Source organism: Rothia santali (assembly GCF_024199905.1).
Lineage (GTDB): Bacteria > Actinomycetota > Actinomycetes > Actinomycetales > Micrococcaceae > Rothia > Rothia santali.
Genome location: NZ_JANAFB010000019.1, coordinates 1 through 56,666 on the forward strand (window position 1 = coordinate 1; position 56,666 = coordinate 56,666).

The window sequence follows — 56,666 nt, forward strand, 5'->3', positions numbered from 1 at the left end:
AGATGTGTATAGGGGCCGGGGCACGACGTCGCGGATCGCCCGCCGCGCCTGCCTCACCACGTCCAGGGCCTCCCGCTCCTCGGCCGGGAGGACGCCCCACGCGGCGGCGAAGCGCTGGCGCCCGGTGTCGGTCAGGGCGTCCGCGTGCGCCAGGACCCACTCGCCCCAGTCGCGCCAGGCCTCCGCGGCCTGGGTCACGCGGAAGGCCTCGGCCCAGTCGTCGAGGTGGCGCTCCAGCCCGGTGGAGACCTCCTCCAGCACGACGGCGCCCGCGGCCCGGGCGGCGTCGAGCTCGCGCAGCAGCGCCTCGGCGACCTCCGGGGCGGCCTCCGCCAGCAGGGCCCGGTCCACCAGGACCCTGCGGATCGGGGCGGCGTCGGGGGTCGCGTCAGTGGCGGCGGCGACCAGCGCGGTCGTGACCGCGGCGAGCGAGCCGGCGTCGCGGGTCATCCAGCCGACCGTGTCGTAGGAGCCCGCGAGCGGCAGGAGGCCGTCCCGCGGGATCAGGCCGTGGGTCGTGCGCAGCCCGAACAGGCCCTGGTAGGAGGCGGGGACGCGGATCGAGCCGCCGGTGTCCGTGCCCAGGCCGACCTCCGCCAGCCCCGCCGCCACCGCCGATGCCGAGCCGGAGGAGGAGCCGCCCGGGATGCGCCGCGGGTCCAGGCCGTTGGGAGGGGTCCCGTAGGCCTGGTTGCGCCCGGCGAGCGAGTAGGCGAACTCGTCGGTGTGCGCGATGCCCTCGGGACGCGCCCCGGCCGCCGCGAGCGCCTCGACCGCCCACGCGGAGACCGGCTCCGCGGGGGCCTCGGCGAGGTAGGCGGGGTTGCCGGCGCCCACCCGCTGCCCGGCCACCGCGTAGAGGTCCTTGACCGCGACCCGCAGGCCCGCGAGCGCGGCGCCGGCCGCGGGCGGGGCGCCCACGGGTCGAGGAGGAGCCGGGCAGCTCGCTCGGGGCGACCCGCCAGATGCGGGCCAGGGCGTCGTCATCGGCGGAGGGCGCCGCGGCCCCGGGTGCGGCGGGAAGTGCCCCGGTGCGGCCAGCGGATCCGCGGGGGCCGGCGCGGAGGCGCGCACCGGCGCGGCCAGGGCGCCGGCCAGGCCCAGGCCCAGCGCGGCTCCGAGCGCGCGGCGCCGGCTCGGCGAGGGGGCGAGGAACGCGGTTCCGGGGGTGCGCGAGGCGGCACCCGAGGTCCGGGAGGCGGCGCCAATGGCGCGGGAGACGGCGTCGGGGGTCCGGAGGGTCTCGGGGGTCTGCGTCATGGGGCGGGGCCTTTCGGTGCGGCGGGGAGGTCGGGGACGGCGCGGGAAGCGTAGGAGGCGCAGAGTGCGGGAGGTCCGGGAAGCGCGAGGTCCGGGAGGCGCAGAGTGCAGGAGATGCGGGAAGCGCAGGAGGGAGAGGGCGCGCCGGGCGCGGCTCAGGCGAAGTCGGCCTTGTGGATCAGCCCGTGCACCCCGGTGGTCCGGTCCACGACCTGGGAGAGGGCGAAGTCGGCGGCCGCGGAGAGGTAGGCGTAGGCCATGCCGCGCTCGATCCCGCGGTCGTGCTCCAGGAAGTCCAGGGCGTTGACCACGGCCCGGCGCATCGCGACGTTCAGGTCCGTGTTCTGCTCCGGCCCGGCCGCGCCGTCGGGATCGGACAGGCCCGTGGGGATCCAGTACTCCTCGGTCTCGCCGAAGGGGTAGGAGTGGGCCACCGAGGGGGCATCGCCGGAGCCCCTCTTGCACACGGTCAGGCGGAAGGTCCCGCGCAGCGAGCCCTCGACGGCGGTCAGGGCCACCTCGCCGTCGCCCATCGCCAGGTGCGGGTCCCCCGTGTAGAACAGGGCGCCCTCGGCGCTGACGGGCAGGTACAGCGCGGAGCCGACGCCGAGGTGGCGGATGTCGATGTTCCCGCCGCCCAGGGTGGGCGGGATCGAGTTCGCGGCCGGGTCCGTCAGGCCCGGGGCGTCGGCCGAGGCGACGCCCATCATCCCGAAGAAGGGGCGCAGCGGGAAGGACAGGCTGGTCCCGCCGCTGCGCATGACCCCGCGGTCCCCCTCCACGGCGGTGAAGACCGAGAGGTTGCCGTAGTCCAGCGGGTCGGCGGCGTCGCGCCCGTCCAGGGCCACCGGGGGCATGACCTCGTCCTCGCCGATCCCGGCCGGCGGCGCGCCGTCCTTCCCGACCCCGAGCGCGCCCTTGCCGTGCCGGGAGGACACGACGCCGTAGGGCACGCGCGGCCGGGCGTCGAGCGTCTCGACCTTGAGCACGTCCCCCGGCTCCGCGCCCTCGACGGCGACGGGCCCGGTCACCACGTGCGGCCCGTCGAGGTCGAAGTCGCGCGGGGTGCGGGTGTAGCCGGCCGCGATCCCGGCGGCGTCGAGCAGGACCTCGTCCTGGGCGACGCCGTGCCCGGCGAAGTAGGCGTGCGGGTCCCGCCCCTGGTCCTCCATGATGCCCTCGTGGGAGACGGCGTCGATGGTCACGGTCTCGCCCGAGCGGACGGTGAGCACGGGGCTGGCGTGGACCGTAGGGACGTAGCCCCACAGGACCTGGTCCAGCTCGCTGGTCAGGTAGTGCTGGCCGAGGATCTCGCCGGTGTGGGGTTGGAGGATCCCGGGGGCCGCGCCCGAGGCCGCCGGTGCGCCCGAGGCGGCCCCGCCGGGTGCGGAGGCCACGGCCGCGCCGGAGCAGCCCGTGAGCGCCCCCGCCGCGCCCAGGCCCACCGCGGCCTGGAGGAACCGGCGCCGGCCGAGCCCGCGGATCAGGGAGGAGGCGGCGTCGGCGCCGAGGTCGCGGTGGTCGGTCAGCTGCGGCATGGGGCGGGGCCTTTCGGACGGTGCGAGGGTGACACACCCATCAGACCGTCAGGCCGTCTCGCCCCCGATTCGGGGCGGTAACCGGGGAGTTAACTCACCCGCCCCGCGGTGACACCCGTGTTACATCTCCAGCTCGGAGAGCACCTCGTAGGCGTCGGTCGCGAGGCTCACGTGCTCCTGCCCGTCCTGGCCGCTCGCGCGCAGCACGTCGTGGGCCAGCAGGGAGACCAGGGTCATCGGGGCCGCGTAGTCGTCGAAGGCGCCCGGGGAGTCGATCGGGCACTCCAGGAACGTCCCGGCCCGGGCCCCGGCGGCGCGCGCCGAGGGGTCGCCGATCAGGGCCACGCGCAGCTCGTGCTCGACGCAGAAGTCGAGGTAGCGCTCGAACCGGGCCGGGCGGCGTCGGAACCCGATGAACAGGACGAGGGCGTCGGGGCCCAGGAAGGGCAGCCGGTCGCCCAGGGACTGGCCCGGGAGCGGCAGCAGGTCCACGCGGTTGCGGGTCTGGGCCAGCTGGTTGCGCAGGTGCATGGCCACCGGGTAGCTGTTGCGGAAGCCGATGAGGTGCACGCTCGGCGCGGTGGCCAGGGCCTCGACCAGGGTCGTGTACTCCGGGGTGGCCACGGTGCGGTTGAGCGAGCGCAGGTGCTCCTGCGCCGCGGCGATCCCGGACGGCCCGTCGGTGCCCTCGCTGTAGACGGGCACGCCGCGGCCGCGCAGGCTGCGCGCCCGGTTCCTGACCTCGGCGAAGGAGGCGAAGCCCAGGCGCCGGTACAGCCGGGAGACCGTGGGCCGGGAGACCCCGGCGAGCTCCGCGATCTCGGCGGAGCTGTAGATCGCGAAGTCGTCGAGACGGTCGAGGATCACGTCCGCGGCGCGCCGCTCCTGCGGACCGAGCTTGTCGTAGTTCTCGCGGATGCTCGTGTCGATGGAGTTCTCTTGCATGGGGTCTCCTCGCAGGGGTGCGGCGCGGCCGCGGTGGGACGGACCGGGCGACGACGCCGCCGCGGCGGGGGGCGCCTGCCGCGGCGGGTCCGCGCGGGTGCCGGGGCCGCTCAGGCGGCGTCGGCGGCGATCCGGTCGATGGCGGTTTCCAGCGCGTCCAGGGCGCGGGCGACGTCGTCGTGCCGGACCGACTCGCCCGGGTTGTGGCTGATGCCGTCGAGGCAGCGGGTGAACAGCATGGCCATGGGGACGACCTCGGCGATGGCCATCGCGTCGTGGCCGGCCTTGGAGTACAGCTCCATGGGGTCCTCGTCGCCGGTCGCGACGATGCCGGCCTTCATGGCCTCCATGAGCGCCGGGTCGCAGAGCGCGCCCGAGGCCCGGTGGTGCTCGTGGACCGAGACCTGGAGGTCGCGCTCGAGGCAGATGGACTGCAGCTCGGCGATCATCTCGTCGTAGGCGGCGTCGCGCTCCTCGTCGGTGGCCGCGCGCAGGTCGATGCTGAACTCGACCTTGCCCGGGACGACGTTGATCGCGCCGTCGACGACCGTGAGCTCGCCGACCGTGACGATCACGCCGCGCTCCTGCCCGATCCGGTCGATCGCGATGACCGCGTGGCTCGAGCCGATCAGGGCGTCCTTGCGGCGGCCGTACGGGGTGCCGCCGGCGTGGCCGGCCTCGCCGATCACGGTGACGGTCATGCGGCGGGCGCCGGCGATCGAGGTGACCAGGCCCAGGGCCTTGTCGGCGTCCTGCAGGTACGGGCCCTGCTCGATGTGCGCCTCGAGGTAGCCCACGGTCTGCTCCGGGTCCAGCGCGGCGTCGTACACCCGGTCCGGGTCCAGGCCGAACTCCTCCATGGCCTTGCGCAGGGTGACGCCCTGGGCGTCCTTGAGCTCGAACCAGTCCGGGTCCCAGGTGCCGGCCATGGCTCGGGAGCCGAGCAGGGTCGCGCCGAAGCGGACGCCCTCCTCGTCGCCGTAGGCCAGGACCTCGAGGGCGAAGGGCAGGGGCTCCTCGCGCTCGGCGAAGCGGGAGGCGACCTCGATCGCCGCGGTCACGCCGAGGATGCCGTCGTACTTGCCGGCGTCGGGCACGGTGTCCAGGTGCGAGCCCAGGTAGAGCACGGGGGCGTCCGGGGTGGCGCCGGCCAGCCGGCCGCGGAGGGTCCCGGCCTCGTCCACGCGGGTCTTCAGGCCGGCGGCGCGCATCCACTGCGCGGCCAGGCGGTTGTGCGCCTTGTGCTGCGTGGTGAGGTAGGTGCGCTCGATACCGTGGTCCATGGCGGAGATCAGCGCGACCTCGTCGCAGCGGGCCATGACGCGGCGGGCGCCGTCCTGCCCCGCGCCGGCCCCGGGCGGGACGGTGCCGGTGGCGGTGCGCTGCCGGCGGGCGCCGGCGAGCTCGGAGTTCGCGGGGTCTGGGTCATGGGGATTGTCCTTCTCGACGGTGGATGGTGGCCGGCGGGTCGGGCCCGGCCCCGCCGGCGCGGGGGTGCCGCGGAGGGGCTGGGCTCGGACCGGCGTCCGCCGGGGCGGAGGGCCCCGGCCCGGCCGCCCTGCTCGGAGCGCAGGGGGCCGGGACCGGTGCCCGCCCGGGTGCGGGAGGGCTCTAGCGCAGCCCGGCGTCCGCGTAGATCTCGAGGGCCGCGCCGACGCCGCCGCCGGCGACGACGGACTGGCCCGCCAGGCGCAGCTGCGACTCGATGGCCGAGAGCGTGGTGAGCACGGCGTCGGGGCGGGCGTTGTAGCCCATGGTCCCCACGCGCCACACCTTGCCGTGCAGCGGGCCGAAGGAGGTGCCGATCTCGATGCCGAAGTTCTGCAGCAGGCCGTTGCGCACGGCGTCGCCGTCCAGGCCCTCCGGGATGTAGACGGCCACGACGTTGTTCATCCGGTGCGCCTGGTCGCCGAAGCGCTGCAGGCCCAGCCCGTCCAGGCCGGCAGCCATGGCGGCGCCGTTGACGCGGTGGCGCTCGACGGCCTCGGCCATGCCCTCCTCGCCCAGCAGGCGGGCGCACTCGCGGGCGGCGTAGAGCATCGAGGTGGCCTCGGTGTGGTGGTTCAGGCGCTGCGGTCCCCAGTAGTCGAGGATCATGCCGAGGTCGAAGTAGTTCGAGGCGATGCGCTCGCCGCGCTCCGCCTCGTCCTCCGAGGCGATGCCCGCCTCGACGTGCTTGCGGGAGCGGATGACCTCGACCGCGCGCTCGGAGAGCGTGATCGGCGAGGAGCCGGAGGGGCCGGCGAGGCACTTCTGCAGGCCGGCGGTCGCGGCGTCGATGCCCCACTCGTCGACCAGCAGGGTGTTGCCGCCGATCGAGGCGGTCACGTCAGTGTAGAGCAGCGCGCCGTAGCGGTGGCACAGCTCGCCCAGGCCCTCCAGGGGCTGGTTCATGGTGGTCGAGGTGTCGCCCTGGACCATCGCGACGACGTCGGGTCGGTGCTCCTTGAGCGCGTCCTCGATCTCCTCGGGGGTGAAGACCTCGCCCCAGGGGCGGTGGATGGTGACGACGTCGGCGCCCACGCGCTCGCCGATCTCCTGCAGCAGCAGGCCGAAGCGGCCGAAGACCGGGACCAGGACCTTCTGGCCCGGGACGACGAGCGAGACCAGGGCGGCCTCGATGCCGGCGCGGGAGGTGCCGTCCACCAGCATGGTGGCCTCGTTGCGGGTCTGGAAGACCTCGCGGTAGAGGCCCATGGTCTCGTTCATGTACTCGGTCATCGAGGGGTCGTACTGGCCGACCAGCGCCGCGGACATCGCGCGGGTCACGCGGGGGTCGGCGTTGATGGGGCCGGGGCCCATGAGCAGGCGGGTGGGCGGGTTGATCTGAGCGGCAGCGGTCACTGCGGGCACCTTTCGGTCGTGGGCGCGGCGTCGCGGGAGGGGCTGCCCGCCCGCGGCGGACGAGTCCGCGGCGGGGAACGGGGCGAGCGCCCTGTCCTCGACGTGCGATCCGCGCGATGGATCTTCCCTCAGCCTACTGAGGGCACGCTACTTGGATATTACCCGTATGTAACACTTATGTTTCAGAGAGAGTCGCTTCCTGAAACTATGATTTCACTAACACCGGGGCCGCCGCCCGTCCCTGCCCCGCGCCCTCTCAGACCTGCGCCTCGCGCCCCGAGAGCACGGGCCCCCGCCACGAGGTCTCCCGGAAGTGCTCCTCGGTCTCGGCCTCGGGGCGGCAGGTGTTGGTCATCTCCCCGATCCCCTCGATCCGCGTGGTCACCCGGTGGCCCTCCTTGAGCCAGAACCGGCGGGGGCGCTTGGACATCCCCACCCCGGCGGGGGTGCCGCACGCAATGACGTCGCCCGGCTCCAGCGACATGAACCGGCTGACGTAGGAGACGATCTGCGCGGGCGTGAAGATCATGTCCGCCGTGGTCCCGGACTGCATGACCTCGCCGTCCACCAGGCACTCGATCCGCAGCCCCGCGACGGGGTCCACCTCGTCCCGGGAGACCACCGCCGGGCCGAAGGGCGTGGTGTGGTCCCAGTTCTTGCCCTGGAACCACTCGCTGGTCCGCCCCTGCCAGTCCCGCACGGAGACGTCGTTGAGCAGCGTGTACCCGGCGATCGACCGCAGCGCCTGCTCCTCGTCGGCCCGGCGCACGTGCCGGCCAATCACCACGCACAGCTCGGCCTCGTAGTCGACCTTCGTGGACTCCTCCGGCAGGGCGATGGGGTCCTCGGGGCCCACCAGAGCGTTGCGGAACTTGGCGAAGACGCTGGGGTACTCGGGGATCTCGGCGCCCACCTCGGCGGCGTGGTCGTGGTAGTTCAGCCCGATGCACAGGATCTTGCCGGGCATGACCGGCATGACGTCGGTGATGGACCGGGGGTGCTCGGGGGACTCGACGCCGGCGCCCGCGTAGTACCGCGCCTGCGCCTCGACGTCGCCGCCGGCGAAGAGCTCGCCGTCCAGGACGCTGGCGGCCCCCACCTCGCGCAGGTAGCGGCGTCGGCCCTCGACCTCCACCCAGGTGTAGATCCCGGTGTGCTGCTCGAGCATGCTCTCGACGAAGGCGCGTCCTAGTCTCATGGTCTCCCCGGCCTCGATGGTGGATCTTGCGCTCCAGATTACAGGCTGAGCAGGCTCCAGGCGCCCGTGTTGCGGTGCCGCTCGAGCTCCATCGTGATCAGCTCCGCCTCCGCCGGCGGCCGACGACGCCGCGCGCCCCCGGGCCGCTCCGGGGCCACCTGGACCCGCCAGATCTCCCGGTCCACCAGGTGCGGGCACAACCCCCTCGGGGCCCGGGCGACCTCCTCCCACCAGGAGCGCCGCTCGTACCAGCGCACCGGGTCCGCGGCGACGCGGTACCGGCGCCCCTCGAGCTCCACCCGCAGGGGCTGCCCGGAGGAGGTGGTGGCGACCAGCGCCGGCCCCTCGGCCATCCGACGATCCGACATCTCGCGCCCTCCGCTCTTCGAACTGATGTTCGAAGACTAGAGGGGCGGACTGACAGAATAAGACCGCCGCTCAGCCCCTCCGGGCCACCGTGACCACGCTGCCGGAGGGCGCCCCCTCCGCCCCGGCCCAGCCGGCGAGGACGCGGACGTCCTCCGCCCCGGCCTCCCGCGCGCAGCGGGCGACGAAGTCCCGGGGCGTCAGCCGGACCCTCTCGAGGAAGGCGTCCACCGGGCCGCGCGCGTCCCCGATCTCGTAGGACATCTCGAGCACGTCCGCCTCGGGGAGCCTGGCCCGTAGGGAGGCCGTGTGGACCCCGTCCCGCATGCCCATCTCCCCCAGCCCGGTCCACGACGTCGTCAGCGAGCGCGCCCAGAAGTCCCGGTCGTAGTTCTCCACGACGAGGAGCCCGCCGGCCCCGACGTGACGCAGCATGCCGGCCACGGCCTCCGCCTGGACCGCGGGGTCCGGGAGGCAGGCGAGGCCGCCCAGGACGCAGTAGGCGAGGTCGTACCCCCGCAGCCCGGTGTCCTCGGCCATGCTCGTGCGCCGGGTCCGGACGCGCTCGCCGAACCCGGCCTCGCGGGCCTTGGCCTCGAAGGCCCCCAGCATGCGCGGCGAGATGTCCACGCCCGTCACGCTCCACCCGCGCCGGAGCATCGGCAGCGCCACGCGCCCCGAGCCGACGCCGAACTCGATCGCGCTCCCGGGGGCCGGGAGGGCGCCGTCGAGGAAGCCCACCGTCTCCTCGGCGGTCGCCTCGGGGAACAGCTGGTCGTACCAGGCGCCCAGGCCGGCGTCGTACACCTCGTGGTACATCGGGTCCTCTCGTCGCGTCGTCGTGCGGCTACAGCCGGTGCTCGTCGGAGACGATGAGCACCCGGGGCGCGTCCTCCTCGAGGAACCCGTCCGTCTCGATCAGGCTGAACTGGAAGGAGGAGCAGCTCGCGAAGGACTCCTCCCCGCGCACCCGGCGGGCGCAGTAGTCCACCAGGGCGTGGAAGGCCGGCAGCGTCCTGACGCTGTCCTCGTCCTCGTAGGGGAAGGACTGCACGAGCTGGGAGAAGATGTCGTACAGGGACTTCTCGGCCCGCTTGCGGGGGCTCCAGAGCACGCTCGCCGGGCCCCGCGAGGCGAAGGGGTGGACGTCGACCCAGTCCGTGACCTCCCCGGTCCCCGCGACCCGGCCCCGGGCGAAGAGCCGCAGGTCGTAGGTCGCCGGGTGGGGGGCGAAGAACTTCCAGTTGGGGATCAGGGACAGGTAGTCGCGGCTCCTGATGCGGGAGAACTGCAGCGCGGGGATCTGGGAGGCAGCGCTGGCCGCGAGCCAGGCCCCCGCGACCCAGGGCACCGCGGCCAGCAGCCGGGAGGGACCCGCGGCCCCGTGCGTTCCGTCGGCCATGGCCTATCCTTCCGTCCCGCGCCGGGGCAGGTCGGCGACGATCCGCGCGACCTGCCGGGCGTACTTGGCCTTGCTGAAGATCGAGTGGTGCGCCGCGCCGGGGACGACGACGTGCCCCGCGCCCCCCAGCTCCCGGTGGAGGGGCTCCATCTCCCGGCCCGCCTGCAGGCCGCGGCCGGCCGAGACGACGGTGTTCCGCGCCGTCCCCGCCGCCGGGATCGACGACGCCGAGGTCCTGCCCGCGAAGGCGCCCCGGATCAGCTCCCACTCGCGGAGCACGTTGCGCCAGTGCCTCCTGGAGCGGTACTTCCGCAGCGCCCGCCGCCTCAGCCCGGCCGGGATCGAGGCGAAGGACAGGGGCGGGACCATGAGCATGGACAGCCCCCAGCGCACGGGCCGGGTGACGCCCCAGACGAAGTCCTCGAGCTGGGGCACGTTCGCGGCCTGCGCGGGGCTGGAGACGAACTGGTCGGGGTGGGTGGGGTCCAGCCCCACGGAGCGCAGGCGCCCCGACTCCCCCAGGCAGGCCGCCCGGCGGGCGATCTCCCCGCCGAGGGAGTGGCCCATCACGACGGCGTCCTCGACGCCCCGCTCCCGCGCGACCCACTCGAGGAACTCGGCCGTGTCCCGGGCGACGAGGTCGAGGATCTCCTCGTGCGGCAGGCCGGCCCGGCGGGCGCGCTCGACGAGCCGGGCGACGTCGCGGTCGTGGGTCACGACGCCGAGGCCCTCGGCGAGGAGGAAGTCCCTCACGTAGTGCCACTCCTCGGCCAGGCCGCCCCATCCGTTCTCCAGCAGGACGAGCCGCTCCGCGCCCGCCGCGCCGTGGACCCGGTAGCGGAAGCGCATCCCGTTCCGGGCGCGGTACTCCCGGCCCCCGGCGGCCTCCTCGCGCTCCGCGAGCCGGTCGTTGACCGCCGAGTAGAGCAGGCTGGCGCCGTAGATCGCGCCCACGGCGGCCAGCCCCTTGAGGGCCACCTCCCGCAGCTCGCCGTCGGTGCCGCGCTCCACCTGGTCCAGCGCCCACGCCTGGTAGGGGTGCAGGGCGCCGAAGGCGAAGACGAACCGCCAGAGCCCCATCGCCGGCCCGTTGGCGAGGTGGAAGAACGCGGAGACCCCCAGCAGGACCCGCGCCGCCGGGCGCGGCACGAGGTAGATGACCGGGTAGGAGATCTCCCACAGCAGCGTCGCGTAGGTGGCCAGCCGCCCCGCGGCGGGCCGGCCCGCGATGAGCCCGTAGACGCGCCGGTTGCCGTAGGAGCGGGTCCTGAGCACGCGCGGCACGGCGGTCCCCTCGCGCCACTCGTGCCCCCAGGCCTTGGCCACCCCGGAGAAGAAGTAGGACGAGGCCAGGTGCAGGGCGCCGGTGGACAGGACGTAGCGCCGCAGCCGGTCGTCCGGGGCGAGCCGGTAGAGGCAGTTGAGGGCGTGGGTGATGATGGAGACCTGGTCGGCGCCGTCTCCCCCCAGCCTGATGTTGCGGGAGTTCGCCAGCTGGGCTGCCACCGAGACGGCCGAGAGCGCGCCGCGCAGCAGCTCGCCCCGGCGCCCCCGGGGCTCGGATCCCCCGCACAGCTGCAGCGCGTTGGCCGCCGCCTGGACCAGGCCGGGGGCGTTGCGCCGGAGCACCCGCCGGGCCCGCCGTCCCCGGGACTCCGGCGCGGGCCGGGCGGTCTCGGGCGGGCGGAGGATCCTGCCCGTGGGGTCGTCGCCGCGGGGGACGAGGATGCGGTCGTCCGAGGTGAGGTCGGTGAAGATGCTCTCCAGCGGGCTGACGACGCAGATGACGGCGCCGATCTTCTCCGACAGGGACACTTCTCGGGAGCCGCTCATGGGAGGTCCGCCGTTCGCTCTGACGGGGCGGCGGTGCGGGAGCTCCCGCACCGCCGCCCCGGCTGGTGGTGACTGCGGCCGGGGCGACGCCCCGGCCGGACGGGCCTAGCCCTTGGGCTCCCCGAACGCGCCGTTCTGGGTCGCCGCGCCGAACGCCGCGCCCAGCCAGAAGGCCAGGCCCGGGGTCGCGAGGACGGGGTCCTGGTTGTTCTCCGCCGGGAGGTCCGGGCGGCCGGCCCGTTCCCGGCGCAGGGCCTCGGGGGCCCGGTCGGAGTTGAGCAGATCAGACAGTGCGTCCATGGTGTTCTCTCCTGGTCGGGTTCTCAGCGGTCTCGGATGTCTCGGCGGCCTCGGATTTCTTGATGGCCTCGGGTGCTCACCAGTCGTTGGCGGCCATGCACACGACCTGGCCGACGACCATCCCGCCGGCCCAGAAGGCCGGGGTGGCGAGCACGACGTCGGACTGCTCGTCGTGGAAGCAGCGGAGGGCGGTCTCCGACATGGGGGCCGAGGACAGCGCCTCGTTGACCTGGGCGGTGAGGTTCTGCATGGGTCCGGTCCTCTCGTCGTCATCACGTCCAGCCTTGTCTACGGAGGATCATACCGATCTGAGACCGCATGCCAACCGGCTCGGCGCGATCCGCGGGGGGTCGATCCATCAGGGCACATACGATCTACGACGATGGTCTGATCACCGCGCGCCGGGGAACACGAAAGGCCCCCGGCCCCCGCCGTGGCGGGGATCGGGGGCCTTCGAGGGCACCGGGCGGATCAGCGGTCCGCGTGCCGCTCCTGGGCACCGCGGGCGCGCGTGAGCACGTCGTGGAAGTGCGTCTCGGACTCGATGAGGTCGTCGCGGTGCTTCTGGGAGACCTTCGGCAGCTTCTCCTCGTAGGAGCGCAGCTTCTCGGCGAGGCGGGTCCGCTCCTCCTCGCTCGCGTCCTCCGGCAGGTCCAGGTAGTCCACGGCGGCCTTCTCCGAGCCCTGGATGACGCGCAGCGCGCGGCCCTTGGGGCTGTAGAGCGAGGCGAGGACGGTGACGACCAGGACGCCCACGATGACCGTGAGCGACAGCTGGATGCCGACCTCGTAGACCGGGACGTGCTCGCCGTTGTTGATGAAGGAGAGGTTGTTCTCGTGCAGCGCGTGCAGGATCAGCTTGACGCCGATGAAGCCCAGGATGATCGCCAGACCCCACGAGAGGTAGATGAGGCGGTCCAGCAGGCCGTCGATCAGGAAGTACAGCTGGCGCAGGCCCATGAGGGAGAAGGCCGTCGCCGTGAAGACGATGTAGACCTCCTGGGTCAGGCCGAAGATCGCGGGGATCGAGTCCAGGGCGAAGAGGATGTCGGTCGCGCCGATGGCCACCATGACCAGCAGCATCGGGGTCAGGGCCCGCTTGCCGTTCTGGATGGTGAACAGCTTGTCGCCGTCGTAGTGGTCGGTGGTGTGCAGGAACCGCTTGGCCAGGCGCACCATGAAGTTGTTGCCCTCGTCGGACTCCGAGCCGGAGGTGACCTCGCCCTTGATCAGCTTGCCCGCGGTGTAGACCAGGAACAGGCCGAAGATGTAGAACAGGGCCGACCAGCGGTTGATGGCGGCGGCGCCGACGAAGATGAACACCGTGCGGGCGATCAGCGCGAAGATGATGCCGAACAGCAGGACCTTCTGCTGGTCCTCGCGGGGGACCTTGAACGAGGCCATGATGATCAGGAAGACGAAGAGGTTGTCGACCGACAGCGCTTTCTCGGTGATGTAGCCGCCGTAGTACTCCGCGGCGTAGGTGGTGCCGTCGAAACCGAGGATGAGCAGGCCGAACAGCAGCGCGATGCCGACGTACACGGAGGACCAGATGGCGGCCTCCTTGAGCGTGGGCTCGTGGGCCTTCCGCACGTGGAAGAAGAAGTCGTAGGCCAGCAGGCCGAGGATCACGACGATGGTGATGACCCATTGGATCGTGGGGATCTCCAAGGGGAGCCTCCTATGGATGTGGGTAACTTGATACTCACAAGTCTCTCCCACCGCGCCGGCGCTTGGCGCCGTGCAGACCCGCGTCCGGATGGGCGTCGCTGCCGATCGTGCTGACGTCCGCGGGTTTGAGGGGATACTCCCTTGCTCAAGGGATAAGGATACAGGAAAACCCCCGGCCCGCTCGCACTTTTTCGTCGATCATGCGCCGCGGGCGGCGGTTCCGTGGATAAAATTAGGAAAGCTATGCGGACCCCCGCACCCCACGAAAGGACCCGTCATGAAGACCCCCGCCGCCCGTTTCCGCGGATTTCTGTACAAGGCCGTCGCCTTCGCCCTCGTCGCCTTCTTCACCTGGGCGATGCCGACCGACAACCCGAACTTCGTCCACATCATCATGGGCTTCTTCCTGGCCCTGGCCGGCGTCATGGTGCTGACCGGCATCTACTCGGCCGCGGTGACCCCGCGGACCGGCAGCGAGATCGAGCTGAGCAACGGCCACTGAGGCTCGGTCGCCCGGGGCGGGACACGCCGTCGCTGAGCCTGGCTAAGCGCCCGGGGGCGACCCAGGGGGCCCCGTAGGGTCGGTCGGACAGCGTCCCCGCCCGCCCGTCGAAAGGCCCCCGATGTCCACGCCCCTCTCCCGCGCCAAAGGCTTCCTGTGGGGCGCGGTGACCCTGCTGCTCCTCGCGTTCTGGCTGTGGACGATGCCGACCACGGCGGAGATCCTGGTCTACTTCACCAAGGGCCTGCTCCTCTTCGGGGCCCTCATGCTGGTGGTCATGGGCATCCACGCCTCCCGGGCGCCGTCCCAGGACGAGCGGCAGGAGCTGGAGCTCTACCGCGGCCAGGAGCACTGAGCACGGACCGCTTCCGCACGACGACGGGCGGCTCGCCCTCCGCGGGGAGGGTGAGCCGCCCGTCGTCGTCGGAGGCGGGACCCGCCGCCCGCCCGATCAGGCGTGACCGGCCGCCTGCATCTGCCGCAGCTCCTTCTTCAGGTCCGAGACCTCGTCGCGCAGGCGCGCGGCCAGCTCGAACTGCAGCTCCTTGGCGGCGTTGCGCATCTGCTCGGTCATCTGCTCGATCAGCTCCAGCAGGTCCTCGGCCGGCGCCGCCGCCAGGCCGTCCTCGCGGATCTTGGCCGCCGCGGCCAGCGCGGGGTTCTCCTCGTCCGACGCCGCGGCCTTCTTCTTGCCCTTGACCGGCGCGGTGTGGTCGTTGGCCGCGGCCCGCATGGCCAGGAGCTCCTTGGTGTCCTCCTCCTCGCGGGCCAGCGTGTCGGTGATGTCGGCGATCTTCTTGCGCAGCGGCGTCGGGTCGATCCCGTGCTCGGTGTTGTAGGCGACCTGGATCTCGCGACGGCGATTGGTCTCGTCGATCGCGGTGCGCATCGAGTCCGTCATCTTGTCCGCGTACATGTGCACCTGGCCGGAGACGTTGCGGGCCGCGCGCCCGATCGTCTGGATGAGCGAGGTCGTGGAGCGCAGGAAGCCCTCCTTGTCCGCGTCCAGGATCGCCACGAGGGAGACCTCCGGCAGGTCCAGGCCCTCGCGCAGCAGGTTGATGCCCACCAGGACGTCGAACTCGCCCAGCCGCAGCGAGCGCAGCAGCTCCACGCGCTTGAGGGTGTCCACGTCCGAGTGCAGGTACTGGACCTTGACGCCGTGCTCCACGAGGTAGTCCGTGAGGTCCTCGGCCATGCGCTTGGTCAGCGTGGTGACCAGGACGCGCTCATCCCGGGCCGCGCGCTCGTTGATCTCGAAGAGCAGGTCGTCGATCTGGCCCTTGGTCGGCTTGACCACCACCTCGGGGTCCACCAGGCCGGTGGGGCGGATGATCTGCTCGACGTACCCGTCGGCCTGCGAGAGCTCGTACTTGCCCGGCGTCGCCGAGAGGTACACGGTCTGGCCGATCCGCTCGAGGAACTCGTCCCACTTCAGCGGCCGGTTGTCCATGGCCGAGGGCAGGCGGAAGCCGTGCTCCACCAGGGTGCGCTTGCGGGACATGTCGCCCTCGTACATGCCGCCGATCTGCGGCACGGTCACGTGCGACTCGTCGATGATGAGCATGAAGTCGTCCGGGAAGTAGTCCAGCAGGCAGTGCGGCGCGGAGCCGGCGGCCCGGCCGTCGATGTGCCGGGAGTAGTTCTCGATGCCGTTGCAGAAGCCCATCTGCTCCATCATCTCGAGGTCGTAGGTGGTGCGCATGCGCAGCCGCTGTGCCTCGACGAGCTTGTTCTGGCCCTCGAACTCCTTGAGCCGCTCCCCCAGCTCGTGCTGGATCGAGTCCACGGCCCGGCCCATCCGCTCAGCACCGGCGACGTAGTGCGAGGCCGGGAAGACGTACATCTCGTTCTCCTCGCGGATCACCTCGCCGGTGAGCGGGTGCAGCGTGTGGATCGCCTCGATCTCGTCGCCGAAGAACTCGATCCGCAGCGCGTTCTCCTCGTACATCGGGATGATCTCCACGGTGTCGCCGCGCACGCGGAAGGTGCCGCGGTGGAAGTCGACGTCGTTGCGCGCGTACTGCATGTTCACGAACTGGCGCAGCAGCTCGTCGCGGTCCACCTCCTCGCCCTGGCGCAGGGTCACCATCTGGGCCACGTACTCCTCGGGCGTGCCGAGGCCGTAGATGCAGGAGACGGTGGAGACCACGATGACGTCGCGCCGGGTCAGCAGCGCGTTGGTCGCCGAGTGCCGCAGCCGCTCGACCTCCTCGTTGACCGAGGAGTCCTTCTCGATGAAGGTGTCCGTCTGGGGGACGTACGCCTCCGGCTGGTAGTAGTCGTAGTAGGAGACGAAGTACTCGACGGCGTTGTTCGGCAGCAGCTCCCGCAGCTCGTTGGCCAGCTGCGCGGCGAGGGTCTTGTTCTGCACCATCACCAGCGTGGGCCGCTGGACCGCCTCGACCAGCCAGGCCGCCGTCGCCGACTTGCCGGTGCCGGTGGCGCCCAGCAGGACGATGTCCTTCTCCCCCGCCTCGACCCGCTCGGTCAGCTGCTCGATGGCCCGCGGCTGGTCGCCGGCCGGCTTGAACTCGGAGATCACCTCGAAGGGCGCGACGACGCGCTTGATTTCCTGTGCCAGACTCATGGGTCCCAGCCTACGCCGCGGGCCCCCGGCGGACGAGGCGCTTCGTCTGTCAGCGGACCGGGGTGCGCCGGGCGGGGCGGGGGCCCCCCCCCCCGCGGGCCCTCTGGCCCCCCCCCCGGCCTTCCCGGGGCCCATCCCCCCCCCCGGGAGACCGGCCGCCGGGCCCCCCCCGGCAGACTGGGGGCCGGCCAGACCGCCCGGCCTCCATCGCCCGGCCGCCCGCCTACCGGCCGTCGGCCTCGCCGAGCGCCGCGGACGCCGAGCCGCCGTCTCCCGCCGCGGCGCCGGCGTCGTCCCCCTGCGACCGCTGCTGCCGGTTCTGGGTCGTCTTGGGCACGCGGGTCTCGAACTCGGGACCGGTCTCCTCGTCGAACTCCGGGCGCATCCGGTACTCCTGGACGGAGTCCCAGTCGTCGGTCGCGCGGCGGCGGTACTCCTCCACGGGCAGGACCTGCTTCCACTGCCGCGTCTTCATCGGCGGCAGCTCGCCCGCGTCCTCCTTCAGCGCCCGCAGGATCATCCAGACCTGCAGGTAGGCCAGGATGAAGATCGGGAAGCCGATGACGATGATGATGTTCTGCATCGCGCTCAGCCCGTTCTCCCCGGCGACCAGCAGCACGGAGGTGCAGACCAGCCCGATCGCGATGGCCCAGAAGATGCGCTGGCGCTTGGGCGAGTCGCCCTCGTGGCCGTTGGCGATCGAGTCCATCACCAGCGCGCCCGAGTCGATGGTGGTCACGAAGAAGATGAGGATCAGCACCAGGACGAGCACGGCCGTCACGGGCAGCCACGGGTAGTTCTCGAGGAAGTGGAACAGCGCGCCGGGGATGTCGCCGTCGTCGACCACCCGCTCCACCAGCCCGCCGCCGCCGTTGAGCTCGATGTCGAAGGAGCTCATCCCGAACACGCCGACCCAGATCGCGGTGAACAGCGTCGGCAGGCCCAGCACGCCGACGACGAACTGGCGGATGGTGCGCCCCTGGGAGATCTTGGCGATGAACAGCCCCACGAAGGGCGCCCAGCAGATGTCCCAGGCCCAGTAGAAGACCGTCCACTGGCCCAGCCAGGAGCTGTCGCCGAAGGTGTGGTTGAACAGGGCCATCTGCGGCAGCCGGGCGACGAAGTGCCCGAGGGACTCGATGGTCCCCTGGAGCACGAACATCGAGGTGCCCGCCATGAGCACGAAGATCATGAACGCGATCGCCATGATGATGTTCAGGTTGGACAGCCGCTTGATGCCCTTGTCCAGCCCGGACAGGAGCGAGGCCAGCCCCATGGCGGTGATGACGGCGATGATGACCGCCTGCAGGGGCCCGGTGTACGGCACCCCGTACTGGTAGGCCAGCCCGGCGTTCAGCTGCAGCGCCCCGAGGCCCACCGAGACGGACAGGCCGAACACGGAACCGACCAGCGTCAGGATGTCGATGGCCTTGCCGACGGGCCCGTGGATCCGGTCGCCCAGCAGCGGCTGGAACGCCGAGGAGACGCGCGGCGGCAGCTTGCGCTTGTACGTGAAGTACCCGAAGCACAGGGCCGGGACCGCGAGGATGGCCCACATGAACAGCCCGAGGTGCAGGTCGGTGGTCGCGATCGCGTCCATCGCCGCCTCGGGCGTGCCGGGCTCGACGCCGGGCCGGGGCGGGACGGCGAAGTGGTTGATGGGCTCCGCGATCCCCCAGAACATCAGCAGCGAGCCGACCCCCGCGGCGAACATCATGCCGAACCAAGTGGGGGTCGAGTACGCGGGCTTCGAGTCGTCCGGCCCCAGCTTGACCCGGCCGAAGCGGCTCGCCGCTATGTAGAGCAGGAAGACGAAGAAGCCGGTGGCCCCCAGGATGTAGAACCAGCCGAGGTAGGTCATCAGGAAGTCCGCGGCCTGCCCGAAGATCCCCAGCATGGGGCCGGGAAGGGTCATGGTCAGGACCGAGAACAGCAGGACGATCAGGGCCGAGTAGAAGAAGATGGCAGGCGTGGTGCGCAGACCCAACCCGTCGTGGAGCTTGTTCAGCACGTGCGAATTCCTCGCGGTGGGATGGGAGATTCCTGCCCCGCGTGATGCCACCTCCGGGGAGAACGCCGCGCCGGAGACGGCGGGCCGCCCACCATGATAGGGCTAGGGTCGCCCGGATGGAGAATCGGCGGCTCCCCCGGCCCGGGTCCTCAGCTCGGCCCAGAGGCGCTCGACGCCGGCCTCCGTCTCCTCCGGGGCGCCCGAGTTGTCGATGACCCACGTCGCGATCTCGCGCCGCTCGGCGTCGCTGGCCTGCGCGGCGATCCGGGCCCGCGCGTCGTCCTCGGCCATGCCGCGCTGGCCCACCAGGCGCTCGACGCGGATCCGCTCCGCGGCCTCGACCACCACGACGCCGTCGAAGCGGTCCGCCTGGCCCGACTCCGCCAGCAGCGGGATGTCCTCCACCACGACGCCGCGGAAGCCGGGCCGCGTGGGCGCCTCCTCCCACTGCCGCGCGGCCTCCTCCCGGACGGCGGGGTGGACGATCGAGTTGAGCACCTGCCGGGCCTCCTCGTCGCCGAAGACCAGGCGGGCCAGGGCCGAGCGGTCGAGCGCGCCGTCGGGCCTCACCACCCCGGCCCCGAACTCGTCCGCCACCTCGGCCAGCAGCGGCGACCCGGGCGCCATGAGCTCCCGGGAGATCCTGTCCGCGTCGATCACGACGGCGCCGTGGCCGGCCAGCAGCCCCGCCACGGTGGACTTGCCCGCCCCGATGCCCCCCGTCAGTCCGATGTGCAGCACGCCAGCCTCCTCGATCCCGCCCGGCGCCGTGCCCGACGCCGGTCCTCTCCGGTCCCAGCCTAGCCGCCCCCGCGCCGTCTAGCATGGGACGATGACCGTTTCCGAGACCCCCGCCGCCGAGGAGGCCCGCGCCCGCAGCTACACGGTGCTCGCCGCGCCGGGCCGCGCCGAGAACGTGCTCGAGATCAAGCGCAGCGAGTTCCTCGGCTACGCCGCCCGCGTGGAGACCGAGGCGCAGGCCAGGGAGCACATCGAGGCGGTCCGCAGGGGCCATCGCGACGCCCGGCACGTGTGCACCGCCTTCGTCCTCGGCGCCGACCGGGAGGTCCAGCGCTCCAGCGACGACGGCGAGCCGGCCGGGACCGCGGGCATCCCGATGCTGCAGGCGATCCTGGCCCACCGGGCCCCGCTCACGGCCGGGGGGCCCGCCGCGGAGGGCGAGCGGGCGGACCTCTCGGACGTGTGCGTGGCCGTGGTGCGCTACTTCGGCGGGATCAAGCTGGGCGCCGGGGGGCTGGTCCGGGCCTACACCGACGCCGTCGCGTCCACGCTCGACGCCGCCGACCTGGCCCGGCGCGCCCGCCTGCGCCGGGGCGCGATCGAGGCCTCCCACGCCGATGCCGGCCGCCTGGAGAACGAGCTGCGGTCCGCGGGGTACACGGTGCTGGGCACCGACTACGAGGCCGCGCACGCGGTGCTGCGGCTGGCGGTGCGGGACCGGCCCGAGGACCTGGCGGAGGCGGAGCGGCACCTCGCCTCGCTGACCGCGGGCCGCCGGGAGCTCGCCTGGGCGGGCACCGACTGGATCGACCTGCCGCTGGGCTGAGGGGCCCGCGCCCGGGCGGAGAGGCCCGCGGCAGAGCCGGTCCCCCGCGCCCGGGCCCGCGCACGCGACAACGGGCCCGGGGACGCGAAAAGACCCCCTCCCCCGATCCTGAGATCGAAGGGAGGGGGTCTTTCAGGCGTCACGCCGGCGCCCTCCTCAGGGGAGGGACCGGGAGACTACTGACCGCCGGTGAGCTTCTCGCGCAGGGCAGCCAGGGCCTCGTCGGAGGCCAGGGTGCCGGAGTCGTCGGCCGGGGCCTCGGAGGAGTAGCTCGAGCTGGACGGAGCCGGGGCGGAGCCGCCGGTCGCAGCGGTGGCCGCGGCGTCGGCGTCCTCGGAGACGGCCTTGCGGACCTGCTCCTTGTGGGCCTCCCAGCGGGCCTGGGCGTTGGCGTACTCCTGCTCCCAGGCGGAACGCTGCGTCTCGTAGCCCTCGAGCCACTCGTTCGACTCGGGGTCGAAGCCCTCGGGGTACTTGTAGTTCCCCTGCTCGTCGTAGTCCGCGGCCATGCCGTACATGGCCGGGTCGAACTCGGTGCCCTCGGGGTCGACGCCCTCGTTGGCCTGCTTGAGCGACAGCGAGATGCGGCGGCGGTCCAGGTCGATGTCGATGACCTTGACGAACAGCTCCTCGCCCACGGACACGACCTGCTCGGCCAGGTCCACGTGGCGCACGGCCAGCTCGGAGATGTGCACGAGGCCCTCGATGCCGTCCTCGACGCGGACGAACGCGCCGAAGGGAACGAGCTTGGTGACCTTACCGGGAACGACCTGGCCCAGCGCGTGAGTGCGGGCGAAGGTCTGCCAGGGGTCCTCCTGGGTGGCCTTGAGCGACAGGGAGACGCGCTCGCGGTCCATGTCGACCTCGAGCACCTCGACGGTGACCTCCTGGCCGACCTCGACGACCTCGGAGGGGTGGTCGATGTGCTTCCAGGACAGCTCGGAGACGTGCACGAGGCCGTCCACGCCGCCCAGGTCGACGAAGGCGCCGAAGTTGACGATCGAGGAGACGACGCCGGTGCGGACCTGGCCCTTCTCCAGCTTGTTGAGGAAGTTGGAGCGGACCTCGGACTGGGTCTGCTCGAGCCAGGCGCGGCGGGACAGGACCACGTTGTTGCGGTTCTTGTCCAGCTCGATGATCTTGGCCTCGATCTGCTGGCCGATGTAGGGGGCCAGGTCGCGGACGCGACGCATCTCGACCAGGGAGGCGGGCAGGAAGCCGCGGAGGCCGATGTCCAGGATGAGACCACCCTTGACGACCTCGATGACGGTGCCCTCGACGACGCCGTCGTCTTCCTTGATCTTCTCGATGTCGCCCCAGGCGCGCTCGTACTGAGCCCGCTTCTTGGAGAGGATCAGGCGGCCTTCCTTGTCCTCCTTGGTCAGGACGAGAGCCTCGACCTCATCACCAACGGTCACGACCTCACCGGGGTCGACGTCGTGCTTGATGGAGAGCTCGCGGGACGGGATGACGCCTTCGGTCTTGTACCCGATGTCCAGCAGAACTTCGTCGCGGTCGACCTTGACGACTTCGCCGGAGACGAGGTCACCGTCGTTGAAGTACTTGATGGTCTCGTCGACGGCCTTGAGGAAGTCCTCTTCGGTTCCGATGTCGTTGATCGCGACCTGAGGGGTGTTGGTGGTCATGTAGTAGGGGCTCCGATGTGGATAGATGCGTACTAGGCCGATGCGGCTCGGCCGGGCTCGAACCCGGGCGCGTCAGCGCCGCAGCGGACGTTTGATGAATTGCCGTGCGCACAGGGCGCACCCCCTCAGTCTACGGATTCGGCCAAGTCGGGTCAACGGACCCGGACACGGCCGCGCCCGCCCCGGTCCTCGCCCCAGCGCCGAGGCGCCTCAGAACATGAAGTCGCAGTACGGCTCCCGCTCCACGGCGAACATCTGGGCGGCGAGATCCGCTCCGTCCCCGCCCACGGCGCCGTACCGGGCCGACGTCGCGCAGCCGCGGAACACGGCGGTGGCCAGCAGGTCCGCGGCGAACCGGGCCCGCGGCGCCCCGGGCGCCCACCCGGCGTCGTCGGCCGCCTCGAGGACGCCCTCCCCCGGCCCCGGGTTCGACGCCGCCGGGGTCACGCGCGCGACGCCGTCCGCGACCTCCAGCTCGTAGGCCCCGGTGACCAGGCCGGCGGGGTCGTCGACCAGCAGCGCCAGCCGGCCGTCCGCGGCGTAGGCCCGCGACTCCAGCACGCGCGGGACGTCGAGGAGGCGGGTCCACAGCCGGTCCTCGTCGCGCAGGCTGGTGACCGCGCGGGAGTCGGTCAGCAGGTCGGCGACCTCCCGGCCCGGCGCGTCCTCGAACTCGATCCGGTCCACCAGGTCCAGGGAGAGCAGGTGGTCCCAGAGCGCCACGCGGGCCCGGTCGCTCGCGGCCTGGAAGTCCTTGACCTCGGCGACGCCGAGCCCCGAGGCCTCGTCCGTGCGCCGCTGGATCGCGACGTACCCCTCCGGACCCTCGGGCCCCAGGCAGAGGTACCCGAGCCGCTGGCGGACGGGCTCGAGCGAGTTCTCGTACGGGTTGACCGCGCCCACGTGATACTCGGAGACCGCGCGGGACCTCACCGGCTGGCCGGCGCGGCGTCGCGCGACGGCGGCCGCGAGCTCGGCGGCGTAGGGGGCCAGCTCGGCGGCGGGCAGCTCGTGGATCCGCACCCGGGTGGCGGGCGGCCGCCAGCACCGCGGGCAGGATGCGCGGGCGGCGGGTCGTCTCGAGGCGGTAGGACACCACCCGGGAGCTGACGCCGAAGCCGAAGCGGCCGTAGATGGTCGCCTCGGAGGCCGTCAGCGCCGCGAGCGCGTCCCCCGCCGCTGCGCCTCGGCCAGCTCGGGGCCGAGCATGGACCGCAGCAGGCCGCGGCGCCGGTGGGTGGGGGCGACGCTCACGGCCGTGACCATCCACGTCCGCGCGGCCCGCGCGCCGACCCACAGGCTCGAGGGGAAGCAGCCGATCGTCGCGACGGGCAGCTGCGCGCCCGCGGCGTGGGGCAGGGCGGCGGCCTCGGTGAAGCCGCGCAGCACCAGGCCCGCCTCCTGGTCCGCCCGCGCCGACCAGTCGATCACCTCGCGCGTGCCGGGATCCATGTAGAAGGCGGCGTGGATCCGCCGGTGGGCGCGCTCGTACTCGGGGCGCGCCCGGTCGCCGTCCAGGTGGTCGCGGATCTCGAAGGGGGTGAGTGCCATGGGGTCTCCTGAGGTGGGGCGGAGGGACGAGGGTGGTGCGGAGGGACGAGGGGGCTGCGGCGGTCCGGCTCGGCCCGCCTGCGTGCGGGCGCTGCCGGGGCGGGCCGGCGCGTCGAGCTGCGCGGGCTCAGCCCGCCTGCGCGCGGGCGAAGCGGCGGATGGTGTGCAGCACCGACGACTCGTCGTTCGGGCCGATGACGAAGTGCGCGGCGTCCTTGACCTCCCGGTACCCGTTGGCCACGCACATCGAGAACTCCGCGCGCGCCATGAGGGGCAGGTCGTTCAGGGTGTCGCCGAAGGCCAGGGTGCGCTCGGGCCCCACGCCCAGGTGGTCCTGGAGCCGCGCCAGGGTCTTGCCCTTGTCGACGCCGGGGGCGGTCACGTCGAGCCAGGAGCGCTCGGAGTCCACGATGTAGGCGTGCTCCCCGTGCGCGGGCTCGAGCGCGGCCTTGATCCGGCTCGAGCGCCCGGCCGGGTCGAAGACGGTCAGCTTGACGAAGTCGGCCGGCACCTCCTCGTAGTCCGCCACGGTGCGCACGCTGCGGTAGGAGCGGCGCACGACGGCGCGGCGCTCCTCCGGCGTCGAGACGTGGACGTACGCGGTGCCCCCGGCGCAGGCGATCAGCGTCGGATCCGGGTCCAGCTCCCGCAGGTCGGCCAGGATGCCCAGGGCGCGCTCGCGCTCGAGCGCGCCCTCCCAGCGGACCTCGCCCGCGCGCTTGATGCGCGCCGCGGAGTCGCCGAGGATCCAGAAGTCCTCCCACACGCCGTCGAACAGCTCCTCGACGCGCTCGCACTGCTTGCCGGTGCACGCGACGAACTCGATGCCGGCCTCGGCCGCCTCGGCGAGGACCTCGCGGGCCAGGCCGCGGTCGAACTCCCCCGCGCCGTCCAGGAACGTGCCGTCCATGTCGCTGACCGCGAGTCCGATCATCTGCCGTCTCCTTCGCTGGGTGGGATGGGGCGGGCCGCGCGCGCCGCCCCCGCCGGCCTAGTGGGCGGCGTCGTTCCAGGACCGGCCGTGGCCGACCTGGACCTCCATGGGCACGGTCAGGTCCACCGCGCCGCCCATCTGCTCGACCAGGATCTCCTGGGCCCGCTCGAGTTCGCCGGGGGCGACCTCGACGATGAGCTCGTCGTGGATCTGCAGCAGCAGCCGGGAGTCCAGGCCCTCGGAGCGCAGCGCCTCGTCCACGCCGAGCATCGCCTTCTTGATGATGTCCGCCGCCGAGCCCTGGATGGGGGCGTTGAGCGCGGCGCGCTCGGCCATCTCGCGCAGCTGCCGGTTGTCGCTGTGCAGGTCCGGCAGGTAGCGGCGCCGGCCGAGCATGGTCTGGGTGTACCCGTCCTTGCGCGCCTGCTCCACGATGTCCCGCAGGTAGGTCCGCACGGCCCCGAAGCGCTTGAAGTAGTTGCCCATCAGCTGCCGCGCCTCGTCCACCGAGATCCGCAGCTGCTTGGACAGGCCGAAGGAGGACAGCCCGTAGGCGAGCCCGTAGCTCATGGCCTTGACCTTGGAGCGCATCTCCGAGGTGACGTCCTGGGGCTCGACGCCGAAGACCTGCGAGCCGACGTACCGGTGCAGGTCCTCCCCGGACCGGTAGGCCTCGATCAGGCCCTCGTCCCCGGACAGGTGCGCCATGATGCGCATCTCGATCTGGGAGTAGTCGGCGGTCAGCAGCGTCTCGAAGCGGTGCCCGCCGGACTCCCGCGGGTCCACCACGAAGACCCCGCGGATGCGCCGGCCCTCCTCGGTGCGGATGGGGATGTTCTGCAGGTTCGGGTCGGTCGAGGAGAGGCGGCCGGTCGCGGCGATGGCCTGCTGGAACGTGGTGTGCACGCGGCCGTCGTCGGAGGTGGCCTTGGCCAGGCCCTCGACCGTCTGCTTGAGCTTGGTGTAGTCGCGGTAGGTCATCAGGCCCGCGAGGAAGCGCTCGCCGGCGGACTCCGGGGCGGCGTTCTCCAGGAGGTTCTGGAGGGACTCGACGTCGGTCGAGTAGCCGGACTTGATCTTGCGGGTCTTGGGCATGCCGAGCTCCTCGAAGAGCACGACCTGCAGCTGCTTCGGCGAGCCGAGGTTCACCTCGTGGCCCGCGGCGTCCCACGCCTCCTGCTGGGCCTGGCCGGCCAGGCCGGCGTAGTACTCGGTCAGCTCGGCGATCTCGGCGGAGTCGACGGCCACGCCGAGGCGCTCCATGTCGCCGAGGATCCGCGCCAGGGGCAGCTCGAGGTTCTCGGACAGGCCGGTCATCGAGCGCTCCTCGAGCTGGCCGTCCAGGGTCGCGCTGAGCGCCTCGGTCAGGGCGGCCAGCTGCGCCTCGTAGGCGGTGTCGACCGAGCCGCCGAAGAGGGTGCCCTCGTTGTCGTCCTCGGCGGGCTCCGGGAGGGCGCTGTGCAGGAACTGCCCCACGAGGTCCTCGAAGACGTGGTCCCGGCGGCGGGGCAGCGGGATGAAGCCGCAGAGGTAGGCGGAGAGCGCGGGGTCGTCCACGACGCCGGCCAGCCGCACCCCGGCCTCGGCGAAGGACTTGTGCGCCTCCTTGGCGCCGAAGACGATCTTGGTGGACCCGGCGTCCTCGAGCCACTCGACCAGCGACTCGCGGGCGGCGCCCTCGAGCTCGTTCCACGGCAGCCACGCCGCGCGGGTCCCGGAGGCCAGGGTCAGCCCCAGGACCTCGCGCTCGTGGGCGCGGCCGACCTCGCCCTCCGCGTAGTAGGGCCGGAGGGTCACGGCGGCGTTGGCGCGCACGGCGTCGTCGTCCTGCTCCGCGGCCTCCGGGGAGCTGGCGTGGGCGGCGTCCAGCCACGCGCGGAGCTCCTCGGGGGTCTGCGGGGTCGCGACCTCCTCGATCGCGGAGGTGCTCGCGCGCGGCGCGGCGGAGTCCTCGGCGAAGACGGCGAAGAGCCGGTCCCGCAGCGAGCTGAACTCGAGGGTGTCGAAGAGCTCGTTGACGGCGTCGCGGTCCGGGCGGGGGTCCAGGGCGTCGGCGAGGTCCAGGGGGATCTCGACGTCGGTGACCAGCCGGTTGAGGCGGCGGTTGCGGCGGACGTCCTCGACGTGGGCGCGCAGGGCCTCGCCCTTCTTGCCGGTGATCTCGTCCGCGTGGGCCAGGATCCCCTCGAGGTCGCCGTACTTGGCGATCCACTTGGCCGCGAAGCCGGGGCCGACGCCGGGCACGCCCGGCAGGTTGTCGGCCTTCTCCCCCGTCAGGGCGGCCAGGTCCGGGTAGAGGTGCGGGGGCACCGCGTACTTCTCCTCGATGGCCGCGGCGTCCAGGCGCGGGAGGTCCTTGGTCACGCCCTGGCGCGGGTAGAGCACCGCGACCTGGTCGTTGATCAGCTGGAACGCGTCCCGGTCGCCCGAGACCACGAGCACCTCCATCCCGCTGCCGGCCCCGGTGGTGGCCAGGGTCGCGATGATGTCGTCCGCCTCGAAGCCCTCCACGGTGACCGAGGGGATGCCCATGGTCTCCAGGACCTGCTTGATCAGGCTGACCTGGCCGCGGAACTCCTGCGGTGTCTCGTCGCGGCCCGCCTTGTACTCGGCGTACTCCTCGCTGCGGAACGTGGGCGTCGAGAGGTCGAAGGCCACCACCACGTGGGTGGGCTCCTGGTTCTTGATCAGGTTGATCAGCATGGCCGTGAAGCCGTAGACGGCGTTGGTGCACTGGCCGGTCGACGTCGAGAAGTTCTCGGCGGGCAGCGCGAAGAACGCGCGGAAGGCCATGGAGTGCCCGTCGATGAGCATCAGGCGCTCGGAGCGGGCGGGGGACGTGGAGGCTGGGGCTGAAGTCACCCTACAATCCTAAACACAGCACCACCCCCGAACATGAGAGCAGGGCATGGAACCCACGACGACCGAGCGGCTGCGCGCCAGCGGCATCCCCGAGCAGTACCACCCCTTCTTCGCCGAGCGCGGCCTGGGCGGGCTCGCGGAGAAGATGGGCATCGTCTTCGAGGAGATGGGGCCCGAGCACTCGGTGGCCCGGATGCCGGTGGAGGGCAACACGCAGCCGGCGGGGCTGTTGCACGGCGGCGCGCACCTGGTGCTCGCGGAGACGCTGGGCTCGATCGCCTCCAACATCGCGGCCGGGCCGGGGAAGATGGCCGTGGGGGTCGACATCAGCGCGACCCACCAGCGGGCGATCACCTCGGGCTGGGTGACCGGGACCTGCACTGCGCTGCACCTGGGCGGCAGCCTGTGCGTGCACGAGGTGGTCATGCGGGACGACGCCGGCCGGAGGCTCTCCACGGCGCGGATCACCAACATGGTGGTGGATCGGCGGGGGTGAGCGGGCGGGGCCGTCCCGGTCCGACCGGGGCGGCCCCACGGCACCGGGGGCGGCTAGGAGACCTGCCGGACGATCGTATCCGCGACCTCGCGCATCGACAGGCGGCGGTCCATCGAGGTCTTCTGGATCCAGCGGAAGGCTTCGGGCTCGCTCAGGCCCATCTTGCTGATGAGCAGGGACTTGGCCCGCTCCACCAGCTTCCGGGTCTCGAACTGCTCCTTGAGGTCGGTCACCTCGCCCTCGAGCGCCTTGATCTGCTCGTAACGGCTCATGGCCACCTCGATCGAGGGGATCAGGTCGTTCTCCGTGAACGGCTTGACCACGTAGGCCATGGCGCCGGCCTCGGTGGCCCGGTCCACGAGCTCCTTCTGGCTGAAGGCGGTGAGCAGCACCACGGGGGCGATCCGCTCGTTGGAGATGATCTCGGCCGCGCTGATGCCGTCCATTTTGGGCATCTTGACGTCCATCAGCACGACGTCGGGCTCGTGCAGCCGCGCCATCTCCACGGCCTGCTCGCCGTCGGCGGCCTCCGCCACGACCTCGAAGCCGCGGTCCTTCAGAATCTCGACGATGTCGAGCCGAATGAGCGCCTCGTCCTCGGCCACGACCACGCGGCGCTGGGGGGCCTCCTCGGACCCCTCGGCGTCGGACGGGGCGGCGACGGCCCGGGCGGCCTCGGCGGACTCGGGGACGGCGCCCGCGTCGAACGGGGACGCGACGCTCTCGCCGGTCTGGTCAGGTGTCGGCTCGGACATGGTGATCTCCATCCAGTGCTGTGTCTCGGAAGGGCCCGGTCGGACCCGGGGCAACCCGGACCAGTTTACGACGGCGCGGCGGCCGGCGCGGTCCGGGTCCCCTGGGGCCCTGGAGTCGTCCCCCGCGCTAGGCGCCGGTCGCGGCGGCGGCCAGGCGGTCCACCGACGCCTCGAGCTGGTCCTCGGTGACCAGCGGGAAGCCGATCTGGTTGACGGTGTCCTGGTCCACCTTGGACCAGTCGTAGGTCAGGCTGATGTCCGCCGAGTCCGAGCCGGTGGAGGTCAGCTCCCAGATCCACTCCCAGCCCGGGGGCTCCTCGCCCGCCGGCGCGGTCTTCCAAGAGATGAACTTGTTCTCCTCGAAGCCGGTCACGTGGTTCTCGGTCTTGTAGTCCCCGCCCATGTGGTCGCCGTGCATGTTCATGCGGAAGACGTCGCCCTGGCCGGAGATCCGGTCGGTCTTGTCGTCCGAGACCACGAAGCCGGAGCCGTCGATCTCGGCGTGGCGCTCGGGGTTGCTCAGGATGTTGAAGAGATCCTTCGCCGGGATGTCCACGGATCGGGTGACGGTGATGGAGTTCTTGTCTGCCATGTGAATCTCCTCTGCTCATCAATCGGGTGTCCCCCGGCGCGCCGCGCCCCGCGGAGCAGGTCGACGGCCGGGAGGTCGTGTGTCTCACAGTAGCCAGGGCCCCGGGGGTCATCAAGGAATCCGGGGGCACTCAGGCTCTGGGCGAAACCCGCGCCGGGGCGGCGTCGTTCCGGGATATCGGCATTCGCGTTCTGACCAGGCGCAACAAACGCGTCGGGAGCGCCCGCGGGCGCCCGCCGGAAATATACTTCGAGCATCTCACCCGCTCGTCACCGAGGAGACCGCTGTGTCCGCTTCCCCCCTCATCCCCCGCTCCCCCCGCGCCCGCCGAAGATGGCCGCTCTCCGCGGCGGCCGCGGCCGTCCTGCTGCTGGTCGCCGGGTGCTCCGGGGGCGCCGACGCCGGCTCGGACGGGTCCGCCGACGCCGCGGGTCCGGGCGGCCGCGTGGGTCCGCCGACGCCGCGTGTCCGGGCGGCCGCGTCGTCGGCGGCTCCGCGGGGCTCCGCGTAGACTGACCGCCGTGAGCGAATTGAGGATGCGCCCGGCCAGGACCGGCGACGTCAGAGGGATCAGGGGCCTGATCGGGCCGTACGCCGTGGACGGCATCCTGATCTCCAAGGACGCGGTGGACTACTACGAGGCCGTGCAGGAGTTCCTGGTCGTGGAGCTGCTGGACGAGCGCGGGGATGCCACCCTGGTCGGCTGCGGCGCGATGCACGTGATGTGGGAGGACCTGGGGGAGGTCCGCACGCTGGCCACGGATCCGGTGGCCAAGGGCCGCGGGGTGGGGCGCATGCTGGTCGACGCGCTGCTCGAGCGCGCCCGGTCCCTCGGCATCACCCGTGTCTTCTGCCTGACCTTCGAGGTCGACTTCTTCCGCCGCCTCGGGTTCGAGGTCATGGACAACCAGGACACCGTGGACCCCGAGGTCTTCTCGGAGCTGCTGCGCTCGCACGACGAGGGCGTCGCGGAGTTCCTCGACCTCGCGCGGGTCAAGCCGAACACGCTCGGCAACACCCGGATGATCCGGCAGCTGTAGGGGAGGGGTCCGGGCTCAGTGGGGGAGGCTCACCCCGGCGTCGTCGGCGTGGGCCAGGCCGTCGGTGAGCAGGCCGGTCAGGCAGCGCTCCAGCTGCTCGCGCGGGGCGCCCAGCTCGCGCAGCCGCCGGGCCGCCGTGGTCTCGGCGGCGGTGGCGTCGGCCGACGAGCCTGCACCACCCGCCGCGCCGGCCCCGCCCGCCGCGCCTGTTCCGCCGGCCGCGCCGGGCCCACCTGCCCGCCCGCGGTCGCTCCGGGCCGGCTGCCGCCGCGGGGGCCACCAGGGACTCCCGGGGCACGGGCGCCTCCGCCGCCCGCAGGACGGCCATGATCGCGCCGCGGGCCTGCCGGTCCGTGCCCTTCCAGGCCTGCCCCGTGGGGACGTAGTCGGCCTCGGGGCGCCCCGCCGCGACCCACGCGCAGTCCTCGAGGACGGGGCAGGCGTCGCAGAGCGGGGAGCGGGCCGTGCAGACCAGGGCCCCGAGCTCCATGACGGAGACGTTCCAGGCGACCGCCGCGGCGTCGTCCTCGGGCATCAGGGCGTCGGCGAGCCGGGTCTCGGCGGCCGTGAGCGACCTGCCGGGCAGGGCCTTGCCGGACACGGCCCGGGCGTGGACGCGCCGGATGTTGGTGTCGATCACGGTCTGCCGCCGGCCGAAGGCGAAGACGGAGATCGCGGCCGCCGTGTAGGAGCCGACGCCGGGCAGGTCCAGCAGCTGCGCGTGCTCCCGGGGAACCTCGCCGCCGTGGCGCTCCACGATCGCGGCCGCGGCCGCGTGCAGGCGCAGGGCGCGCCGGGGGTAGCCGAGGCGGCCCCACTCGCGCACGGCGTCGCCGGTCGAGGACGCGGCCAGGGCGGCCGGGGTGGGCCAGAGCTCCATCCAGCGCCGCCACACCGGGAGGACCCGGACCACCGGCGTCTGCTGCAGCATGAACTCGCTGACCATGACCTGCCAGGCGGTGCGCTCGGGGGACCGCCAGGGCAGGTCGCGGGAGCTCTCCGCGAACCACGCGATGATGCGCTCGTGGAGGCGGGTCACGACCTCGGGGCCGGGCAGGGAGGGGGAGGAAGATCTCATCGCCTCCTCACTGTAGGCGATGACGCCGGTGCGTGGCGCGCGGCTACCATTCGGTAGCCTGGGGGCATGGCAGATTTCGAGGATGAGGACCCCGGCGAGCGGCGCTACGAGCGGCTGTCTCCCGCGGTGTACCGACGGCGCAGGATCGTCGCGGCGCTGATCGCGTTGGCGGTCATCGCCCTGGTCGTCTGGGGGGTCGTCTTCGCGGTCCAGCGCATCGGCGCGGGCATGGGCGGGGGGTCCGAGCCCGCGCCCACGCAGACCGAGAACAACAACTTCGAGAGCTTCAGCGCGCGCCCGACGCCGTCCGGCAGCGGCACCGCCGGATCCTCCGGCACGCCGTCGGGCTCGGCCAGCGCCTCCGCCGAGGGCAGCGCGAGTCCCGGGCCGTCGGGCAGCGCAAGCCCCAGCGGCAGCGCGGAGCCCTCCGGGTCCGCCGAGCCGTCCGGATCGGCGGAGGCCGCGGACGACGCCGCCGAGCCCTCGCCCTCCGCGGAGGCCGCCGGCGAGGTGCACGCCTGCCACGACGACCTCCGCGTCACCACCTCGGTGGACCGCGAGTCCTACGCCCCCGGGCAGACGCCGGTGATCACCGCGACCGTGGTCAACGGCTCCCCGAACCCGTGCAGCATGGACACGTCCGCCGACGTGCGGTACGTGATCACCTCCGGGCCGGCGGAGGTCTACGACTCCCAGGCCTGCGGCGCGGCCCCCGAGGGCGGGCAGCAGACCCTGGCGCCCGGGGCCGAGGCCACGCGCGAGAGCACCTGGGACCTCGCCATGACTGCCTACGGCTGCGGCGTGGAGGCGACGCCCGCCGAGCCGGGGTACTACTGGGTGACGGCGAACGCGGGCGGCGTCGAGAGCGCGCCCGAGCTGATCCGCCTCGACGGGTAGGGCGGCGGCGGGCCGGACCGTGTCACCGCCGCGCGGTCACATGAACCGCTCGAGCAGGCTCGACTCGGCCATCCGCGCGAGCGACTCCCTGATGTTGCGGGCGCGCTGCTCCCCGATGCCCTCCACGGCCTTGAGGTCCTCCAGGTTGGCCGCCATGAGCGCCTGCAGGCCGTCGAAGCGATCCACGAGCCGGTCCGCCACGACCCGCGGGATGGAGGAGATTCCGGCCAGCAGCCGGTGCCCCCGCGGCGCGATCGAGTGCTCCAGGTCCCCGTTGCCCACCAGCCCGACGCTGCGGGCCACCGTCGCGGGGTCGGCGAGCTCGACGGGGTCCAGGGCCGCGAGGGCCCCGCGCGCCTCGGCCAGCGCCGCGGCGGTCGGCTCCACCGGGAGGTAGTCCATCAGGACCGTGTCCGCGTCGGGCCGGTTGAGCACCAGCTCCTCCAGCTGCATCGAGATCATCCGTCCGTCCACGCCCAGCTCCATGACGCTCTGGTCGATCTCCTCCGTGATGCGCCGGACCAGCTCCAGGCGCTGCAGCGTCGCGGCCACGTTGCGGACCGTCACGTCCGACTCGATCTCCAGCGCGGAGAGGTTGGCGAACTCCTGCTCGAGCCGCTCGGTGTATCGCTCGAGGGTCTGGATGGCCTGGTTGGCCCGGGCCATGATCGCCTGGGAGCCCTCCAGCGGGTAGCGCTCACCATCCACGTAGATGGTGATGATGCCCATCGACTTGGACACCGAGACCACCGGGAACCCGGTCTGGCGGGCCACGCGCTCGGCGGTGCGGTGCCGGGTGCCCGACTCCTCGGTGGGGATCGAGGGATCCGGCATGAGGTGGATCCCGGCGCGCAGGATGCGGGTGACGTCCCGGTCGCAGATGATCGCGCCGTCCATCTTGGCCAGCTCCCGCAGCCGGGTGCCGGTGAAGTCGATGGCGATGTCGAAGCCGCCGGTGCCGATCGCCTCGACCGTCCGGTCGTAGCCCAGCACGATCAGCGCGCCGGTCCGGCCCTGCAGGATGCGCTCGAGCCCGTCGCGCAGCTCGGTGCCGGGGGCGAGCTGCGCCAGGGTCTTCTTCAGGAGAGTCGTGCGAGGTGAAACCACGGTGACCAGTCTACGGGCCGACGCCGCCGCCCCCGGCCCGCACGGGCAGTGCCTCCCGTCTCGTTCGGGGGCCGGACGACGCCGGCGCCCCTCCCGCCCCCCGGGGCTCCTCCCGGCTCGGAGACCCCCTCCCGCCCCGGCGCCCTACCCCTTGGCCGAGCGGGCCGGGAACAGGGTGTCCACGGCGTCGACCACGGAGGCGACCTCCTTGACCGTGACCCCCTCGGGCACGTCCCCGACGCCGGCGGGGGAGGAGGGCACCATGACGTGCGTGAAGCCGAGGCGGGCGACCTCCGCGATCCGCTGCCGGATCCCCGGCACCGCCCGCACCTCCCCGGCCAGCCCGACCTCGCCGAAGACCACCAACCGGCGCGGTAGCGGCTTGTCCTCCGCGGCGGAGGCCAGCGCCATGACCGTGGCGAGGTCCGCGGCCGGCTCGGAGAGCCGCACCCCGCCCACCGTGGAGAGGTAGCAGTCCAGCTTGCCGACGTTGAAGCCGGCCCGGCGCTGCAGGACCGCGAGCAGCATGGCCGTGCGCTGGGAGTCCAGGCCCGCCGTCGCGCGCCGCGGCTGGGCCGTCGAGGACTCGTCCAGCAGGGCCTGGACCTCGGCCAGCAGCGGGCGCCGGCCCTCCATGGTGATGGTCAGGCACGTCCCCGCCACCGGGTGCGGCGTCCGGGAGACGAAGAGCCCCGAGGGGTCCGTGACGCCCTCGATCCCGTCCTCCAGCAGGTCGAAGCAGCCGACCTCATCCGTGGGGCCGTAGCGGTTCTTCACGGCCCGCAGCATCCTGATGCGGGAGTTCTTGTCCCCCTCGAACTGGCAGACCACGTCCACCAGGTGCTCGAGCAGCCGGGGACCGGCGATGGTCCCCTCCTTGGTCACGTGGCCCACCAGCAGCGTCGTCATGTTGCGGCGCTTGGCCTCGGCGATGATCGACGCCGCGACCTCGCGGACCTGCGTGACCCCGCCCGCCGAGCCCTCGACCTCCCCGCTGGCCAGCGTCTGCACCGAGTCGAGGATCAGCAGCCCGGGCTGGACCTTCTCGATGTGGGCGAGCGCGGCGCCGAGGTCGGTCTCCGCGGCGAGGTAGAGGGTGTCCGCGACGGCGCCGATCCGGTCCGCGCGCAGCTTGACCTGGGCGGCGGACTCCTCGCCGGTCACGTACAGCACCTCGTGGCTCCCGGAGCCCCGAGCGCCGGAGGGCTCGGCGTCCCCGCGGGCCCCTGACCCGCCGCGGGCCCCCACCGTGCCGCGAGCCCCGCCGTCTCCGGCGTCCCCGCGGGCGAAGGTGGCCGCGACGTCGAGCAGCAGCGTGGACTTGCCCACGCCCGGCTCTCCGGCCATGAGGATCACCGCACCGGGGACGAGCCCGCCGCCCAGCACGCGGTCGAACTCGCCGAGGCCGGTGGGGGCGAAGCGGGCGACGCTGGCGTCCACCTCCGCGATGGGCCGGGCCGGGGTCTCGACGCTGCGGGAGGCGCTGGTCCGCGGTGCGGTGCCGCCGGCGCCCACCTCCTCGAGGGTCCCCCACTGCTGGCACTCCCCGCAGCGCCCGACCCACTTGGCGGTGGTCCAGCCGCATTCGGCGCAGCGGTAGGCGTTGGCGGAGCGGGAGGTCTTGCGTGCGGGACTCATGCCTCCAGCCTATGCCGGGCCACCGACAACTTAAGCCCGGCTGTGGACCGCGACGCCGCCCCGCGGCCGGCCTCGGTGATCCGGCCCCGCGGCCGGCGCCCGCCTAGAGCCCCTCCCGCGGGTCGTCGTCGGGATCCACGGTGCCCATGGCCTCGGTCAGCTCCTGGCGGATGGTCACCAGGACCCGGCTGGCCTCGGCGTGGGTCATGCCCGTGGCCACCAGGAGGTCCACCGTGAGCGGCCGGATCAGCATGACCAGGGCCTCGCCCTGGTAGGTCCGCACGTCCATCGCCTGGGGGTCCAGGGTGCCCGCGGTGCGGGTCAGGCTCTTGCGCGCCCGGCGCCGGAAGGACCGGCGGGCCTCCGCGGTGTCGGCGGTCAGGGAGAGGCCGATGAGGTCCACGGCGTCGGCCAGCTCGTTCAGGGCCCGGTGCAGCGCGGTCACGGCCGCGGGCCGCAGCTGCACCGTATCGATGGTGTTGGCGATGCGGCGGGTCAGGACCCGGGTGTTGCGCACCGCGTTGTCCAGCCCGTCCACGATCCGCCCGTAGCGCTCGATGTCCGCCCGGGTGGCCCGCCGCGTGAGCGTGAGCCGGGCGTTCTCCCGCCCCATCCGCAGGGCCCCCTCCAGCGAGGCGACCAGCGGGTGGGTCTGCCGGGCGCGGGACAGCGCGTGCCAGGCCTCCGCGGCGTCGTAGTCCCCGATGGCGGAGCCCGCCTCCCGCAGCACGGTCGCGAACTCCTGGGTTAGCCGCCGCAGGGCGCGGACCGGCTCGCGGCGGGGGTCGCTGGGCACTAGCGCCATAATGACCAGGGCGCACAGGCCCCCGACGACGGCGTCGAGGCTCCGCGCGAAGGGCCCGTCCACCGAGGCCGGCAGCAGCACGATCAGCACCGCCTGCAGCCCCATCTGCGTGGTGAAGATGTTCCCGTTGTCCAGGAACCGGGCGAGCAGGATCGACACGAGCAGCACGAGCGCGGCCTGCGCGAGCCCCCGGCCCAGGAAGTACATGAGCACGTCGCCGATCACGATGCCGAGCGTGCAGCCGATCGAGACCTCGAGGATCCGGCGCAGGTGCGCCGAGGCGTTGCCGTAGCCGAGCGAGACGATCGCCGCGGTCGCCGCGAACAGCGGGCCGGTGTGCCCGAGCACCTTCTCCGCGATGTAGTAGGCCCCCACGGCGGCGGCCGTGATCTGCAGCGACTGCCAGAATCCGACGCGGACCCGGGAGTACCCCGAGCGGGCGCGGGCCCTCAGCTGACCCGACGCCGTGCGCGCCGCCTCGCGGACCTTTCCTGAACCCATGCTCCTCATCGTAGACGGGCCGGCCGGCGGCGCTCGGCGGGCACGGGACGCGAGGGCGCGGTTCCGTGCCCCCGAGGGCCGGCTCCCGGAGGGGTCGGCCGGCCGCCGCAAAGTTCACTCCTCGTTCACCTCGCGTGGTCGATCAGGCCACCTGGCGCTCCTAGGCTGGGACCTGCGCGGCCAGGATCGGGCGCGCACTCATCACCTCGAAGGGGTCAGCTCTCCATGAAGCTCTCTCGCATCGGGCGGTTCGCCGCCCTCGCCGCCGTCGGGACCCTCGCCCTCACGGCCTGCGGAACCGACGACGCGACCGGTCAGGGGACCGGGACCGCCGGCGGCGGCGACTCGGTGACCGGCACCGTCTCCGGCGTCGGCGCCTCCTCGCAGCAGGCGGCCATGACCGCCTGGCAGACCGGCTTCCAGGAGGTCAACTCCGGGGCCAGCGTGCAGTACTCGCCGGACGGCTCCGGGGCCGGGCGCGAGGCCTTCCTGGCCGGCGGCGCCGACTTCGCCGGCTCGGACGCCCACCTGGACGACGACGAGACCGAGTCCTCCCGCGAGGTCTGCGGCCCGGACGGCGCGATCAACATCCCGGCCTACGTCTCGCCCATCGCCGTGGCCTTCAACCTGCCCGGCGTCGAGCACGTCAACATGGACGGCCCGACCATCGCGAAGGTCTTCAAGGGCGAGATCACCCGCTGGAACGACCCCGCCATCGCCGCCGAGAACGAGGGCGTCGAGCTGCCGGACACCGCCATCACCGTGGTCCACCGCTCCGACGACTCGGGCACCACCGAGAACTTCACCGAGTACCTGGCCGCGGCGTCGGACGGCGCGTGGGGCCAGGAGCCGGACGGCAACTGGCCGGGCGGGTACTCCGCGGAGGCCAACAAGGGCACCTCGGGCGTGGTCTCCACGACCGCGGAGACCGAGGGCGCCATCACCTACGCCGACGACTCCGCGGTGGGCGACCTGGGCACCGTCAACGTGCAGTCCGGCGAGCAGTACGTGGAGGTCTCCCAGGAGGCCGCGGCCGCCGCCCTGGAGAGCGCGCAGCGGGTCGAGGGCCGCGGGGAGCACGACATGTCGCTCGAGCTGAACCGGACCCCGGACGACGGCTCCTACCCGATCGTCCTCGTCTCCTACCACGTCGTCTGCTCGCAGTACCAGGACCAGGAGGTCGCCGACCGGGTCAAGGCCTTCGAGGGCTACGTCGTCAGCGAGGACGGCCAGCAGACCGCCTCCGACGCCGCCGGGTCCGCGCCGCTGAGCGAGGGTATCCGCCAGGACGCGCAGCGGGCCGTCGACTCCATCACCGCCGGGGGCTAGGTTCCCCGGGCGGCGCCCACCCGCTAGCATGAGTCCCGCCCGGGCCCTCCGCGGCCCCGGCGGGACTCATGCCGCAGACCATCGAGATCGAGAGCGTGAAGGACCATGACTCAAACCGCTCCCACCAAGCCCGAGATGGGCGAGGAGCCCGAGGACCGCCCGGCCGCGCCCGGGCCCTCCGCGGGCCCCGCGGGCAGCCCGAAGCAGGACGCGACCTTCTCCGGGCTCGCGCTCGCCGCGAGCCTCGTCATCCTCGTCGTCCTGGCGGGCGTTGCGCTGTTCCTGTGCCTCCAGGCGTGGCCCGTGGTGGGCGCGCCCGCCGACGAGTTCTACGGCGGCGAGGGTTTCCTCAGCTACATCTGGCCGCTCGTCGCCGGGACCCTGATCGCGGCGGCCATCGCGCTGGTCATCGCGACGCCGATCGGGGTCGGCGTCGCCCTGTACATCTCGCACTACGCGCCGCGGCGGCTCGCCAAGCCCGTGGGCTACGTGATCGACCTGCTCGCGGCGATCCCCTCGATCATCTTCGGCGCGTGGGGCGCCTCCGTGCTGGCCCCGCGCGTGGTGCCCCTCTACGACTGGCTCGCGCAGTACCTGGGCTTCCTCCCGATCTTCGCCGGGCCCGCCAGCGCGACCGGCAAGACGATCCTGACCGCCAGCGTTGTGCTCGGCATCATGATCCTGCCGATCATCACCTCGATGAGCCGGGAGATCTTCCAGCAGACGCCGGTGCTGCAGCAGGAGGCGGCGCTCGGCCTCGGGGCCACCCGGTGGGAGATGGTGCGCATGACCGTCTTCCCGTTCGCCCGCGCGGGCATCATCTCCTCGGTCATGCTCGGTCTGGGCCGCGCGCTCGGCGAGACGATGGCTGTGACGCTGGTGCTCTCCGGCGGGCCCTTCAACCCCTCGCTGATCCAGTCCGGCAACCAGACCGTGGCCAGCGAGATCGCCCTGAACTTCCCGGAGGCCTACGGCTTCCGGATGAACGAGCTGATCGCGGCCGGCCTGGTCCTGTTCCTGATCACCCTGGTCGTGAACATGCTGGCCCGCCTGATCGTGAACCGCTACAAGGAATTCTCGGGAGCCAACTCGTGAGCACCGCGACCTTCAAGAAGTCCTCACTCGTCAGCGGGCAGGCGCCGCGCTGGCTGCCCGTCGCCGTCGGCGCCGGCGCCCTGATCCTCGGGGCGGCGCTGGCCGCCCTGGTGGGCTTCGGCATCGCCCTGTGGGCGGTCTTCGCCGGCGTCCTCTTCGTCCTCGCCGGGCCCGCCGCGGTGGGCGCCATCGAGGGGCGCCGCAAGGGCGTCGACGCCTTCGCCCGCTACCTGGTCTACGGCGCGTTCCTGCTCGCCCTGATCCCGCTGGTCTCGGTCGTCTGGACGGTGCTCTCCCGCGGGCTGCCCGGGCTCGACCTCAACATGCTCCTGACCTCGATGGGCGGGGTCACCGGCGCGACCGACAACGCGGCGGCCGCGGGGGAGACGCCGGTCTACGGCGGCGCGTACCACGCGATCGTCGGGACCCTGGTCGTCACGTTCTGGGCCACGCTGATGTCGGTGCCGGTTGGCCTGCTCACCGCGATCTTCCTGGTCGAGTACTCGGGCGGGCGGGTCTCCGGCGCGATCGCCCGCATCATCACGTTCCTGGTCGACGTCATGACCGGCATCCCCTCGATCGTGGCCGGCCTGTTCGCCGCGGCGCTGTTCGTCCAGATCTTCGACGACCCGTCGATGCGCATGGGGTTCATCGCCTCGGTCGCCCTGAGCGTCCTGATGATCCCGACCGTGGTCCGCAACGCCGAGGAGATGCTGCGGATCGTCCCCAACGAGCTCCGCGAGGCCTCCTACGCCCTGGGCGTGCGCAAGTGGCGGACCATCACCAAGGTCGTGATCCCGACGGCGATCTCCGGCATCTCCTCGGGCGTCACCCTGGCCATCGCCCGGGTCATCGGCGAGACGGCGCCGATCCTGGTCACCGCCGGCTTCGTGACCACCATCAACGCCAACGCCTTCAGCGGCTGGATGACGACCCTGCCGACCTACATCTACTACCAGATCATCACCCCGACCTCGCCCACCAACCCCGGGATCTCCGAGGGCCGGGCCTGGTCGGCGGCGCTGATCCTGATCGTCATCGTGATGGTGCTGAACCTCATCGCCCGCCTGATCGCCAAGGTCTTCGCCCCCAAGACGGGGCGCTAGCAGACGCCGGCGGCCCGGCGGCCCGCGCCCCCAGCGGGCGCGCCGCCCGGACGCCCCACCGACGAGAGAGAGTAACGACATGTCCAAGCGCATCGACGTCGAGAGCCTCAACGTCTACTACGGCGACTTCCTCGCCGTGGAGGACGTCAACATCGAGATCGAGCCCCGCTCCGTGACCGCCTTCATCGGCCCCTCGGGCTGCGGCAAGTCCACGTTCCTGCGGACCCTGAACCGGATGCACGAGGTCGTCCCCGGGGCGCGCGTGGAGGGGAAGGTGAACCTCGACGGCGAGGACCTCTACGGCCGCGGCGTCGACCCCGTGCGGGTGCGCTCGCAGGTGGGCATGGTCTTCCAGCGACCCAACCCCTTCCCCACGATGTCGATCCGGGACAACGTCCTGGCCGGCGCCAAGCTCAACTCCCGGCGGATGTCCCGGGCGGCGGCCGACGAGCTGGTCGAGTCGTCCCTGCGCGGGGCCAACCTTTGGGAGGAGGTCAAGGACCGGCTGGGCAAGCCGGGCTCGGGCCTCTCCGGCGGCCAGCAGCAGCGGCTGTGCATCGCCCGGACCATCGCCGTGAAGCCGGACGTGATCCTCATGGACGAGCCGTGCTCGGCGCTGGACCCGATCTCGACGCTGGCCGTGGAGGACCTCATCAGCGAGCTGCAGGAGGAGTACACGGTCGTCATCGTGACCCACAACATGCAGCAGGCGGCGCGCGTGTCCCACAAGACGGCGTTCTTCAACATCGCGGGGACGGGCAAGCCGGGCAAGCTGATCGAGTACGCGCCCACCCAGGAGATCTTCAACAACCCCAAGGACCGGGCCACCGAGGACTACGTCTCCGGCCGCTTCGGCTGAGCCGGGCGCGCGACGCCGGGGCGGCCCGTCCCGGCGCGGCCGCGCCGATGCGGGGCGGCCCGTCCCCGCGTGCGGCCCCGGTGCGGCCGGCCCGTCCCCGCGTGCGGCCCCGGTGCGGCCGGCTCCGGCGTACGGCCGGCCCCGATCAGAGCAGCGGGGAGAGCGCCAGGAAGAAGACCGCCGCCCCCACGGCGCAGACCGGGATGGTCAGCAGCCAGGTGCCCACGATCCGCGTCGCGGTCCGCACGCGCACCGCGTTGAAGCGCTGGTTGGACCCCGCGCCCAGCATCGCCGACGCCGCCAGCTGCGAGGCCGAGTGGGGCTCGTGGGTGATCGCCCCGGACCCGAACGCGAGCAGGGTGGTGGTCACCTGCGCGATGGCCCCGCGGAACGGGTCCACCTTCACCATCCGGCTGCCCAGGGTGTAGGCGATCCGCCAGCCGCCGCCCAGCGTCCCCAGGACCAGGCACGCGGCCAGCGGAAGGCACAGCAGCCACAGCGTGCCGGCGTCGTACCCGATGCCCGCGCCCAGGAACATCATGAGCGCGAGGACGAGCAGCCGGTGGCCGAAGAACAGGCCGTGCGCGAGCGAGATGCAGGACAGCGCCAGGGTCAGGGCGTAGCGCGCGCGGCGGTTCACGGTCTGCGGGCTGGCGTAGCGGAAGACCCTGACGAGCGGGACGACGGCGAGCCAGCCGATCACGAAGGCCAGGACCGGGCCCAGCAGCAGCGGCAGCCACACGGCCCCCACCATGTCCCAGGCCAGCGCCATGTCGTCGGACAGCCCGACGGCGCTCGCGGCCCACAGGGCGCCCAGGAGCCCGCCGACCAGGGCGTGCGTGGCCGAGGAGGGCATGCCCCACCACCAGGTGACCGCCTCCCAGGCGATCACGGTCAGCAGGGTGGCGGCCAGGATCCCCAGGCCGGTCTGGGAGTCCGGGATCTGCAGCCACCGGTCGCCCACCAGGGGCAGGGTGACGACGCCGAGCAGCAGCCCCAGGACGTTAAAGAGCGCGCTGAGCGAGACCCCGATGCGGGCGGTGACGGCCCGGGCCCTGACCGGCACGGCGACGGCGTTGGGCACGTCGTGGAAGCTGGCGAAGGCCGCGAAGACCAGCAGGAGGGCGCAGCACAGCCCGAAGAGGATCGCGGTCACGGGCTCAGGACTCCTGGGCCAGGATCCGGCCCACCTCGGTGGCCACGCTGCGCATGCTGCGCGAGGCGACGTCGAGCTTGGCGGTGAACAGCGCGGTCCGCAGGTAGGCGCCGGGCTTGAGCCGGTCCATCAGGTGCGCCTGGTAGAGCTCCGAGGTGCGCGCCGCCTGCTTGGACATCCGCAGCACCTCGATCCAGTACTCGTCGAGGCCCTCCAGGTCGGAGAGGTGCCGCATCGCCTCGGCGGTCAGCGCGGCCTGCCGCTGGATGAGGTCCAGGAGGTCCGAGGCGCGGTCGGGGAACTGGCTGAGCGCGTGGATCCTGATCGCGTGAGTGGCGCCGGTCAGGTCCTCCGCCGCGGTGTTGAGGTGCCGGGCCAGGATGTAGAGGTCGCTGCGCGGCAGCGGCGTGACGAAGGAGGAGCGCACCGAGGTCATGAGCGCGAAGAACAGGTCGGTGGAGCGTCCCTCGGTGGCCTGGGCCTGCTCGAAGATCTCCTCGTGCTCGTCCACCGGCGAGCCCATCATGCGCGAGATCGCCGAGGTCTGGTCGACCACGAGCTGGGCCATGTCCGAGAGCAGCGCGAGGGCCTGCGTCTCCTGGGGGAACAGACGGATCGCCACGCTGCTGCCTTCCGGTGGGTGCCGAGGGGGACCCTCCCAAGATAACCGGCCCAGGTTAACGGCGCTGACCGGATGGGCGGAGGGCGGACCGAGGGGCGCCGTCCTGCGGGGCGCGGGGGTCGGGCATCCGCAGGATCGGAGGGTACCAGCGTCGAGGACCCGGTCCCGGCGGGACGCGCGGGAACGGACTGGGGAGTAGCCCATGACTCGTGTCACGATCGGCTCATCGACGCATCGAGGACACCCCGCCGGGCAGACCGCGGGGCCGGGGACGAGGAAACGCCATGGGAGCAGAGACGCCGCGAGACGAGCGGACGCTGATCGCCGCGCTGCAGCGGGCCTCCGCCCGGTTGGACTGGGCGGGGATCGTCTGGGAGCGGAAGAATCCGCCCGAGGGCGGCTCGGGGAACTTCGGCTGGTACGTGACCGACGTCCACCCGGAGAACAGGGAGCGGTGGTACGTGCGCGCGGCCCACGGGATCGCCGTCCGCCGCGCGATCCCCCGGGACCAGCTCGAGGAGTGGGAGCGGTTCACTCGCCGCAGTGCCCGGGACGTCAAGCGCGACTACCGGGAGGCGACCGGCCGCGGCAGCCACGCGTGGTACATCGAGACGTATCGCGGCGAGGTCTGGCGGACCACCAAGGGCGGGTACGGCAAGAAGGGGGTCACCGTCACCCGGCTGGACGTCTCCGAGGAGGCCGAGGCCCGACGCCGCCTGGACCTGCTCGAGGAGGGACGGGTCAGGGTGCACGGGGCGACCCGATCGGAGGAAGAGGTGGCACTGGGCCGGGAGCGCCTCTCGGCGGAAGGCCGCTCGTAGCGGCTAAATGATGGAGCCCGGGGCTACCTGCGGCCCAGTGCCGTCCCACCAGTCTGGTACCCGCCCCGCCCGCGTGTCAACGCGAGCGGGACGGGGCTGCCGGGGTCAGCCGAAGCTCTGCTCGTTCAGCCGCACCAGCTTCTCGTTGGTGAACTCCTTGAGCCCCCACTCGGCCAGCTCGCGCCCGTATCCGGAGCGCCCGACGCCGCCGAACGGGAGCCCCGCCTGCGTCACCAGGTGCTCGTTGACGTGCACCATGCCCGCCTCCATCCGCTCGGCGAAGCGGCGGCCGCGCTCCAGGTCGTCGGTCCAGACCGAGGCCTGCAGGCCGTACTGGGAGGCGTTGGCGATCCGCAGAGCGTCCTCCTCGTCCCGGGCGCGGTAGACCATGACCGCGGGGCCGAAGAGCTCGTTGCAGCCGAGGTCGCTGTCCTCGTCGATGTCGGTGATCAGCGCCGGGGACATGAACCAGCCCGGGCGGTCGAGCTTCTCGCCGCCGGTGTGGACGGTCGCGCCGTCCTCGGCCGCCTGGCGGATGCGCTCGACGACGCCGTCGCGGGCGCCCTCGGAGGAGAGCGGCCCGAGGTCGGCGTCGGGGTCGTCGTAGGCGCCGACCGTCAGCGCCTCGACGGCCTGCTTGGCCCGGGCCACGAAGTCGTCGTAGAGCCCGTCCGCCACGATGATGCGCTTGGGGGAGGTGCAGACCTGCCCCTGTACGGAGACGCGCAGCCCCACGGCGTGCTCGACCAGCCCGTCCAGGTCCTTCGTGTCCAGGACGACGAAGGGATCGTTGCCGCCCAGCTCCAGGACCGACTTCTTGAGGTGCTCGCCGGCCTGCGCGGCGACGATCGACCCGGCCCGCTCCGAGCCGGTCAGGGAGACGCCGCGGACCCGGAAGTCCTCGATGAGCCGCGGCACGTCGTCGGTGTCCAGGAAGAGGTTGGTGTAGGCGCCCTCCGGCACCCCGGCCTCGGCCAGGATCTCGGCGAAGGTCTGCGCGGAGCGCGGGCAGATCTCCGCCTGCTTCATGAGGATGGCGTTGCCGACCAGCAGGTTCGGCGCCGCGAAGCGGGCCAGCTGGTAGTAGGGGAAGTTCCAGGGCATGATGCCCAGCAGCACGCCCAGCGGGTCGTGCCGGACGTAGGTCTCGTCCGCGCCCATCGGGTCCAGGGCGGTGTCCTTCAGCAGCTCGGGGCCGTGCTCGGCGTACCAGGAGAAGATCTGGACGACGAGCTGGACCTCCTGGCGGCCCTCGGGCAGCCGCTTGCCCATCTCGCGGCCGATGATCCCGGCCAGCTCGTCCTCGCGCTCGGAGAAGATCTCCGCGACGCGGCCCAGGATCCGGGCCCGCTCCTCCACGGGGACCTCGCGCCAGGAGGAGAAGGCCTTGTGGGCGGTGTCGAGGATGCCGGGGATCCGCCCGGCGTCGACCGTGTCGAAGCGCTCCTCGACCTCGCCGGTGCTTGCGTTGGTGACTGCGAAAGTGCTCATGTCCCCACCCCATACCCGCGGGCGGGCCGCGGTCCACGGGTCTCGCCGGGAGCTGAACGGCCGGGCCGGCCGCGCCCGCCGCGCTACGCGTCATGTGACGCGGGGCCGTGGGGGTGTGACGTCATGAAGCGTCGTCTGGGCCGCGACGCGTCAAAAGGGCGTCATCTCTTGAGGGATCCGCCCCGCCCCGGCTTAGATGGACTCGTACCTATCCAGAGCGGCCGAGAGACCTGGCTCGACGACGCCGCAGCAACCATCCTCCCCGGCACGGACCCCGTCCGCCGGCGAGGAACGGTGCTCCCGCCAGGACCGATGGAGTCAGTCGCGTCCAGCCTCGGCCGGAACGGCGCATCGGACTGCCGGCCCCGGGCCGGGGTCCCGCGCCGGTCCTCGCACGCATCCTCTGTCGGGCCAACCGAGAGGAGACCCGGCGTGCCCACCGCCCACCCGCCGCAGCGGATCCCCCCGCACGAGCACAGGGACCTGGACCGGGGCGGCCGCCCCGCCCTGTCCTTCGAGCTCTTCCCGCCGCGCAGCCAGGCGAGCGAGGAGGCGCTCCTGCGCACCCTGGACGAGCTGGCGCCCACCACGCCCGACTACGTCTCGGTCACCGCCGCCGTCGAGGGCCACCGCCGCCGGCGCAGCCTGGACCTCCTGGCCCACCTCGTCCACAACACCCAGTTCCGGCCGCTGGCCCACGTCATCGCGACCGGGCAGAGCAGCGCCCAGCTGCGGGAGCTGATCGAGGAGATCGTGGGCCTCGGCGTCCGCGGCCTGCTCGCCCTGCGCGGGGACCGGCCCGAGGGGCACGTGCTGACCGGGACCGAGCTGCCCTTCGCCCGGCACCTGGTGGAGCTGATCCGCGACGTCGAGGCCGAGCAGCGGGCGCGCCTGTGCGCCGGCCGCCTCTCGGTGGGCGTGGCCGCCTACCCGGTGCGCCACCCCGAGTCCACGACCGTGCACCAGGACATCGAGATCCTGCTGGCCAAGCAGCGGGCCGGCGCCGACTTCGCGATCACGCAGGTCTACCCGGAGCCGCGGGACTACGAGCTGCTGCTCGAGCGGGCCGCGGCCAACGGCGTCGAGATCCCGATCGTCCCGGGCATCCTCCCGGTCACGAGCCTCAAGCGGTACCTGCGGATCTGCGAGCTGGCCGGGATCGAGGCCGACGCCGGCCTGGCCCACCGCCTCGAGACCGCCGCCGACTTCTCCGAGCGGCTCAAGGCCGGGGTCGACGCCGCGGAGCACCAGGCCCGCGCGGCCCTCGACGCCGGGGCCCCCGGCCTGCACCTCTACACCTTCAACGAGCACCCGGCAGTCCTCGAGCTCCTCGACCGGCTCGACCTGCCGGGCCCAGCGGGGGCGCACCGCGACCCCATCCGCAGCGCCCGGCCCGCCGCCGAGGCCGGCCCCGCCGGAGCCTCCCGCCCAGGCCCCGCCGGAACGCCCCGGCCCGCCGCCCACGATTTTCCCCAGAACCCGACCAACGATCAGGAGAGCATCACCGTGACCGAGAACCCCACCGCCGCGACCCCGGCCACCCCGGCCGGCGTCCCCTTCCCCGCCGCGACCGTGCTGGGCTACCCCCGCATCGGCCCGCGCCGCGAGCTGAAGAAGGCGCTCGAGCGCAGCTGGGCCGGAACCCTCGACGCCGAGGGCCTGACCGCCGAGGTCGGGGCCCTGCGCGCCGCCACCGTCGACCGCCAGCGCGAGCTGGGCCTGACCGAGCCCGCCGCCGTCCCCGCCTCCTTCGCCCTCTACGACCAGGTCCTGGACGCGATCGTCGCGACCGGCGCCCTGCCCGCCCGCTTCTCCGACCTGGCCGGCTCCGACGGCGTGATCGACCGCGCGGCCTCCTTCGTCCTGGCCCGCGGCGACGTCGCCCGCGGCCCGCTCGAGATGACCAAGTGGTTCGACACCAACTACCACTACCTCGTCCCGGAGATCGGCCCCGAGACCCGCTTCTCCCCGAATGCCGCCGAGCTGCTGGCCCAGGCCGCCGCGGGCGAGGGCCTGCGCCCGGCCCTGGTCGGCCCCGTGACCTTCCTCCTGCTGTCCAAGGCCGAGGACTCCGCCCCCGAGGGCTTCGACCCGCTCTCCCGCCTGGACGACCTGCTGCCGGTCTACCGGGAGCTGATCTCCGAGCTCGGCCGGGCCGGGGCCACCTGGGTCCAGCTCGAGGAGCCGGCCCTGGTGGCCGACCAGGACCGCGGGGACCTCGCCGGCGTCGTCGAGTCCGCCTACCGCCGCCTGGCCGCGGACCGGGCCGAGTCCGACCCCGCGCTGTTCGTCGCGACCCCCTACGGCGACGCCGAGGACCTCCTGGCCCCCGTGGCCCGCTCGGGCGTCGAGGCCGTGCACGTGGACCTCGTCCGCGGCGGCCTCACCGCGGAGCAGACCGCGCTGTTCACCGGCGAGGGCGCGCCCGCGCTGGTGGCCGGCGTCGTGAACGGTCGCAACATCTGGCGCGCGGACCTCGACGCCGCGCTGACCCGCCTCGAGGGGCTGCGCGACGCCGGCGCCCGGGTCAGCGTCGCGACCTCGACCTCGCTGTTCCACACCCCGCACGACCTCGAGCAGGAGACCGCCCTGCCCGAGGAGCGCCGCCGCTGGCTGGCCTTCGCCGACCAGAAGATCCGCGAGGTCGCCGTGCTGGCCCGGGGCCTGGCCGAGGGCCGCGAGGCGATCGCCGCCGAGCTCGACGACGCCCGCGCCGCGCTCGAGCAGCGCGCCGCCGCCCGCTCGACCCGCGACGCCGCGGTCCGCGAGCGCGCCGCCGCCCTCACCGAGTCGGACTGGCACCGCGAGCCCGCCGAGGAGCGCCGCGCGGCCCAGGCCGCCGACGGCGTCGCAGGCGGCCTGCCCGCGATCCCCACGACCACGATCGGCTCCTTCCCGCAGACCGCCGAGATCCGCGCGGCCCGCGCGGCCCACAAGGCCGGGCGCCTGGACGACGAGCAGTACGTGGGGCGCCTGCGCGAGGAGATCCGCGACGTCGTCGCCCTCCAGGAGGAGCTAGGCCTGGACGTCCTGGTCCACGGCGAGCCCGAGCGCAACGACATGGTCCAGTACTTCGCCGAGAACTTCGACGGCTTCGACGTGACCGACCACGGCTGGGTCCAGTCCTACGGCTCCCGCTGCACCCGCCCCTCGATCCTGTGGGGCGACGTCTCCCGCAGCGGCGAGGGCCTGCGCGGCGAGGCCTTCACGGTGCCGTGGATCGGCTACGCGCAGTCGCTGACCGAGCGGCCCGTCAAGGGCATGCTGACCGGTCCGGTGACCATCCTGGCCTGGTCCTTCGTCCGCGAGGACCAGCCGCTGGGGGAGACCGCCGACCAGGTGGCCCTGGCCCTGCGCGACGAGGTCGCCGACCTCGAGGCCGCCGGCATCGGGATCGTCCAGGTCGACGAGCCGGCCCTGCGCGAGCTGCTGCCCCTGCGCCGCCGGGACCACGCCGACTACCTCGACTGGTCGGTGCGCTCCTTCCGCGTCGCGACCTCGGACGTGAGGCCCTCCACGCAGATCCACACCCACCTGTGCTACTCGGAGTTCGGCGAGGTCCTCTCCGCGATCGACGCCCTCGACGCCGACGTGACCAGCGTCGAGGCCGCCCGCTCCCGCATGGAGCTGCTCGACCCGCTGCAGGAGGCCGGCTTCGACCGCGGGATCGGGCCGGGCGTGTGGGACATCCACTCCCCGCGCGTGCCGACCGTGGACGAGGTCTCGACGCTGCTGGGCGCGGCGGCCGAGGTCATCGCGCCGGACCGCCTCTGGGCCAACCCGGACTGCGGGCTGAAGACCCGCGCCTACCCCGAGACCAAGGCGGCGCTGACCCACCTGGTCGAGGCGGCGGGCCGGGTGCGCGCCGAGGTCGCGGCCCGCGGCGCCGGCGTGTCCGCCCAGGAGCCGAGCCGGGGCTAGCGGTCCCGAGCGCGCCCGCCGACGCCCCCACGGACGCCGCCGGCGGGGCGTGGCCCCTCCCCGAACCCCTCACGACGCCGGGCGTGCGGCCTGCACGGGCCGCCCGCCCGGCGTCGTCGTGCGTCGTGGCGCGGGGCTGCGCCGTCGCTAGGGTCGCGCGGGGGAGGGGACGACGTCGGGCCCCTCGTCCGGTCCGCCGCCGGGGAGGAAGCGGGTGACGTCGCGGAACAGGGCCTCGGCGTCCAGCGCCGGGTCGACCGTGAGGCGGACGAAGTAGCCGTGGAGGGTCGCCATGACCGCGCTGGCGGCGCTGCGGGCCAGGCGCTCGGCCTCCTCGCCCGGCTCGGCCTGCGCGGCCGCCCAGGGCAGCAGCGCCCGGCTCAGCAGGCTCAGCGCGCGGTCCAGGTTGCCCCGGACGAGCGCGGCGAGCTCCGGGTTCAGCGGCGCCTCGGCCCAGAACTGCAGGAACATGCGGACCAGCCGCGGGCTGAGCAGGCGCTTGGCCACCAGGCGGGCCATCCCGCGCGGGGCGATGACGAGCCCCTCCAGCACGCCGGACTCGGCCAGGGCGCGCTCGGCCGCGCCGACGATCCCCTCCGCGGTCTGGCGCAGGATCTCGTCCTTGGAGCCGAAGTGGGAGTAGATCGAGCCGGCGGACAGCCCCGACTCCTCGATGATGTCCGCCATGGACGTCCCGGAGAAGCCCCGGCGCTCGAAGCAGGCGCGGGCGGCGTCCATGATCTGCCGGCGGCGTGCGCTCTTCGTCTCTTCGCTCAGGCGGGGCATGTCCACAGGATAGGGCGTCTGCTAAGCTCGGCACAAACAGAACGATTATTCTTTTTGAGCAGGTGCCCATGTCCGCAGCAGTCCCCGAAGCCCCCGCAGCGCCCCGGAAGCCGGGCCACGCGCCGAGCCCCTGGCCCCGGGCCGGGATCGTCGCCCTGATCGCGGCCGTCGTCGTGACGGTCATCGTGCTGGCCTTCGCGTGGCCGTCCAAGACCCAGGAGGCGCGGGACCTGCCCGTCTCCGTGGCGGGCCCGCAGGAGGCCGTCCAGGGGTTCGAGGACGCGATCGATCAGGCGCAGCCGGGCGCCTTCGCGTTCACGGCCGCCGCGGACCGGGCCGACGCCGAGCGGCAGATCCAGGCCCAGGAGACCGTGGGCGGCATCGTCTTCGGCGAGGGCCAGGAGCCGCCGGAGGTGCTCTCCGCCTCCGCGGCCGGGAACGTGCCGAGCCAGGCCATGAACCGGATCGCCCAGCAGGTCCAGGGCCAGATCCGGGCCGGGCTGCAGGAGCAGGCGGACGGACTCCAGCAGCAGGCGCAGGAGTCCGGCGCGCAGCCCTCCCCGGAGCAGGCGCAGCAGCTGCTGGGCCTGCAGCGCGCCGCCGCCGTCACCGAGGTGGCGGTGACCGACGTCGTGCCCCTGTCCGAGGACGACCCGACCGGCGCGGGCTTCGCCGCCGCGTCCTTCCCGCTGGTCCTGGGCGGGATCATCGGCGGCGTGCTCATCAACACCCTGGTGCACGGGCTGTGGCGGCGGCTCGGGGCGGCGGTGCTCTACGCGCTGCTCGCCGGGCTGAGCCTGGACCTGATCCTGAACTCCTGGTTCGGGTTCGTCCAGGGCGGGTTCCTCGTGGACTGGATGGTCTTCACGCTCTCGGTCCTGGGCACCTCGAGCTTCATCCTGGGCTGCACGGCGCTGATCGGGCCGCCGGGGATCGGGGTCGGCGCGGTCGTGACCATGTTCCTCGGCAACCCGCTCTCCGGGGCGCAGGTGCCGTGGCAGTTCTACCCGCACCCGTGGGGGTGGATCGGGCAGCACCTGGTGCCGGGTGCCGCGCAGCGGCTGCTGCGCACCGAGTCGTTCTTCCCCGATGCCAGCGGCGCGGAGCAGTGGTGGACGCTCATCGCGTGGTCGGCGCTGGGCCTGGTGCTGACCGTCGTCGGGTACCTCGTGCACCACCACGGGCGGACCAGCGACGCCGCGGAGGACGCGCCGACCGCCGGCGGCGGGGTCCTGGACCCCGAGGGCGACCAGGACCGGCCGGCGCCGCGGCACCGGACGCCCGGGGTGCCGGTCTCCTAACCGCCCCGGCCCCGGGGCGCCGCGAGGCTCCGACGCGGCGAGGCGCTGGACGCGACGACGACCCGACGCTGCGCGACCCGGCGCGGTGAGGCCCCCACACGGGGCGGCCCCGGACGCGACGATGCCCTCCCCGCAGCTCGGCGGGGAGGGCATCGTCACGGGCGGCGGCGCGGTCTAGCCGTTGACGCGCACGAGCCGCTCGTTGGTGAACTCCTTGAGCGCCCACTGGGCGTTCTCGCGGCCGTAGCCGGAGTTGTTGACGCCGCCGAAGGGGAACTCGGGGCCGGAGTCCATGTGGGTGTTGACGAAGGTCATGCCCGCGTTGATCCGCTCGGCGAAGCAGCGGCCGCGCTCGGCGTCGGTGGTCCAGACCGAGGCCATCAGGCCGTACTGCGTGTCGTTGGCGATCCGCAGGGCGTCCTCCTCGTCCGTGGCCTTGAAGACCATCACGGCCGGGCCGAAGAGCTCGTTGCAGCCGAGGTCGCTGTCCTCGTCGATGTCGGTCAGCAGGGCCGGGGACATGAACCAGCCCGGGCGGTCCAGCTTCTCGCCGCCGAGGTGCAGCGTCGCGCCGTCCTTCGCCGCCTGCTGCACGCGCTCGACGACCTCGTCGCGGGCGCCCTCCGAGGAGAGCGGGCCCATGTCGGTGTCCTCGGCGTCGTAGGCGCCCACGGTCACGTCCTCCACGGCCTTCTTGGTCGCGGCGACGAAGTCGTCGTAGAGGTCCTCGAGCACGATGAAGCGCTTGGGCGAGGTGCAGACCTGCCCGGCGTTGGAGATCCGCAGGGTCACCAGCTTCCGGGCCAGCGCCTCGACGTCGTCGGTGTCCAGGACGACGGCGGGGTCGTTGCCGCCCAGCTCCAGGACCGACTTCTTGAGGTACTTCGCGGCGAGGCCCGCCACGGACGCGCCCGCGGCCTCGGAGCCGGTCAGGGAGACGCCCTTGACGCGGGGGTCCTTGAGGACCTCCTCGGCATCGCTGCTGTTGAGGTACAGGTTGGTGTACACGCCCTGCGGCAGGCCCGCCTCCTCCAGGATCTCCTGGAAGGTCTGGGAGGACTTGGGGCAGATCGCGGCCTGCTTCATCATGATCGCGTTGCCGACCATGAGGTTGGGCAGCACGAAGCGGGCGATCTGGTTGTACGGGAAGTTCCACGGCATGACGCCGAGCAGGACGCCGAGCGGGTCGTGCTTGACGTAGGTGCGGTCGGCGCCGGGGGCGTCCGGCAGCTCGGTGGGCTCGAGGAAGCCGGGGGCGTTCTCGGCGAACCAGCGGGCCGTCGTCGCGACCTTCTGGGCCTCCTTGACGCCCTGGGGCTTGGGCTTGCCCATCTCGTGGCCGACGATGTCGGCCAGCTCCTCGGCGCGGGACTCGAAGATCTCGGCCGCCCTGTTCAGGATCGCGGAGCGCTCCTCCATGGAGGTGGCCCGCCACTGCTGGAAGGCCCGGTCGGCCCGGTCGATGACGCCGGGGATCTCCTCGGCCGTGAGGGAGTCGAAGGTCTCCTCGACCTGGCCGGTGTTGGGGTTGGTCACAGCGAAAGTACTCATGACTCTACTGAAACCCCGCGGGACGGGCCGCGTCCAGGGGGTTTCGGTATGGGCGGACACGCGGGCGGCCGGTCGCGCGCACGACGCCGAGGTCCCGCGCCGACGTCCCGCGCGGCCACTCGCCCGGTGGACGCGATCGCCCGGCCCGCACGACGCCGTCACCCCGCGCGGGCCACGCGCTCCACGAGCAGGTCGACCAGCGCCGCGTTGTCCACCGCCGTCGCGACCCGCGCCGCGGGCCAGTCCGGGGCGGAGGGCATCGGCTGCCCCGGGACCGGGAACGCCGGCCAGCGCAGGGTCGCGCCGCGGGAGGGCCCGGGCGCGAGCTCGACGTCGAGCGCGTACTCCCGGAAGGACAGCAGGCCGGGGTCGGTCAGGGCCGCCACGGCGAGGGCGTCGTGCAGCCACGAGCCGGGCAGGCGGCGGACCTGCATCGAGTAGTCGATCCAGGGGCGGGTCGTGGCGGCGAGGTGCCGGGCCAGGGGCGTGCCGATCCGCTCGATCCGGTCCAGGTCGGGGTGGGTGAGCAGCGTCGTCGTCGTGACGTCCAGGGGCAGCAGCGTGACCGGCGCGCCGCTGCGCAGCACCGCGCGGGCCGCCTCCGGGTCGACGCCGAAGTTGGTGTCCGCCCGGTAGCCGTCGACGTCGAAGACCCCGCCCATGATGGAGATCCCGGCGACGTCGCGGGCGAAGTCCGGGTAGAGGCGCAGCGCCAGGGCGAGGTTGGTCAGCGGCCCGATCGCGACCACCGCGACCTCCCCGGGCGCCCCGCACACGGCCTCGCCCAGCGCGACGGCGGCGGGCACCGCGGTGCGGGAGGCCGCGGCGGGCTCCGGGTGCCCGCCCCACAGGCGGCGGAGGGTCTCCGCCTCGCCGCGGCGGTCGAGGTGCTCCCGCCAGGGCCGCTCGGCTCCACCAGCGCCGCCTCGGCGCCGGTGCGGACCGGCACGTCCTCGCGCCCGGCGGCGCGCAGCAGCTCGCGGGCGACGCCGGCCCCCACCCGGGCGGGCGTGTTCCCGCCGACCGTGGTGATCGCCTCGACGCGCTCGACGCCGCCCGGCAGGCCCTCCGAGCCCAGGGCCAGGGCGATCGCGAGGCCGTCGTCGACGTTGGCGCCGGGCACGCCGTTGCCGGGGTCGCAGTCGATGATCAGGCGCATCGGCGGGCTCCTCAGGCGGCGGGGGACCGGCCGGGCAGGGCCGGGTCCACGGTGGCGTCGTCGAGCGCGGTCAGGTCGCGGCCGCGGGTCTCCGGGGCGAAGAACGTGGTCACGAAGCCGATGCCGGCCATCACGATCCAGTACACCGCGAGCGGCCACCAGGCCCCCACCGCGGCCAGCAGGCCCGAGGCCACCGCGGGCGCCGTGCCGCCGGAGACGATCGAGCCGAGCTCCTTGGCCAGCGCCATCTTGCTGAAGCGGTTGCGCACGCCGAACAGCTCGACGCCGTACGCCGCCTGCGCCCCGAAGATCCCCAGCGAGGCCAGGCACATGGCGACCACGATGACGGCGATGACCACGGCCGGCTCGCGGGAGTCCAGCAGCATGAACGCCGGGACGATGATGAGGATCAGCAGTGCGCAGAACACCCGGTAGACGATGCGGCGGCCGAACCGGTCGGTCAGGAGCCCGGAGGCCGGGATGACCGCGAAACCGAGGACCGAGGCGATGAGGACCGCCGTCGTCGGCACCGACTCGTCGACCAGCAGGGCCTGGGCGACGTAGCCGACCAGGAAGCCCTGGGCCATGTAGGAGGGGCCGTTCTCGCCGATCCGCAGGCCGACCATGACGAAGAAGGCCTTGTTGCGGGTCCACCACGTGGCGCCCTCGGCCTCGGCGGGAGTCACGGCCTTGGCTTGGGCGGGGGACTCGCCCTCCTCGTCGGCGGCGGCGCGGAAGACCGGGGTCTCCTTCATGACCCGCCGGATCAGCAGCGCGGCGACCGCGATGAAGATGCTCGCGACGAACGGGATGCGCCAGCCCCAGGAGAACAGCTGCTCCTCGGGCAGCTGCAGCACGGCCAGCCACACGGCCGAGGCCAGCAGCGTCCCGGAGTTGGAGCCCAGCGCGACGATCGAGGCGACCAGCCCCCGGCGGCGACGCGGGGCGTACTCGGTAAGGATGATCGCGCTGCCGGAGAGCTCGGCGCCGGCGCCGAAGCCCTGGGCCAGGCGCAGGAGCACCAGCAGGGCCGGGGCCGCGGCGCCGATCTGCGCGTAACCGGGGATCAGCCCGATCAGCGTGGTGGCCCCGCCCATCAGGGCGACCGTGACCACCAGGACGACCTTGCGCCCGTGCTTGTCCCCGAGCCGCCCGAAGAAGATGGCGCCGAGGGGCCGGGCGAGGAAGCCGACGGCGTAGGTCGAGAACCCGACGAACAGCGCCACCAGCGGGGTCTGCTCGGGGAAGAAGACCTGGTTGAAGACCAGCGCGGTGGCCAGCCCGTAGAGGGCGAAGTCGACGTACTCCATGGTCGTGCCGAGCCAGGAGGAGATCGTGGCGGCCCAGAAGCCGCGGCGGCCCTCCGGGGTGGAGTAGTTGAGGTCCGCGGCCGTGGCCGCGGGGTCCTGGTGCTGGTCCATGGCTGGCCGGTCCTTTGCGAAGGGGCGTGCGAGCGCCGCGGTGAGTGGACGGGCCCGTGGGGCCCGGCCTGAGGATACACCCCGGGCGGGGCGCGGGGAACCTGGGCGGCGGGGGTGGGGCGAGGGGGACGCAGGCGAGAGGGTTCACCGGGCGTATCAACCGCTGGCGGGCCCGATGCCGGAGGCTGTGAAGCGGCCTCGGGTCGCCTCCCCTCAGTACACGAAGATCGGCAGCCACTCGGGATGGTGCGCATGCACGATCGCCAGGAAGACGACCAGGTCGAAGAGCAGATGCGCCGTGATCGTGTAGGGCAGCGACCTGGTCTTGGTGAAGATGACGGCCTGCACCAGGGCGAAGGGGATCGTGAGGAGCGGCCCCCACGCCCGGTACCCGAGCTCCCACAGGAAGCTGACGAAGATGATCGAGGTCAGCACGTTGGCGGTCCAGAACGGGAAGTGGCGCGCGAGCAGCGTGAAGACCGTGCAGATGAAGAACAGCTCGTCCCAGATGCCCACGGCGTTGACGCCCACGAGCAGCCGCCCGATCTCGCTCGGGCTCTCCACGGCCGGCCAGTTCTGGTAGGTCCCCGAGCGGATGAAGTAGAAGGGCAGGATGAAGTACGCGGCCACCAGGACGAACGCGAGCCAGCCCCACTCCAGCCGGCTCCACGGCCGCCCCTGCCGGCGCGGGAAGCGGATCGCGTGGTCGCGCAGCACGAGCCGGTGGACGGCGTAGGGCACCGCCACGGCCGCCGCGAGCACCGCCCCCATGAGGAAGAAGTGCGGCCAGGAGATGTCCGCCTCCATCGAGGTGGTGCTGATGATCGCGAGCCCCAGGACGACAAGCCCGAGGTCCCGCCCCAGCGGCCGCGAGACCGCGAATCCCAGCACGACGCCGCCCGCGAGCCCCGCGTACCCCCACGGGCTCAGGAACCCGAAGACGAGGACCGCACCCGCGGCCACCAGCGCGGCGGAGAGCGCCCCCCAGCCGAGCGTGGGCTGCGGGGCCGGGTGCCCGAACATCGGCGCGCGAGCGACGCCGTCGTCGGCGGGCTGCTGGGAGAGGGGCATGAGCCCATCCTAGGAGGCCCGGGGGCCCTCGACCTCGGATGTGACGCCGCCCGGCCGGGTGCCGGCGGGCGCCGCGCAGTGCGGCCCGGTTCGGCCGGAGGCGGTGGCCACCGCACGGCGTGGCCCCGCCCGGCCGGAAGCGGCAGCCACCGCGCGGCGCGACGCCGCCGCAGCGAGGGGCTGCGGCGGCGTCGGGCGATCCGAGGGGCCGGTCAGGCCCCGGGCACCGACCTAGCGGAGGAAGCGGCGCGCCTTGCGCTTCTTGACGGCGTAGATCGCCCCGGTCGAGACGTCCTCCTCGAGGGTCTCCAGGGAGACGCCGCGGGTCTCGGGCACCTGGGTGATGACGAAGAGCAGCGCCAGCACCCCGACTCCGGCGAAGAGGAAGAACACCCCCGTGATCCCGATGCCGTCGATGAGCGAGGGGAAGTACAGCGCCAGCGTCGCGTTGGTCATCCAGCCGAAGAACACCGAGACGCCGATCCCGACGCCGCGCATGTGCAGCGGGAAGATCTCGGCCAGCCACACCCACACGGCCACGTTGAGGAAGGTCTGCATGGACATCACGAACGCGACGACCAGCAGCAGGAGCACGAACGGCCGGGCCGGGTTGCCCACCGGCAGCAGCATCGAGGCGACGCCGATCAGCAGGTGGCACGTGGTGGTCAGGGTGAGCCCGATCGTGAAGGTCTTGCGGCGGTCCACGCGGTCCATCATGTACAGCGCGATGAACCCGCCGAGCACGGCCACCACACCGGGTGCGATGTTGGCGATCAGCGCGGCGTTGGCCTCGAAACCGGACTCGATGAGCACGACCTGGCCGTAGTACATGATCGAGTTGATGCCGGTCAGCTGCTGCATCATCGACACGCCGATGCCCACCAGCAGGATCCGGAACAGCCACTTGTTGGTCAGGATCGCGCCCAGGCCGACCTTCTTCTCCTCCTGCTCCTCCTCGGCGACCTGCTCGACCTCGCCGAGCTCGGCGATGGCCCGATCCTCGGGGCGGACGGTCTTGAGCACCGCGAGCGCCTCCTCGTGCCGGCCC

Annotated in this window: 50 protein-coding genes, 1 pseudogene and 1 riboswitch (1 of these 52 running past the window's edge); of the genes and pseudogenes, 14 read left to right on the plus strand and 37 right to left on the minus strand. The window is 72.9% G+C overall.

The window, feature by feature from the left end; translation table 11 throughout:
- The 13 genes and pseudogenes from NBM05_RS08875 to NBM05_RS08935 form a co-directional block, all read right to left on the minus strand.
- Window positions 1-1,260 (minus strand): amidase family protein (locus NBM05_RS08875; protein WP_254166627.1); only part of this gene is annotated, 1,260 nt, incomplete at its 3' end.
- 155 nt (window positions 1,261-1,415) lie between these two features.
- Window positions 1,416-2,798: an acetamidase/formamidase family protein gene (locus tag NBM05_RS08880; RefSeq protein ID WP_254166629.1), complete on the minus strand. Its 1,383-nt coding sequence runs from the start codon at window positions 2,796-2,798 to the stop codon at window positions 1,416-1,418.
- Between the two features lie 120 nt (window positions 2,799-2,918).
- The gene (locus tag NBM05_RS08885) at window positions 2,919-3,743 is read right to left on the minus strand and encodes a MurR/RpiR family transcriptional regulator (RefSeq protein WP_254166630.1); all 825 of its coding nucleotides are present in this window, start codon (window positions 3,741-3,743) and stop codon (window positions 2,919-2,921) included.
- A gap of 110 nt (window positions 3,744-3,853) precedes the next feature.
- Window positions 3,854-5,068, minus strand: a pseudogene (locus tag NBM05_RS08890) (allantoate amidohydrolase); the annotation flags it as partial.
- 286 nt (window positions 5,069-5,354) lie between these two features.
- The gene (pucG, locus tag NBM05_RS08895) at window positions 5,355-6,587 is read right to left on the minus strand and encodes a pyridoxal-phosphate-dependent aminotransferase family protein (protein ID WP_254166632.1); all 1,233 of its coding nucleotides are present in this window, start codon (window positions 6,585-6,587) and stop codon (window positions 5,355-5,357) included.
- Window positions 6,588-6,843: 256 nt separating this feature from the next.
- A complete protein-coding gene (locus tag NBM05_RS08900) occupies window positions 6,844-7,785 on the minus strand; it encodes a fumarylacetoacetate hydrolase family protein (protein WP_254166633.1) in 942 nt (313 codons plus the stop codon).
- Window positions 7,786-7,823: 38 nt separating this feature from the next.
- Window positions 7,824-8,138, minus strand: coding sequence for a hypothetical protein (locus tag NBM05_RS08905; RefSeq protein ID WP_254166634.1), 315 nt, complete (start codon window positions 8,136-8,138; stop codon window positions 7,824-7,826).
- A gap of 85 nt (window positions 8,139-8,223) precedes the next feature.
- Window positions 8,224-8,970 carry a class I SAM-dependent methyltransferase gene (locus NBM05_RS08910; protein WP_254166635.1) on the minus strand — a complete coding sequence of 249 codons (747 nt, stop codon included), beginning with the start codon at window positions 8,968-8,970 and terminating at the stop codon, window positions 8,224-8,226.
- A gap of 28 nt (window positions 8,971-8,998) precedes the next feature.
- Window positions 8,999-9,553, minus strand: coding sequence for a hypothetical protein (locus NBM05_RS08915; protein WP_254166637.1), 555 nt, complete (start codon window positions 9,551-9,553; stop codon window positions 8,999-9,001).
- Window positions 9,554-9,556: 3 nt separating this feature from the next.
- Window positions 9,557-11,386, minus strand: coding sequence for a hypothetical protein (locus NBM05_RS08920; RefSeq protein WP_254166639.1), 1,830 nt, complete (start codon window positions 11,384-11,386; stop codon window positions 9,557-9,559).
- A 105-nt stretch (window positions 11,387-11,491) separates the two neighbouring features.
- Window positions 11,492-11,686 (minus strand): hypothetical protein, encoded by a 195-nt coding sequence (locus NBM05_RS08925; protein ID WP_254166640.1) that lies wholly within the window; start codon window positions 11,684-11,686, stop codon window positions 11,492-11,494.
- A 76-nt stretch (window positions 11,687-11,762) separates the two neighbouring features.
- Window positions 11,763-11,936: a hypothetical protein gene (locus NBM05_RS08930; protein WP_254166641.1), complete on the minus strand. Its 174-nt coding sequence runs from the start codon at window positions 11,934-11,936 to the stop codon at window positions 11,763-11,765.
- A gap of 221 nt (window positions 11,937-12,157) precedes the next feature.
- On the minus strand, window positions 12,158-13,357 hold the full coding sequence (locus NBM05_RS08935; protein ID WP_254166642.1) for a TerC family protein: 1,200 nt from the start codon (window positions 13,355-13,357) through the stop codon (window positions 12,158-12,160).
- 277 nt (window positions 13,358-13,634) lie between these two features.
- On the opposite strand from NBM05_RS08935, the gene NBM05_RS08940 reads away from it, so the two are divergent.
- Window positions 13,635-13,859 carry a hypothetical protein gene (locus tag NBM05_RS08940; protein WP_254166643.1) on the plus strand — a complete coding sequence of 75 codons (225 nt, stop codon included), beginning with the start codon at window positions 13,635-13,637 and terminating at the stop codon, window positions 13,857-13,859.
- Between the two features lie 121 nt (window positions 13,860-13,980).
- Entirely contained in the window at window positions 13,981-14,214 is a 234-nt protein-coding gene (locus NBM05_RS08945; RefSeq protein WP_254166644.1) for a hypothetical protein, read from the plus strand.
- Between the two features lie 96 nt (window positions 14,215-14,310).
- Here the strand turns inward: NBM05_RS08945 and uvrB are convergent, their stop codons facing one another.
- From uvrB to coaE, 3 genes are all read right to left on the minus strand, one after another.
- Window positions 14,311-16,449 (minus strand): excinuclease ABC subunit UvrB, encoded by a 2,139-nt coding sequence (gene uvrB / locus NBM05_RS08950; RefSeq protein ID WP_254166645.1) that lies wholly within the window; start codon window positions 16,447-16,449, stop codon window positions 14,311-14,313.
- 223 nt (window positions 16,450-16,672) lie between these two features.
- Window positions 16,673-18,460 (minus strand): BCCT family transporter, encoded by a 1,788-nt coding sequence (locus tag NBM05_RS08955; RefSeq protein WP_254166646.1) that lies wholly within the window; start codon window positions 18,458-18,460, stop codon window positions 16,673-16,675.
- A gap of 102 nt (window positions 18,461-18,562) precedes the next feature.
- Window positions 18,563-19,201 (minus strand): dephospho-CoA kinase, encoded by a 639-nt coding sequence (coaE, locus tag NBM05_RS08960; protein WP_254166648.1) that lies wholly within the window; start codon window positions 19,199-19,201, stop codon window positions 18,563-18,565.
- 91 nt (window positions 19,202-19,292) lie between these two features.
- Here coaE and NBM05_RS08965 point away from each other — a divergent pair, with 91 nt between their 5' ends.
- A complete protein-coding gene (locus NBM05_RS08965; RefSeq protein ID WP_254166650.1) occupies window positions 19,293-20,027 on the plus strand; it encodes an IMPACT family protein in 735 nt (244 codons plus the stop codon).
- A 176-nt stretch (window positions 20,028-20,203) separates the two neighbouring features.
- On the opposite strand, the gene rpsA is transcribed toward NBM05_RS08965, so the two are convergent.
- From rpsA to polA, 5 genes are all read right to left on the minus strand, one after another.
- Window positions 20,204-21,673 (minus strand): 30S ribosomal protein S1, encoded by a 1,470-nt coding sequence (gene rpsA, locus NBM05_RS08970; RefSeq protein ID WP_254166652.1) that lies wholly within the window; start codon window positions 21,671-21,673, stop codon window positions 20,204-20,206.
- Window positions 21,674-21,883: 210 nt separating this feature from the next.
- Entirely contained in the window at window positions 21,884-22,696 is an 813-nt protein-coding gene (locus tag NBM05_RS08975; protein ID WP_254166654.1) for a sterol carrier protein domain-containing protein, read from the minus strand.
- A 129-nt stretch (window positions 22,697-22,825) separates the two neighbouring features.
- Window positions 22,826-23,224 (minus strand): GNAT family N-acetyltransferase, encoded by a 399-nt coding sequence (locus NBM05_RS08980; protein WP_302183830.1) that lies wholly within the window; start codon window positions 23,222-23,224, stop codon window positions 22,826-22,828.
- A 127-nt stretch (window positions 23,225-23,351) separates the two neighbouring features.
- On the minus strand, window positions 23,352-24,158 hold the full coding sequence (locus NBM05_RS08985; RefSeq protein WP_254166656.1) for an HAD-IIB family hydrolase: 807 nt from the start codon (window positions 24,156-24,158) through the stop codon (window positions 23,352-23,354).
- Between the two features lie 57 nt (window positions 24,159-24,215).
- Entirely contained in the window at window positions 24,216-26,972 is a 2,757-nt protein-coding gene (gene polA / locus NBM05_RS08990) for a DNA polymerase I (protein ID WP_302183835.1), read from the minus strand.
- A 94-nt stretch (window positions 26,973-27,066) separates the two neighbouring features.
- On the opposite strand from polA, the gene NBM05_RS08995 reads away from it, so the two are divergent.
- Window positions 27,067-27,516: a PaaI family thioesterase gene (locus tag NBM05_RS08995; protein ID WP_254166658.1), complete on the plus strand. Its 450-nt coding sequence runs from the start codon at window positions 27,067-27,069 to the stop codon at window positions 27,514-27,516.
- A 53-nt stretch (window positions 27,517-27,569) separates the two neighbouring features.
- On the opposite strand, the gene NBM05_RS09000 is transcribed toward NBM05_RS08995, so the two are convergent.
- On the minus strand, window positions 27,570-28,283 hold the full coding sequence (locus NBM05_RS09000; RefSeq protein ID WP_254166660.1) for an ANTAR domain-containing response regulator: 714 nt from the start codon (window positions 28,281-28,283) through the stop codon (window positions 27,570-27,572).
- Window positions 28,284-28,398: 115 nt separating this feature from the next.
- Window positions 28,399-28,863, minus strand: a complete 465-nt coding sequence (locus NBM05_RS09005; protein ID WP_254166662.1) for an SRPBCC family protein — start codon at window positions 28,861-28,863, stop codon at window positions 28,399-28,401.
- 286 nt (window positions 28,864-29,149) lie between these two features.
- Here NBM05_RS09005 and NBM05_RS09010 point away from each other — a divergent pair, with 286 nt between their 5' ends.
- Both NBM05_RS09010 and NBM05_RS09015 read left to right on the plus strand, forming a co-directional pair.
- Window positions 29,150-29,374 (plus strand): hypothetical protein, encoded by a 225-nt coding sequence (locus NBM05_RS09010; protein WP_254166664.1) that lies wholly within the window; start codon window positions 29,150-29,152, stop codon window positions 29,372-29,374.
- A gap of 25 nt (window positions 29,375-29,399) precedes the next feature.
- Window positions 29,400-29,903 (plus strand): amino-acid N-acetyltransferase, encoded by a 504-nt coding sequence (locus NBM05_RS09015; RefSeq protein ID WP_254166708.1) that lies wholly within the window; start codon window positions 29,400-29,402, stop codon window positions 29,901-29,903.
- Here the strand turns inward: NBM05_RS09015 and NBM05_RS09020 are convergent.
- Complete coding sequence (locus NBM05_RS09020; RefSeq protein WP_254166666.1) at window positions 29,857-30,981, minus strand: iron-sulfur binding domain-containing protein; 1,125 nt, start codon at window positions 30,979-30,981, stop codon at window positions 29,857-29,859. The genes NBM05_RS09015 and NBM05_RS09020 overlap by 47 nt on opposite strands.
- 66 nt (window positions 30,982-31,047) lie before the next feature.
- Between NBM05_RS09020 and NBM05_RS09025 the strand changes: the two genes are divergently transcribed.
- Complete coding sequence (locus NBM05_RS09025) at window positions 31,048-31,878, plus strand: hypothetical protein (RefSeq protein ID WP_254166668.1); 831 nt, start codon at window positions 31,048-31,050, stop codon at window positions 31,876-31,878.
- Between the two features lie 36 nt (window positions 31,879-31,914).
- Here the strand turns inward: NBM05_RS09025 and disA are convergent, their stop codons facing one another.
- The 3 genes from disA to NBM05_RS09040 form a co-directional block, all read right to left on the minus strand.
- Entirely contained in the window at window positions 31,915-32,985 is a 1,071-nt protein-coding gene (gene disA / locus NBM05_RS09030) for a DNA integrity scanning diadenylate cyclase DisA (protein ID WP_254166670.1), read from the minus strand.
- Window positions 32,986-33,129: 144 nt separating this feature from the next.
- A complete protein-coding gene (locus NBM05_RS09035) occupies window positions 33,130-34,623 on the minus strand; it encodes a DNA repair protein RadA (RefSeq protein WP_254166672.1) in 1,494 nt (497 codons plus the stop codon).
- Window positions 34,624-34,726: 103 nt separating this feature from the next.
- Entirely contained in the window at window positions 34,727-35,929 is a 1,203-nt protein-coding gene (locus NBM05_RS09040) for an FUSC family protein (RefSeq protein ID WP_254166674.1), read from the minus strand.
- 225 nt (window positions 35,930-36,154) lie between these two features.
- On the opposite strand from NBM05_RS09040, the gene pstS reads away from it, so the two are divergent.
- The 4 genes from pstS to pstB all read left to right on the plus strand — a co-directional run bounded on the left by pstS (window position 36,155) and on the right by pstB (window position 40,318).
- Entirely contained in the window at window positions 36,155-37,258 is a 1,104-nt protein-coding gene (gene pstS / locus NBM05_RS09045; RefSeq protein WP_254166676.1) for a phosphate ABC transporter substrate-binding protein PstS, read from the plus strand.
- Window positions 37,259-37,393: 135 nt separating this feature from the next.
- Complete coding sequence (gene pstC, locus NBM05_RS09050) at window positions 37,394-38,353, plus strand: phosphate ABC transporter permease subunit PstC (protein WP_254166709.1); 960 nt, start codon at window positions 37,394-37,396, stop codon at window positions 38,351-38,353.
- A complete protein-coding gene (gene pstA, locus NBM05_RS09055) occupies window positions 38,350-39,459 on the plus strand; it encodes a phosphate ABC transporter permease PstA (protein ID WP_254166678.1) in 1,110 nt (369 codons plus the stop codon). Before pstC ends, pstA begins: the two co-directional genes overlap by 4 nt.
- Before the next feature lie 79 nt (window positions 39,460-39,538).
- Window positions 39,539-40,318, plus strand: coding sequence for a phosphate ABC transporter ATP-binding protein PstB (gene pstB, locus NBM05_RS09060; protein ID WP_254166680.1), 780 nt, complete (start codon window positions 39,539-39,541; stop codon window positions 40,316-40,318).
- A 145-nt stretch (window positions 40,319-40,463) separates the two neighbouring features.
- On the opposite strand, the gene NBM05_RS09065 is transcribed toward pstB, so the two are convergent.
- Window positions 40,464-41,474, minus strand: coding sequence for an inorganic phosphate transporter (locus NBM05_RS09065; RefSeq protein ID WP_254166682.1), 1,011 nt, complete (start codon window positions 41,472-41,474; stop codon window positions 40,464-40,466).
- Between the two features lie 4 nt (window positions 41,475-41,478).
- Complete coding sequence (locus NBM05_RS09070; RefSeq protein WP_254166683.1) at window positions 41,479-42,096, minus strand: DUF47 domain-containing protein; 618 nt, start codon at window positions 42,094-42,096, stop codon at window positions 41,479-41,481.
- Window positions 42,097-42,380: 284 nt separating this feature from the next.
- Here NBM05_RS09070 and NBM05_RS09075 point away from each other — a divergent pair, with 284 nt between their 5' ends.
- On the plus strand, window positions 42,381-42,917 hold the full coding sequence (locus NBM05_RS09075; protein ID WP_254166684.1) for a hypothetical protein: 537 nt from the start codon (window positions 42,381-42,383) through the stop codon (window positions 42,915-42,917).
- A gap of 105 nt (window positions 42,918-43,022) precedes the next feature.
- Here NBM05_RS09075 and NBM05_RS09080 read toward each other — a convergent pair whose 3' ends face one another.
- Window positions 43,023-44,408, minus strand: a complete 1,386-nt coding sequence (locus tag NBM05_RS09080; protein WP_254166685.1) for an NAD-dependent succinate-semialdehyde dehydrogenase — start codon at window positions 44,406-44,408, stop codon at window positions 43,023-43,025.
- 205 nt (window positions 44,409-44,613) lie between these two features.
- A riboswitch (SAM riboswitch) is annotated at window positions 44,614-44,727 on the plus strand.
- 113 nt (window positions 44,728-44,840) lie between these two features.
- On the opposite strand from NBM05_RS09080, the gene metE reads away from it, so the two are divergent.
- Entirely contained in the window at window positions 44,841-48,329 is a 3,489-nt protein-coding gene (gene metE / locus NBM05_RS09090; RefSeq protein WP_309248147.1) for a 5-methyltetrahydropteroyltriglutamate--homocysteine S-methyltransferase, read from the plus strand.
- A 147-nt stretch (window positions 48,330-48,476) separates the two neighbouring features.
- Here the strand turns inward: metE and NBM05_RS09095 are convergent, their stop codons facing one another.
- Window positions 48,477-49,115 carry a TetR/AcrR family transcriptional regulator gene (locus NBM05_RS09095; RefSeq protein ID WP_254166686.1) on the minus strand — a complete coding sequence of 213 codons (639 nt, stop codon included), beginning with the start codon at window positions 49,113-49,115 and terminating at the stop codon, window positions 48,477-48,479.
- A 68-nt stretch (window positions 49,116-49,183) separates the two neighbouring features.
- Between NBM05_RS09095 and NBM05_RS09100 the strand changes: the two genes are divergently transcribed.
- Window positions 49,184-50,416, plus strand: coding sequence for an SLC5/6 family protein (locus tag NBM05_RS09100; RefSeq protein ID WP_254166687.1), 1,233 nt, complete (start codon window positions 49,184-49,186; stop codon window positions 50,414-50,416).
- Window positions 50,417-50,590: 174 nt separating this feature from the next.
- Here the strand turns inward: NBM05_RS09100 and NBM05_RS09105 are convergent, their stop codons facing one another.
- The 6 genes from NBM05_RS09105 to NBM05_RS09130 all read right to left on the minus strand — a co-directional run.
- Entirely contained in the window at window positions 50,591-51,967 is a 1,377-nt protein-coding gene (locus NBM05_RS09105) for an NAD-dependent succinate-semialdehyde dehydrogenase (protein WP_254166688.1), read from the minus strand.
- A gap of 158 nt (window positions 51,968-52,125) precedes the next feature.
- On the minus strand, window positions 52,126-52,773 hold the full coding sequence (locus tag NBM05_RS09110; RefSeq protein WP_254166689.1) for a nucleoside hydrolase: 648 nt from the start codon (window positions 52,771-52,773) through the stop codon (window positions 52,126-52,128).
- Entirely contained in the window at window positions 52,695-53,126 is a 432-nt protein-coding gene (locus NBM05_RS09115) for a nucleoside hydrolase (RefSeq protein ID WP_254166691.1), read from the minus strand. Before NBM05_RS09115 ends, NBM05_RS09110 begins: the two co-directional genes overlap by 79 nt.
- A gap of 11 nt (window positions 53,127-53,137) precedes the next feature.
- Window positions 53,138-54,547, minus strand: a complete 1,410-nt coding sequence (locus NBM05_RS09120) for an MFS transporter (protein ID WP_254166693.1) — start codon at window positions 54,545-54,547, stop codon at window positions 53,138-53,140.
- A gap of 213 nt (window positions 54,548-54,760) precedes the next feature.
- A complete protein-coding gene (locus tag NBM05_RS09125; RefSeq protein WP_254166696.1) occupies window positions 54,761-55,618 on the minus strand; it encodes a CPBP family intramembrane glutamic endopeptidase in 858 nt (285 codons plus the stop codon).
- Window positions 55,619-55,849: 231 nt separating this feature from the next.
- Window positions 55,850-56,666, minus strand: the 3' portion of a protein-coding gene (locus tag NBM05_RS09130) for a sugar porter family MFS transporter (RefSeq protein ID WP_254166697.1). Its footprint extends 650 nt past the window's final position; only the last 817 of its 1,467 coding nucleotides appear in the window; its start codon lies beyond the right edge, outside the window; it ends in the stop codon at window positions 55,850-55,852.

Coding starts and splice junctions, on each gene's coding strand:
- NBM05_RS08880 (WP_254166629.1), bottom strand. CDS start 2,798: ATGCCGCAGCTGACCGACCACCGCGACCTCGGCGCCGACGCCGCCTCC.
- NBM05_RS08885 (WP_254166630.1), bottom strand. CDS start 3,743: ATGCAAGAGAACTCCATCGACACGAGCATCCGCGAGAACTACGACAAG.
- NBM05_RS08900 (WP_254166633.1), bottom strand. CDS start 7,785: ATGAGACTAGGACGCGCCTTCGTCGAGAGCATGCTCGAGCAGCACACC.
- NBM05_RS08905 (WP_254166634.1), bottom strand. CDS start 8,138: ATGGCCGAGGGGCCGGCGCTGGTCGCCACCACCTCCTCCGGGCAGCCC.
- NBM05_RS08910 (WP_254166635.1), bottom strand. CDS start 8,970: ATGTACCACGAGGTGTACGACGCCGGCCTGGGCGCCTGGTACGACCAG.
- NBM05_RS08915 (WP_254166637.1), bottom strand. CDS start 9,553: ATGGCCGACGGAACGCACGGGGCCGCGGGTCCCTCCCGGCTGCTGGCC.
- NBM05_RS08920 (WP_254166639.1), bottom strand. CDS start 11,386: ATGAGCGGCTCCCGAGAAGTGTCCCTGTCGGAGAAGATCGGCGCCGTC.
- NBM05_RS08925 (WP_254166640.1), bottom strand. CDS start 11,686: ATGGACGCACTGTCTGATCTGCTCAACTCCGACCGGGCCCCCGAGGCC.
- NBM05_RS08930 (WP_254166641.1), bottom strand. CDS start 11,936: ATGCAGAACCTCACCGCCCAGGTCAACGAGGCGCTGTCCTCGGCCCCC.
- NBM05_RS08940 (WP_254166643.1), top strand. CDS start 13,635: ATGAAGACCCCCGCCGCCCGTTTCCGCGGATTTCTGTACAAGGCCGTC.
- NBM05_RS08945 (WP_254166644.1), top strand. CDS start 13,981: ATGTCCACGCCCCTCTCCCGCGCCAAAGGCTTCCTGTGGGGCGCGGTG.
- uvrB (WP_254166645.1), bottom strand. CDS start 16,449: ATGAGTCTGGCACAGGAAATCAAGCGCGTCGTCGCGCCCTTCGAGGTG.
- NBM05_RS08965 (WP_254166650.1), top strand. CDS start 19,293: ATGACCGTTTCCGAGACCCCCGCCGCCGAGGAGGCCCGCGCCCGCAGC.
- rpsA (WP_254166652.1), bottom strand. CDS start 21,673: ATGACCACCAACACCCCTCAGGTCGCGATCAACGACATCGGAACCGAA.
- NBM05_RS08980 (WP_302183830.1), bottom strand. CDS start 23,224: ATGGCACTCACCCCCTTCGAGATCCGCGACCACCTGGACGGCGACCGG.
- NBM05_RS08985 (WP_254166656.1), bottom strand. CDS start 24,158: ATGATCGGACTCGCGGTCAGCGACATGGACGGCACGTTCCTGGACGGC.
- polA (WP_302183835.1), bottom strand. CDS start 26,972: ATGCTCATCGACGGGCACTCCATGGCCTTCCGCGCGTTCTTCGCGCTG.
- NBM05_RS08995 (WP_254166658.1), top strand. CDS start 27,067: ATGGAACCCACGACGACCGAGCGGCTGCGCGCCAGCGGCATCCCCGAG.
- NBM05_RS09000 (WP_254166660.1), bottom strand. CDS start 28,283: ATGGAGATCACCATGTCCGAGCCGACACCTGACCAGACCGGCGAGAGC.
- NBM05_RS09005 (WP_254166662.1), bottom strand. CDS start 28,863: ATGGCAGACAAGAACTCCATCACCGTCACCCGATCCGTGGACATCCCG.
- NBM05_RS09015 (WP_254166708.1), top strand. CDS start 29,400: ATGCGCCCGGCCAGGACCGGCGACGTCAGAGGGATCAGGGGCCTGATC.
- NBM05_RS09020 (WP_254166666.1), bottom strand. CDS start 30,981: ATGAGATCTTCCTCCCCCTCCCTGCCCGGCCCCGAGGTCGTGACCCGC.
- NBM05_RS09025 (WP_254166668.1), top strand. CDS start 31,048: ATGGCAGATTTCGAGGATGAGGACCCCGGCGAGCGGCGCTACGAGCGG.
- NBM05_RS09035 (WP_254166672.1), bottom strand. CDS start 34,623: ATGAGTCCCGCACGCAAGACCTCCCGCTCCGCCAACGCCTACCGCTGC.
- NBM05_RS09040 (WP_254166674.1), bottom strand. CDS start 35,929: ATGGGTTCAGGAAAGGTCCGCGAGGCGGCGCGCACGGCGTCGGGTCAG.
- pstS (WP_254166676.1), top strand. CDS start 36,155: ATGAAGCTCTCTCGCATCGGGCGGTTCGCCGCCCTCGCCGCCGTCGGG.
- pstC (WP_254166709.1), top strand. CDS start 37,394: ATGGGCGAGGAGCCCGAGGACCGCCCGGCCGCGCCCGGGCCCTCCGCG.
- pstB (WP_254166680.1), top strand. CDS start 39,539: ATGTCCAAGCGCATCGACGTCGAGAGCCTCAACGTCTACTACGGCGAC.
- NBM05_RS09075 (WP_254166684.1), top strand. CDS start 42,381: ATGGGAGCAGAGACGCCGCGAGACGAGCGGACGCTGATCGCCGCGCTG.
- NBM05_RS09080 (WP_254166685.1), bottom strand. CDS start 44,408: ATGAGCACTTTCGCAGTCACCAACGCAAGCACCGGCGAGGTCGAGGAG.
- NBM05_RS09095 (WP_254166686.1), bottom strand. CDS start 49,115: ATGCCCCGCCTGAGCGAAGAGACGAAGAGCGCACGCCGCCGGCAGATC.
- NBM05_RS09100 (WP_254166687.1), top strand. CDS start 49,184: ATGTCCGCAGCAGTCCCCGAAGCCCCCGCAGCGCCCCGGAAGCCGGGC.
- NBM05_RS09105 (WP_254166688.1), bottom strand. CDS start 51,967: ATGAGTACTTTCGCTGTGACCAACCCCAACACCGGCCAGGTCGAGGAG.
- NBM05_RS09115 (WP_254166691.1), bottom strand. CDS start 53,126: ATGCGCCTGATCATCGACTGCGACCCCGGCAACGGCGTGCCCGGCGCC.
- NBM05_RS09120 (WP_254166693.1), bottom strand. CDS start 54,547: ATGGACCAGCACCAGGACCCCGCGGCCACGGCCGCGGACCTCAACTAC.
- NBM05_RS09125 (WP_254166696.1), bottom strand. CDS start 55,618: ATGCCCCTCTCCCAGCAGCCCGCCGACGACGGCGTCGCTCGCGCGCCG.